Source organism: Bacillus sp. BC05(2025) (genome assembly GCF_056725905.1).
This window is the reverse complement of sequence record NZ_JBWYRA010000007.1, coordinates 173,015-230,685: the sequence shown is the minus strand read 5'-3', so window position 1 is coordinate 230,685 and position 57,671 is coordinate 173,015. Positions and strand designations below refer to the sequence as shown.

Below are 57,671 nucleotides of genomic sequence, written 5' to 3'. Positions count from 1 at the left end.
ATTTAATAGGTAGGTTGTAAAGAAAAGAGTAGCTGGTTTGAGATACAATCAAATCACTACTCTTTCTTGTATACTGTTTAAGAAAAAGGTCAAAATAATAATAGGGCTAGTATTGATTTCAAGAACGTCTGTTCTGTATAATATATGATATATTGTATACATTTAGATTACTAGATATTTACAAATATATATATTTGTAGATGATATAATGAAAATAGGTTGCTTTAATAGAGAAGCCTTAAACCTTACTTTGTTATTGGTTATTCTTGTTTTGACATAATCTATATTCAATATTTCAGATGAATAGTAGATAAAAAAAGACTGTGATACAATACTTTTTTATACCTTACAATGATGTAAGGTACGTGTAAGAGAAATCGATGGGATGTTTTTTTACAACAAGGTATTCTTAAAGTAAGGGTTATACGCTGTGTGGAAAAGAGGTGTTCAAGATGAAAGAACGAGTATTATCTAGGGTGAACTATCATCAAAAAGTTGCATTAAATCCAATAACTAAATTCTTTTATAAAGCCATTATATTATTATTATTGTTAAGTTGTACGTTATTATTCGTTGGAAATGTGATGATTGAGCAAAGTGATATTAGTAAATTACATGTACCGGCTAAGTTAGAGGTGCCAGAATCATTGACACATGCATTTATTGCGACAGAAGATAAAAGGTTTTATCATCATAACGGTTTAGATTATATAGCGATTGTCAGAGCGTCTGTCGAGAATATAAAAGCTGGTGGTGTTGTGCAAGGTGGAAGTACAATTACACAACAGTTATCCAAAAATGCTTTTTTAACAAATGAACGTACATTTTCTCGTAAGTGGAAAGAGATTTTCTATACGAAAAAGATTGAACGTACATTTACGAAGGATGAAATTTTAAAATTGTATGTAAGCAATATTTATTACGGAGAAGGAGCATGGGGAATTGAAAAAGCGGCAAACCTTTACTTTGGTAAAAAGGTAAGTCAATTAACGCTAGCTGAAAGTGCGATGATGGCTGCTGTAGTAAAGGCACCTGCTTATTATTCACCGGCACAAAATTATGATAAGGCTGTAGAGAGACGAAATGTTGTTTTGAGACTGATGGAGAAAGAAGGCTATATCAATCATGATGAGTATGTGCAAGCAGTTAGTGAGAAGTTAGTAATTCGTCATGATATAAAAACAGAGCAGTCGATGTTAAATAGTGCTCGTGAAAAAGCAGTAAGCTAAAGGAAGTTCCTACATAGGAGCTTCCTTTTTTTGAATAAATTGTGACAAATTGTGACACAATATCGTCACAATTATTGTGTTTTTGTAATTTATGTGAGCGTGTTCATTGCGTGACGTATATAAGTGTTGATATTATGTGTATTGTGTACAATGCTGTATACAGAATATGAATTTAAAGAGGAATGTATATGAAATCAAATAAACTCATGGCTCTTGGTATAGTTTTTTCTATCGCAGTATTGATTGTAATCGGAACAATTGCGTATAGCATCATAAATGACAAAAAAGATAAAGGGAATGAGATGTTTGCTTATTCTACACAACAATCTTTAGGGAAAGATGATGCCCCAGTTAAGGTAGTTGAATTTGGAGACTTCAAATGCCCTGCTTGTCGTACTTGGGATGTAACAGTATTACCACGATTAAAAGAAGAGTATATCGATAAAGGCAAAGTGCAGTTATACTTTATTAACTTCCCATTTATCGGAAAAGACTCTGATTTAGGTGCAGCGGCTGGTGAAGCAATTTATAAACAAGATAAAGATTCATTCTGGACTTTCTATGATGAGATTTATCAAAGTCAAAAGAAAGATACGGAAGAGTGGATTACAGAAGAATTGCTTCTTAATATTGTGAAAGAGAAGCTTCCGAAAGTTGATGTAGCGCAATTTAAGAAAGATTTACACAGTAAAGAAATAAAAGAAAAAGTACGTAAAGATTCAGATCGTGCTCAAAAATTAAAAGTTCAAGGTGCTCCTTCAGTATATGTAAACGGGAATCTTGCAAATCCTGATTTCGATAGTATGAAGAAGGCGATTGATAAAGAATTGAAAAAGTGATGAGTATCTCATCACTTTTTCGACTTTTTTCGATAAAATTCTTGCTTCCGCTTTTTGTACATGCTATACTACTTTACATAAGTTATTCTAATATCTTATATTTATTTCATATTTGCGGGTGTAGTTTAGTGGTAAAACAAGAGCCTTCCAAGCTCTGGTCGAGAGTTCGATTCTCTTCACCCGCTCCAAATTTTATTAAATGTTTTTCTATAAATTGTGATCAACGCAGTGTTTCGTTTCCGAGATAAACGAGGCATTGCGTTTTTTAATGTTTGGAAAACATAATTGTATGCGAAAATAGAAGTAAAGAATAGTATTCCGAAAGTGAATTGCTAACCAATAGATCGTTACATAAAAGATGGATTCATCTGAGGAGGCGATTAGGAATGGATTTTGAACAATTAAAGCAAGATGTAATTGCGTATAGTAAAACGATCGGTATAGATAAAATAGGCTTTGCTAGTGCTTCACCATTTGAAGAATTAAAGCAGCGGTTAATCCAGCAGCAACAATTAAATTATCAATCTGGATTTGAAGAGCCTGATATAGAAAAAAGAACGAACCCGCAGCTTCTACTACCTGGTGCAAAATCAATTATTGCGATTGCATTAGCGTATCCTTCAAAATTAAAAAATGCACCATTAAGTAAGCGAGGAGAACGCCGTGGTATTTTTTGTCGTGCCTCTTGGGGACAAGATTACCACCTTGTTTTACGGGATCGTTTGCAAAAATTAGAAGCATATTTAATTGAAAAACTTCCCGATATAGAAGTTAAGTCAATGGTTGATACGGGTGAATTAAGTGATCGAGCTGTTTCGGAGCGTGCCGGTATTGGATGGAGCGGTAAGAACTGTGCCATTATTACACCTGAATTTGGTTCATATGTATATTTAGGAGAAATGATTACGAATGTTCCCTTTCCACCAGATCAGCCGATAGAAGATCAATGTGGGAGCTGTACAAAATGTATTGATGTTTGTCCTACAGGTGCTTTAATACAAGGAGGACAGTTAGATTCGAAGAAATGTATTGCATTTTTAACACAGACGAAAGGATTTTTGCCTGAAGAATACCGCGACAAAATAGGAAATCGTATTTATGGATGTGATACATGTCAGACTGTTTGTCCGAAAAATAAAGGGAAGGATTTTCATAATCATCCTGAGATGGAACCAGATCCTGAGTTAGTTAAGCCGTTATTAACACCACTTTTAACAATTAGCAATCGTGATTTTAAAGAGAAATATGGAATTATGTCTGGTTCATGGAGAGGAAAAAAGCCGTTGCAACGAAATGCAATTTTGGCACTTGCACATTTTAAAGAGGCATCAGCAATTCCTGATTTAATTGGTGTGATGAAAGATGATCCAAGACCAGTACTTCGCGGAACTGCAGCATGGGCACTTGGGAAAATTGGTGGAGATGGCGTGGGTGAAGCTATTGAAAAAACGATGCAACGTGAGAAAGATGAAGAGGTTCTCCATGAAATGAATCGAGGACTTGAATTGTTAGCGCAGAAAAAAGAGTAGATAATATCTCCCTTTGTCATATTGTAATATGGGAGGGAGACGAAATGGTTGTAAAAATAAATATTGAAAAGCAAGTACAACAATTTTTAGCATATATAACAGAGAAACGAACAAATGTAGACGGTATTGCTGAAGATTTATTACAAATAGCACAGAGAAAGAAACAATTATTTCAAAAGCGTAATGCAGAGATAGTGAAAGCAACTGCGGATGTTTCTTTCATGAGACAATTAAATAATAGCAATCATCAAGAAATTGATTATCAAATACATTTTAAATATTTAATTAAGCATAAAGAATTATTTTATATCGAAGAGGAACAACTAAAACGAAGAGTTTGTTTAAATAATAGCCAGGTAATAGGTGATTATGCTATTGAGGTGCCAGAAGCAGTTGGAATGAGTGAGACATTAGAAAGGGAAGTTACAAAAGAGAAGTACGGTTCTTATCAGTACAATCGTTTAGAAGCAGTTAAATATGCAGAGCGTTGGTGGGATGATCGAAACCCTGTATATCGAAATTTCCCTGATAATTGTACGAATTTTATTTCGCAATGTCTTCATACTGGAGAAGTACCAATGAATGGATATCCTAATATTCGCAAAGGATGGTGGCAAAGGGAGAATCAGTGGAGTTGGAGCTGGGCTGTCGCGCACTCTTTTTATTGGTATTTGTCAGGTGCTACAACAGGGCTTCGAGCTGAAGCTGTAGAAAAGCCAGAGGACCTTATTCTTGGTGATGTCATCGCTTATGATTTCGAGGATGATGGTAGGTGGAATCATACAACGATTGTAGTAGCAAAAGACGCAGATGGTATGCCGCTTGTAAATGCACATTCAGCGAATAGTCGTCGGCGTTATTGGAACTATGAAGATTCTAGTAAATATACACCACAAATGAAATATAAATTCTTTCATATTATTAATGGGTAGAGATTTTTCGTTCAAGTGGTATAATACTTAGTAGACAAAAAACAGAGGTGAATATCGCGTGGGAGTACATGTTGTTTTATATCAACCAGAAATTCCAGCAAATACAGGGAATATTGCTCGTACTTGTGCAGCAACTGGAACAGAATTACATTTGATTAGACCGCTTGGATTTTCAACGGATGATAAAATGTTAAAGCGTGCAGGATTAGATTATTGGCAGCACGTGAAAATTACGTATTATGATTCAATTGAAGAGTTTTATGAGAAAAATAAAGACGGTGAGTTCTTCTATTTAACAAAGTATGGTGAGAAAGCTCATACAGCGTTTGATTATAGTAAACGTGAGAAGGATTACTACTTTGTATTTGGAAGAGAAACAAACGGCTTACCAGCTAATGTAATCGAAGAAAATTTCGATCATTGTTTACGTATTCCAATGACTGATAAAGTGCGTTCATTAAATTTATCTAATACAGCAGCTATTTTAATTTATGAAGCGTTCCGTCAACAAAATTATCCAGGATTAGATTTAGAAATTGTTTATTAAAAGTCGCCATTATGGCGACTTTTTTTCTAAAAATAAAAATAATATGTGATCATACATTTAAAAAAGGGTACATATTCATATAGAATGGGGATATATGAATAAAAATAGATTAGACGGGTTGAGATAAATATGAAGGAACGATATAGTAATCAAAATACCTTTTTAAGTATGATAGATATGGATTTAATAAGAAGAGGATTATTACATGCTATTCAAGATTTAGTATTTATTGTGAAAGTTATGGATGATGAAATCTTTACATATATTTATGTAAATAAGATAGGTATGGATTATGCGAAGCTAAGCGAAGAGTGTTATGGAAAAACGTTCGCTGAAGCATTGCCGAAAGATACGGCGGAAATATTGCAAGTGCAATATGCAAAAGTGGCGAGCGAAGCGAAAGCACATACCTTTTGTGATGTAGTTAGTTTACCAACTGGTAATGTACATTATGAATCTTCACTTAATCCTGTATTTGATGAAGAAGGAGTATGTCAGTTTATTATTTGTATTACGAGGGATATTACAGCTCAAATTGAGGAGAAGATTGAAATAGAGGAAAAACAAATGTTATTTAAGTCATTACTAGAATATAATAATGACTCCATTATATCTATAGATTCTATAGGTAGAATTACATACGCGAATCCAGCAACGTATGAAATATTTGGATATCGATATGAAGAATTGAACAATAAATTTATTTTTGAATTTATTAATAAAGAATATGAAAAAGATTTTCAAATTATATTTAAAGGATCCATGCAAGGAAAAGCGAAGCAAATTGTTTCAAAGAAATATGTTCATAAAGAAGGGTACGAGCTCTATATTTCTTTGAGAACTATTCCAATTATTGTGAACGGTGAAATTATTGGGATATATATTGTTACGAGGGATGTTACAAGGCAAGTATTAAATGAGATGAGAACGGAATATTTAGCTTATTATGACCAGCTAACAGGATTAATGAATAGAATTTCATGTACAAATAAGTTAAATGATTTTTTAAATGAAAAGATAGATTTTGCGTTTATCTTTATAGATTTAGATGAATTTCATCTTATTAATGATACTTTTGGGCATAAAGAAGGAGATAAAGTATTACAAAAAGTGACAGAATGTTTAAGCAGTATCCAAATAGGCGGTATGCACTTATTTAGAGAACACGATGATCAATTTGTTATGTTAATAGAAAATATAACGAAAGAACATGTAGAGGTAGTAGCAAAAAGCATATTAAAAAAAATCAGTGAACATTTTGTAATCGAGGAAGAGGACGTATATTTAAGTGCGTCAATCGGAATTGTAATGGCTCCAACAGATGGAGAAGATGAAAAAATATTATTCCAAAGGGTTGATGCTGCCCTGGAAAAAGCGAAAGAAAAAGGAAAAGGGTATTATCATTTTTATTGTAATGGATCAGATTGTGAGCGTGAAAAAAGATTTATAATAGAAAACCAATTACATCGTGCTATAGAAAAAAATGAATTCTTCTTGCATTATCAGCCGCAAATTAATATTGAAAAGACAAAAATAGCTAGCATGGAGGCTTTAATAAGGTGGAAAAATAAAGAATTAGGATTTGTCTCTCCTAATCAATTTATTCCGCTGGCAGAAAGAACAGGTTTTATCATTAAGCTTGATGAATGGGTAGTAAATGAAGTGTGTAAGCAAATACGTGAATGGTTAAATAAAGGATATGAAGTTGTCCCGATTGCAGTTAATATTTCAGCCAGACACTTTCGCTCTATTACATTAATAGAGATGATTACACGAGCTTTACATAAGTACAATGTACCAGCTCATTTATTAGCAATAGAGGTTACAGAAGGAGCCCTTATACATAAAGACATATCGAAAAGAGTATTGCTGCAATTAAAAGAACAAAATTTAAAGATTCATTTAGATGATTTTGGAACAGGATATTCATCTTTAAGTTATTTAAAAACGTATCCAATTGATACTTTGAAAATTGATCGTTCTTTTATGGAAGGTATACATGTAGATGAACGCGATACGAATATTACGGCTGCGATTATTCATTTAGCTCATACTTTGGAATTGAATGTAATTGCAGAAGGAGTAGAAAAAGCGGAACAAATACAATTTTTGAAGGAAAAGAATGTGAAGTTTGTACAAGGTTATTATTATAGCAAACCACTATCAAAATGTGATGTGGAAAATATATATTATAAATAATTTATAAAAAAGGTGATGTGCTAAAAGCACATCACTTTTTTTGTGTACCAGGTTTATCATTGTAACCAGATGTAAAAATAGCTGTAAGAAATGTGAGTGATACACCTAAAATTAATAATAATTTCATACTAATATCCCTCCTATATTTCAGTTTACGAATCTGAAATATGAATCGAAATGTATGTAATGTTCTTGGAAGAAAAGAATTTATTTAAAATGAATAGAGGTGTAAAAACTTTAATACCTATATTATACAGAATTTTCTTTGAATTTTGGAGAGAATTTTATAGCACAACTGTATATTTCATTTTGATTTAAAGAATGTTTGAGGACATCCTAGCATACCTTTTATAATAATCCGATTGAACAAGGAGATGGGGGAGGAGCTATAATGGATATTCTAAAAAAAATTGAACAGCATCGAGAAGCAGAAGAACGCTTACAATGGGAAGGTACGTTTGCGGAGTATTTAGAGCTTGTGAAGGAAAGACCATGGGTGGCTCAAACAGCACACTCTCGCATTTACAATATGATAAAAGATGCTGGAATTGAAGAAGTAGATGGTAGAAGAAAGTATAATTTCTTTAGTAATCAGCTATTTGGATTAGAGGATGCTTTAGAACGTCTTGTAGAGGAATATTTTCATCCATCTGCAAAACGATTAGATGTTAGAAAACGTATTTTATTATTAATGGGTCCTGTTAGTGGAGGGAAATCAACATTAGTTACGATGTTAAAACGGGGATTAGAAACATATTCACGAACAGATCGAGGAGCAATTTTTGCAATTAAAGGATGCCCAATGCACGAAGATCCGCTTCATTTAATTCCGCACCATTTACGGGATGATTTCTTTGATGAGTATGGAGTTAGAATTGAAGGGAATTTATCGCCACTCAACGTGATGCGTCTAGAACAAGAATATGGTTCAAGAATTGAGGATGTCGTTGTAGAGCGTATTTTCTTCTCGGAGGATCGTCGTACAGGGATTGGTACATTTAGCCCATCTGATCCTAAATCACAAGATATTGCCGATTTAACAGGTAGTCTGGACTTTTCAACAATTGCAGAATATGGTTCGGAATCAGATCCACGAGCATATCGTTTCGATGGAGAATTAAATAAGGCAAACCGTGGGATGATGGAATTCCAAGAGATGTTAAAATGCGACGAGAAGTTCTTATGGCATTTATTATCGCTTACGCAAGAAGGGAATTTCAAAGCGGGAAGATTTGCGCTTATTTCAGCAGATGAATTAATTGTAGCGCATACGAATGAAACGGAGTATCGTTCTTTCATAGCAAACAAGAAAAATGAAGCATTACACTCAAGAATTATTGTAATGCCTGTCCCATACAATTTACGAGTGAGTGAAGAAGAACATATTTATGAAAAAATGATTCGTGAAAGTGATGTATCCAATGTTCACATTGCACCACACACACTTCGCGTTGCAGCAATGTTTACAATTTTAACTCGTTTAAAAGATCCGAAGCGTCCGGATATTGATTTAATTAAAAAGATGCGTTTATATGATGGAGAAACGGTAGAAGGTTATAATGCGATTGATGTAGAGGAGCTGCAACGTGAATATCAAGATGAAGGCATGAGCGGTATTGATCCTCGTTATGTGATTAACCGAATTTCTTCTACAATTATTCGAAAAGAGGTACCATCTATTAACGCATTAGATGTACTTAGATCGCTAAAAGACGGGTTGGATCAGCATCCGTCAATTAGTAATGAAGATCGAGAGCGTTATATGAATTTCATCTCATTAGCAAGAAAAGAATATGATGAAATTGCGAAGAAAGAAGTACAAAAAGCATTTGTGTATTCATATGAAGAATCAGCGAAGACACTTATGGATAATTACTTAGATAACGTTGAAGCATATTGCAATAAATCAAAATTACGTGACCCATTAACAGGTGAAGAAATGAGTCCAGATGAAAAGCTAATGCGCTCAATTGAGGAGCAAATTGGAATTTCAGAAAATGCTAAGAAAGCATTCCGTGAAGAAATTTTAATTCGCATTTCTGCTTATGCGCGTAAAGGAAAACGCTTTGATTATAACTCACATGAGCGCCTTCGCGAAGCGATTCAGAAAAAACTATTTGCTGATTTAAAAGATATAGTGAAAATTACAACATCAACGAAAACACCAGACGAAAATCAGCTTAAGAAAATTAATGATGTTGTTGCACGCTTAATTGATGAGCACGGCTATAATTCTTCATCTGCGAATGAATTATTACGCTATGTAGGTAGCCTGCTAAACCGATAGTTTGATAACAAAACGCTGTCTCTTGTATTTTGCGGGACAGCGTTTTATTATCCATTCATATGTGTAAAGTGTCATACCTTGTCCAAATATAATAAATTAAGATGCAATTTTATGAATTTATTGTCAATTATTTTTACAATATGCATATGATAGAGTAACCAACCATTCATACGAAAAAAGCCAACACAATACAATATGTTGCAAAGTGTAAATGTGTGCAACTATGCATTGTGTTTCTTTCTTATCAAAGGCTGAATGATTCTTTTCTAGTATGTGAGTGGCAAAATTTTGTTTAGGATGCTCGGAGTATTATATGAAAAACGTTATATATGTTTATGGGATGATTTTCGATGGGCAGTTACCTTTCATTCTAGCTGGCACAGTATAAAACAAAATTTCTAGATTGCTGTTCATATAGGAAGACAATTACAGTAAGGAGGGAAAGAAATGGGTGAAGAAAACCAACCAAATTATACGATTTCACAGGAAAACTGGTCCCTCCATCGCAAAGGATATGACGACCAACAACGCCATCAAGAGAAAGTACAAGAGGCAATTAAGAATAATTTACCCGATCTTGTAACAGAAGAAAGCATTGTTATGTCTAATGGTAAGGATGTTGTAAAAATACCGATTCGTTCTTTAGATGAATATAAGATTAGGTACAATTATGATAAAAACAAACATGTTGGGCAAGGAAATGGTGACAGCAAAGTTGGTGATGTCGTTGCGAGAGATGGATCAGGTGGTCAAAAGCAAAAAGGACCAGGAAAAGGGCAAGGAGCAGGGGATGCGGCTGGAGAAGATTATTATGAAGCTGAAGTCTCTATTTTAGAATTAGAGCAAGCATTTTTCAAAGAATTAGAATTACCTAATTTAAAGAGAAAAGAAATGGATGAAAACCGAATTGAACATGTTGAATTTAATGATATTAGAAAAACAGGATTATGGGGCAACATCGATAAGAAAAGAACGATGATATCCGCATATAAACGAAATGCGATGCGTGGTAAAGCATCTTTCCATCCAATTCATCAAGAAGATTTAAAGTTCCGCACTTGGAATGAAGTATTAAAGCCAGATTCAAAGGCTGTTGTATTAGCGATGATGGATACGAGTGGATCGATGGGAATATGGGAGAAATATATGGCACGGAGCTTCTTTTTCTGGATGACGAGATTTCTACGCACAAAGTATGAAACAGTAGATATTGAATTTATTGCCCATCATACGGAGGCAAAAGTAGTTCCAGAGGAAGAGTTTTTCTCAAAAGGAGAAAGTGGCGGAACAATTTGTTCTTCTGTATACAAAAAAGCACTCGAGCTAATTGATAATAAATACTCACCAGACCGCTATAATATTTATCCATTCCATTTTTCAGACGGTGATAATTTAACATCAGATAATGCTAGATGTGTAAAGCTTGTTGAAGAGTTGATGAAGAAGTGTAATATGTTTGGGTATGGAGAAGTGAACCAGTATAATCGCTCATCATCTACCCTTTTTTCTGTTTATAAAAACATTGAGGATGAGAAGTTTAGGTATTATATAGTGAAAAATAAGAAGGATATTTTTCACTGCCTTAAAAAGTTCTTTAAGAAATAACCTTGAACATAAAGATAATCAAATGTAAAACATCTTAGGATTAGAAATATATCAGTGAATACAAAATGGATTTTTGAAGGGGAAATAAAAAAATTATCAGTGGGAAAAATCAAAATCTCATAATTCATAGGATAAAGGAATAAGGAAAGTAAAGTTAAAACGATTGGTACGGATCCAAACAATGGAACTATGAGACATATAAAGGCTAGAGAAGCAAAATACAACGCGACAAAAGAAAGATGTTATGAATTAGTTAATAAATATATCAATCGAATATATTATATGTATGAATAAATGTGAAAGGGAACGATAAATTCAGTATAAAAAACTATATAACATTTTTTTCCTTTTGTTAACTTTAAATAAAAAGTGTTCTTTAGGAGCCAAGAGATTAAACAAGCATGTCTTCCTAAAGAACGCTTTTTTGCGTTTAAAGTGTTGATGGTTCAAAAAAATTAGGGGTATTTGATGTTAATCCATTGACAGTTGTAAAAAAACAGAAGAGTTTAAAGAGAGACAGCGGGTCAACGGGAACAAATACTTGCAAAATTAAGAGAAAAAGGACTAAGGGGTGACACAAACATATACTTTTCCGAGCATGTTGCACGCTCCTTAGGTGAGAGATTAAACAAGGGAGGATATGGGATAAAACCAATTCGAAAATAAAGAATTTTTTAAAAGTTAAACATTTAAAAAACAGTTTTTCTCAGTTACAATATTCTATAATAAAGTAGCTAGGCCTTATTAAGATAACCATAAAAATTTATAATAGTTACATAAATCATAATGTAGTAGGAGGTAGGAATGTATGAGCAATGAAAATGATCCCTTAAAAATAACAATTGAGAATAGTGAATGGGCAAAAGAGGTAGAAAATAAACCCTATCTAGAATGGTTACGAAATAATTATAGAAAGTGTTGGATTGACAAGGATAATAAAGAACAAGTTAGATATAAATACGAACACGTTAATAGACCAGGTATCACTATTACTGTTGACAAGGATGGAAACATCAAAGATGGTTGTCTTGATACCACGGATTATATTTTAGAAGCAGAACTAGTTGAAGAATATATGGAGACTATCGGTGGGGCATCATTTGACCTTTTAGACGAAAATGACGAAATTTGGGAAAACGATTGTAGCTCTGATTTTAATAACGAAGAATACATAATAAATTACAAGCTCGAAAACGAAAAGTATTTTACTGTAACACCTGAGGAAAGTAAAATTGATAAATTATCATGGGCCTTGTGGGTAATTAATAAACAAGCAAAAGCGTATAGGGATCAATTACAATTTGACTCCTCTAACCTTACTGAAGATGTTAAAAAGTATTTTACAGTAATGAAACATAATTACTATATTCTAAAAGCTTTTGCTTTTAAAAAGTTACACAAACAAAATAAACTTACTTATAAAGGTATTCATATTGGACAGGATAAAATAAAAAAATACCCCTATGTAGAATTCGGTAAACGAGGTTTTCACCTTGTTGCAAAGGGAAAGTATCTTGAAGCGCTTATGAGGGAAAATCGTATAACAATTACAAACCCTTTACCTAAAATTGAATCTATAGATCATTCACGCAATCATAAACAGATAGACCTAGTTACTGCAGAAGAGATTGTATGTGAATTCCTACAACCAGGATTTCATGGGGAATTATGGACTACAATGGTAAGAGAAAAAAAACAGATAGGGAGAGATAAAAGTACCGGGAAAATTATATTAGTAGACACACCTGACAAGTAAGTAGCTTATTGTTTTAACAATAAGCTACTTACTTGAATGACACAACAATAGTTGTATTGTAATTTTCCTAGCGTTTTTGCACCAGAACTAAAAAAGTAAATACCCCAAAACGAGAAAATTTGCATTTCCAAGTCAAAAGGTACAAATTTTTTGTTTTGGGGGCGTTATAAGATCCTGAAGTTAATGGATGTGGGGTGATCCCCCTTTTATGAGCATTTGGAATATGAGTTATCGCATATTGTTGATTTTGAGAATTATATTTTAGTATATAACTCCACTACAAACTCATCTTTTCTTTTCCACTCTTTTTTTCGTAAATAAGTCACTTTCTCAAGTGCCGATTTGAGAAGATGATTTTTCTTCTCTATATCATTCGTTGCATAATAAGCCTCTAAAACATTTTTGATCCTCGGAACAAATTCATGTATATGTTTTTCTTTTTCTAATATCTTTTTAATTTCATGTTTAAGCTCTTCAATTGCCTCTTGGGTAGTCTTCAATCGTACAGCAATAGATTTTTGCCGCTCTAAGAACGTGTCAATATCATATACACCTTTTTCTAAAAAATCATGGAGATTGCTTTTTTGTTTTTGCAGATCATTTATTTGTTGTTCTTTCTTTTCTAGAGCTTTCTGTTGTAAATCAATATTATTGTTCGACTTCTTTTTTTGTATCATATTTTCTTGTATCTCAAAGCTTTCAATAATTTGTTTTAATCCATCAAGTATGCGCTGTTCAACAAGTGTTAAGGATGCTCCTTTTTGAACGCCTTTACAGGATGGTTGAATGCAACGAACTTGGGGATTAGGCCGATCTTTTCGTGGCTGATAAAGCATGGAGTGTCCACATAGTTTACACAGTAAGATTCCAGCCAATGGATTAGACAGTTTTTTTGTTTTTATTGTAGGAGGTCTCCAACGTTTACTATGAGCCGTATTAGCTTTTTGAAATAATTCTTCGGATACAAGTGGAGGATGAGCGTGATTGTGTCGTTGCCATCGTTCTTTTGGTACTTTTTTTCGTATATACTTACCATTTTGTTTTGTATAGCGTATTTTCCCCCAAATGATGTGACCGAGGTATACTTCATTTTTAATAATGGATGAGATAGTTGAAGGGTTCCAGTATTCGCCTTCTGGAGGCAAAATACTTAATCTATCTAATTCTTGTGCGATTGCCTGCCTGCCCATCCCGCCAGCCATGCTTTCAAAAATTTTAGATACTATCCAACTTTTTTCAGTATCAGGGTAAAGTTTTAAATTATTATCTCGTAAGTAGCCATAAGGGGGGACACGGGAAATTGATTTTCCTTCCCTTGCAGAAGCTCTTCTCCCACGCTGCATACGTTTCACGATTGTTTTTAATTCTTCTCGAGCAATTAAAGACTTGATACTGAATGTTAATTCCTGATTTTCATCATTTGGGTCAATGACTTCTGTTGGTGTAATAATGAATGTTTCTGAATAACGAAATACACGATAAATTGTTCCCTGATCTACCATATCGCCGCGACCAAGGCGATCTAAGTCCATTACTAATACTGCATCAGCTATGCCAGTTTCTACTTCACGAAGCAATTTTTGCATCATAGGTCTTTCAGATATATATTCACCAGAAACAACTTCTTCAAAAATATCAATTATATTATGATGCCCTTTATGAGCGAGTTCTAATAACTGAGTTCGATGACGTTCGAGTGTATCATAATGTTGTCCATGTTCTATAGCCTTTTTTTCTTCCTCCAGATCTTTTCGGCTTTTACGTAAATAGATAAATACATCAAGTTCTTGTGGACGATACATTAGTTTCACCTACCAGCTTGTCTAGTATTATTATTATAGATATGTATGGCTAGCTTGTCCTATGAAAATGATAGTTCGTCTTTTTCCCCCCCTTGCATACATATAATGCAAGGGGGGATATGATGAAAGAATTTCAATTTGGTAATACAAAAGTTATTATTCATTCATCGCTTGCATCAATGGAAAAACAAGAACAAAAAGAATGGTTTCAACAAGAATGGGAAAAGAAAAATCCAATTTTAAGATCTATAGTTGAAGCGGTAGTCAGTTGCCAAGAAGATGAAAAATAAAAAGAGCATTCTCTTTTATTAAGAGATATGCTCTTCTTTTTTCGTTAAATTATTCATCAACATAAATAATTGTTTTTTATCGTGAATAGCTTTTTTAGTTCTGTAAATAATACTCTTGATCATTGTTATGAAGGATAGGTGAAGCTTGAGATAGATCAATACCTTTCTCTAAAGTTTCTAATAAGTAATATCCAAGTGCTTTATCCTGTTGTATCAAGTTATGTAATAGGGTGCTTGCGCGAGCAATTCTATATTTTGTTTCATCTAAGGTTAAGGATGAATTATCTATTGTAATGAGATGAAGCTCATCTTGTAGCTTTTGTAATAATGAAAGTTGAATGGTATCCGTCTTTCCTGTTTCAAGATTACTTAAATAAGCTGGTGATACACCAAGCTGTTTTGCAAAAGTGTTTAATCCAATTCCTTTTTGAGTGCGAAGTGTACGAATGTGTTTACCAATTTCATTTATCATAAGACTAACCTCCACGGATTTATTGAAAGGAATACATAAAATGAATAAGCAAAAGAAAATTACAATTACATCAGTAAGTTATGTTCATGATCCAGAATCAGCTCAAAAATGGTTTGAAGCGTATATCAAGATTGTTGAAAAAGAATTAGTTAAAGCAATTAATAAGGACTAGCCACTAATTTTGATACATACAGTGTAAATAGAGCATCATGAGAGGAGGTCCTGAATTGAAGACCGTTGCATATTATAGAAGTTCAATTGATTCTCAGGAAAACTCAATCGAAATGCAACAAAATTCAGTTCTTACTCGCTCCATTGATATGGCATTGATTATCGATGAAGAATATATTGATGAAGCGGTATCAGCCCGAAAAGTTAGTTTGAAAAAGCGTCCAGCCCTACAAAAATTAATACAAGATATCAACAATAACGATGTTGGAACTTTATTCTTATTTAAGCGAGATCGACTAGCAAGAAATGTAATGGAGTATTATGAAATTTATCAAATACTAAGAAATAAGAAGATAAATGTTATTTTAACTGCACCAAATGAGCCACCAGTGTACTACACACCAATTGGTGAATATCTTGAATTAATTATGGCGGGTATGGCCCAACGTGAAGGCGAACAAATTATTGAACGTTTAAAGCAAACATTAAAGTCAAATTTCCAAAGTGGTAAAAATCCAGGACGTCTTCCGTATGGTTTCAAATGGAATAAAGAAACGAAAAAAATTGAATTGGTTGATGAACAAGTACAAGTTGTTAAAAGGATTTATCAAGAACTTGTATCGGGAAAATATGAATCCTTGAAAGAACTTTGTAGTGTATTAGGCTTTAAGGAAAACGGTAAGTCTTGGACTCCAACTGATATAAGAAAAATTGCATTAAATCCAACATATATTGGATTGCGTACTATGAATATTTTTGGTGAAGATGTTACTAGTAAATATGAAAGACTTTCCATTATTGATAAGAATACATGGGAAAAAGCATGTAGTATTGTCACCATTTTATCTCCCCAAAAGACTCATCAGGATTATGTATTTGAGCAAGTGTTATTTCCAATGCAAGGATTGTTAATTTGTTCGAAATGTAATGAATCATTACAAAAAGTAAAGGCTAGAAAAAAAGAAAATTTAAAGTATAAATGTTTAAATCATTCTTCGGTTTATGTTCTGAAGAGTACAATTGAACCATTAGTCTTCGAACGCTGCAAGGAATATTTTGATAGCTTAATTACTTCCCATTTTCATGAACTATTTGATCGATATGAACAAAATGCTAATAAGCAAGTAAAACAGAAAATACAAACCATTGAAGAGAAAATCCAGCTTATGAATGAAAAGTTAATTACAAAAGTAGATACATGGTATCACGAAACTGATGTACCTTATAAGGATCAGAAAGAAGTCGAAATTATGGCGCTGTATGATGAGCTGGCAAAATATAAAAAACAAAAAGAACAGGTGACACAGGAATTAAGTGATGTAAAGCAATTACGTGAAAAGATAAGTAATTATCAATCCTCTATGTCGTTGTCCTATGACGAGATAAAGGAGAATCGACAGTTAAGTTCCTTTTTTCAAGATTTAATACAACAAGTTAAAACTGACGGAAAGAACTGCGAAATTATTTTTAAACACCCATTCTTACGTACTCAAGAGGTGTTAACATCATGAAGCTTTCTCATATATTACAACTAAATATGAAGGCTGCTTTTTATGGCCGTCATTCTACGGATAAACAAGATATGGATATGCAATTGAATTCCGTTATGGAAGTGATTCGCAAATATGATTGCATTCATACTCATTCTTTTCTTGATAAGGCTGTTTCCGCTCGTAAAAATAAAATTACAAGTAGGAAAGAACTTGAAAATATGTTCGAAGCGGCAAAAAGAAAAGAATTTGATTTTGTCATTGTTTATAAAAGTGATCGTTTGGCCAGAGATCCTCTTGAGCATCAAACGATACGTATTGTCATGAAGACACTAGATATTCCCATCATTATTAGTTCAACCGAAAGTGTGTACAATACTGATACTGACTTGATTGTGCAACTTATGGAAGATGGTTTTACTAAATATGAAGTTGACACCATTATCGCCAGAACACGATCAGGTCTAGAAAACAAAGCAAAGCAAGGGAAATGGCTTGGTGGTAAGTCACCATTTGGTTACACATATGATAAGAATAGTGGGCAGTTTATAGAACATCCTGAAGAGCTTTGCTATGTAAAAGAAATTTTCAACTTATATTTTAATGGTCATGGATTTCAGCATATTGCTAATACATTTCCTAACGGTTCACGTCGCGGAAAAGATTGGGGGAAGGAGAATGTAAAGGCGATTGTGCTTAATCCTTTTTATTGTGGTTTATTATCATGGCGCCGACAAACAGATGGAAAGCAAAATGCAAGAGATATTTGGATTGAAGCACCAAACTACTATGTGAAGCCAATTATTTCACGAACGACATGGGAATCATGCTGGCGTATTTATTCAGAAAAACGTAATGGCAACATGGTTCCTAAACATTACAAAACAAGTTTTCTTTTGCAAGGATTGCTTTCTTGTGAAAAGTGCCAGGAACTAATGAAAACAAAGAATCAACAGACAGTAAGTTCTACAAATAAACAGTATGGAGGGAAAATTTATTTTTGTACTAACTGCAAATTAAGAATAGATGCAGATCTCCTTCATGATAAAGTAGTGAATCAAACACTTACTGATGTGAAAATAAGTGGATTTCAAAATGTATATCATGCGATAGAACAAAAAATTCAGTATGAGATACAAGAATTGAATAACAATATTCAAAAGCATCAACATTTTTTCGAAAGCTACACCATCAAACTTCACAATATTACAGAAGAGCTCAAACAGCGTATGAAAAATAACGATGATAAACGTTTTTTAAAGTCCTTAGCGATTTATCGCTCGGATGTACAGCGAAAACTAGATGGAATCATACAACAAATGAACGACTTTAAACAGCAAATCACCCTCAAAGAAAAAATTGAAAAAAGTAAAGAAACATGGTTACATACTTTGAATGAAGTATTTCAAGATGATGTCAAACTTCAAGAAATAAGCAATATGGATAAAAGACGATTTTTATTACCTCTCATTCAATCTGTATCCATTAAAGAAAATAAAAAGCATAACGAATATGATATTTCATTACAGTTACGAACCGACTTTTCAAAGCGTGATGTAAAAAATCAAATCAGCTTGATTTTGTAAAACAGCTATCACATTGGTGGCTGTTTTTTCGTTATTGATGTATCGGTATTTGGGTTGAACTGTAAATGAAGATTCTTTTGCTACTCGGTGATTAGGAGGGAGTGGTATACCACCCTACCCTAATCACCGAGTTTGATACTCTTGAGAAAGAGCTTGTATCTTAAGGATAAAGGGTTTGTCTTTATTTATTATTATGGACAGTGATTTAGAGAAATAAACATACTCGGTGATTAGGGGATAGGTAACTATTTAAAACATTTGAGAGCTCGGTAATTGGGTAAATAAAAAATGCCTTATCATTCTCCCTGTAAGGAGGCATGAGGGGGTCACCATACATACCCATCAACTTACGAAAAATGGTTCTGGTGCAAAAGCTCCAAGATCCTTGCAAGTAATCTCCTAATCTTGGACATACTGATAGTATGACTCTAAAAAAGGTGCGTTATCAGTATGGAAAAGGAAAATTCGTTTAAATGGAAGTATTATCAGCCTGATATTATTTTGTTAACGGTAAGATGGTACCTACGGTATAACCTCAGTTTTCGTGATTTGTTGGAAATGATGAAGGAACGGGGCTTATCTATTTCTCATACCACGATTATGCGTTGGGTTCATCATTATGGTCCTGAATTGGACAAACGAATTCGTCGTCACCTCAAGTAAACCAATGAATCTTGGAGAGTCGATGAAACATATATCAAAGTTAAAAGGAAATGGATGTACCTGTACCGTGCTGTTGATTCGAAAGAAAACACAATCGATTTTTATCTAAGCAAAACAAGAGACCGAAAGGCTGCAAAGCGCTTTTTCAAGAAAGCTTTGCGGTCTTTTCATGTTTCAAAGCCACGTGTTATAACAGTCGATAAGAATCCGGCTTATCCTATAGCAGTTGAAAAAAGAAAAAAAGCATACCTGATGGTATGCAACTTAGACAACAAAAGTACTTGAATAATATGGTAGAACAAGATCATCGCTTTATAAAGAATATGCTAGGGATCAAATCTTTTGACACAGCTATATCCATTCTTTCTGGAGTAGAAGCCATGCATATGATTAAAAAAGAACAGATTGATTTACGGAACCAGTCTGTCCAAAATCAGAAAGAATTCATCCATCAATTGTTTGGACTTGCAGCATAAGATACGATTCCGTTAGGAATATATGTGCTTTATTCTCTTTTACTTTATTTTTGCACCAGAATCAAATATCTGTTAATAGCTTTAATATTGTAAGGAACTGTGAGTATAGTTCTTTTTTTGTGACACATTATAATTCTAAGTAATTTAAAAGAATTACTTGATATTGTGTTATTTACATGATAATATCAAATTAACCATTAAGTAATTCTACTGAATTACACAAAGGAGGCGCTGTGAAAATACATGAGGTTGCAATAATCAAAGTGGGTCAAAATGTTTCAAGGATCTCTGATGATGGATTAAAGGAACATATTTTTTATACAAGTTGATAACTTGAACTTTGTCCTAACTCATATAGATGGTGAATATTTGAAATAGAATATGCTTTCATAGTATTTGTACTGCAAAAGGAAAATATATGAAAAACACACCATGTTCAAAATAGGAATTTATACATATATCGTTTGTCTTTTTTAACGTAATACAATCTCGGAAAGACATCCTAGAGTCTGCAACATAAAAGTCTCTATTACCGAATAAATACCATGAATGGCTACAATAGAGACATGAAAAAAAAGCTTATCTTATTGGCGTACGAAAAGCTTCATAGAAAGTGGGTGAATTTATGGACACAACTACAATCATTGCATTATGTGCAATTTTTAGTGTCGTACTAGGAATAGTAACGTTGGCGACGACTATTCTAGTAGCTTTCATTAACTCGAAAAATTGATAGTCTTATATCTTTATTTGAAGCGTCTCAGTGTTGGTAGCACATGAGATGCTTTTTTCTTTGTAAAATAATGTACATTCAATATACATTATCACATAAGCAATATCCGAAAACGGTAATAACTATGGTACTTATAAAAGAAACAATAGTAAACGTTTATAACGAAAATCCTTTACGTACTCTCATTATAACTTCTACATTTAGTGTTTATCAAGCCATAAACTCAAAATTTATACTTCGCTTCCTCCACATAGTGTAACCAAATCCCCTATATTATAAAATATCCTACCGCCCTTCGGTTGCTGTTTCCCTTCCCCACCAATCAATAAACGTTGTCTCGATCTGCATCGTTTTGTTTTGTTATGATTTTTTTACAGGTTGTGGGGGGGGGCTTCCCCCATTTTCCTCTATCGCGCGTTAGCGGTAGTATCTCCTTCATATTCAAAAGGAAGAGAATCTTTCTTTTGATATACATATTGAGCAATAAAGCGCCGAGCAGCAGTAATACCCGATAAATCATCTTTTAATAAGGGGTAATGGCAGGGTTCTTACTATGAACCGCAAAGTAAACTCTTTAAATCGGATAAAATAATAAGAGTCGTTACCAAAACACATAATTTTTGTAATTGATTTAATCTTGATTAAGGTACTTCGTATCACTGGCATACGATATTACCAAAAATAATTACCAAAAATAATTGCCAAAATGATTATCATAAACCCTTTCCCAAAGTGTACGATACACTTTTTATAACTTCATTAGATTTTACTTTGCGGTCTATGACAGCGCACCACTATAAACTGTTAAAAAATATCTAAAAAAACAGTAAATGTGACCTTTTCAGCTTATTTATTAACGGTTATAATGTCCGTTAATGCTTTAAACGCGTGATTTAGTTCCATTACTACACAGATCCCAAAAGAAGTTATAGTAGATAAATTGTTATGGATGATAGTGATAATTAGAAATAATGAAATATCTGTTAATAGCTTTAATATTGTAAGGAACTGTGAGTACAGTTCTTTTTTTGTGACATAACATCGAGTAATTCAAAAGAATTACTTGATATTATGTTGTTTCCATGATAATATCAAATATATCGTTAGGTAATTCTACCGAATTACATAAAGGAGGGCACCATGAAAATAAATGAGGTTGCAATAATCAAAGTAGGTCAAAATGTTTCAAGAATCTCTGATGATGGATTAAAGGAACATATTTTTTATACATTTGATGACTTGAATTTTGACCTAACTCATATAGATGGTGAATATTTGAAACAGAATAGAAATTTGCAAAGTAATCATCTCACTCATACGGGCGATATTGTGGTTAGCTTTGTTGGCACAAAGGCAACTGTAGTAACAGAAGATAATCAAGGGAAGTTGCTTAATCAAAATTTCGCCAAAGTAATTATTGATGAATCATTGATTGACCCGTATTATTTCTGCTATGTTTTAAATGAATCAAATCATATTCGTAAACAAAAAAATGTGCTCATGCAAGGTACTAATTTACCTAAAATGACACCAGCTATTTTAAAGGATTTAAATGTTAATTTACCTAATCTTCAACAGCAATCATTTATTGGTAGAGCTTATTTTAACTTATGTAAACGACAATATTTATTAAAACAACAATCTGAATTAGAAGAACAATTTTTTTTGAAATTGATTCAAAAATCAGATGTGGAAAATAACTAATTTATTAGGAGTGGAAGAAATGGAAGAAAAAAACTCGAAAACACTATACCAAGCATTATGGAATTCAGCTGATGTTTTACGCTCTAAAATGGACGCAAATGAATACAAAAGTTACCTATTAGGATTAGTTTTCTATAAATACTTATCAGATAAGATGCTTATTCATGCTGCATCATTACTCGAAGAACCAACAACCGACCTAGAAGTCGCACAAAAAGTCTACGCAGAAGCGTACCAAGATGAAGATGTGAAAGATGATCTATTTGGCGAATTACAATATGACTTTTCTTATACACTTGAACCGAACTTAACCTTCACAGCACTTGTTCAAGGTATCCATAAAGGGCTATTCCAATTAGAAGATTTGGCACAAGGTTTCCGCAATATTGAGCAATCAAGTGAAACATTTGAAAATTTATTTGAAGATGTCGATCTATACTCGAAAAAACTAGGTTCAACACCTCAAAAGCAAAATCAAACGATTGCGGAAGTGATGAAAGAATTATCGGTATTGAACGTTGCAGGACATGACGGTGACATGCTAGGTGATGCGTATGAATATTTAATCGGCCAATTTGCATCGGATTCAGGTAAGAAAGCGGGAGAATTCTACACGCCACAAGCCATTTCAACGCTTATGACAAGAATCGTCTTACATGACAAAGAAAATCAAAAAGGCTTCTCGGTGTATGATCCAACAATGGGATCAGGTTCACTTCTATTAAACGTGAAGAAATACTCGAATGAAGCCGGAACGATTTCATATTTCGGACAAGAGCTAAATACGTCTACCTATAACTTGGCTCGTATGAACATGATTTTGCACGGTGTAGACACTGCCAATCAACATTTGAACAATGCAGATACCTTAGATCAAGACTGGCCTACTGATGAACCAACGAATTTTGATGGAGTATTAATGAATCCTCCATATTCGGCTAAGTGGACCGCGGAAAAAGGCTTCTTAGATGACCCACGCTTCTCAATGTACGGAGTATTAGCTCCAAAATCAAAAGCAGACTTTGCTTTCTTACTACATGGCTTCTATCACTTGAAAGACAGCGGTGTTATGGCGATTGTATTGCCACATGGCGTTTTATTTAGAGGGAATACAGAAGGTAAGATTCGTAAAATTTTATTAGATAACGGAGCAATTGATACGGTGATCGGGCTACCACCGAACATTTTCTTTAATACATCTATACCTACAACGGTTATCATCTTAAAGAAAAATCGTTCAACAAAAGATGTGCTATTTATCGACGCATCAAACGAGTTTGAAAAAGGTAAAAATCAAAACGTCTTAACAGATGAACATATCGACAAAATGCTTGAAACCTATATTCAACGTAAAAATTTTGAAAAATACGCACATGTCGCTTCTTTCGAGGAAATCGTTGAAAATGATTACAACTTAAACATCCCTCGCTATGTGGACACATTTGAGGAAGAGGAAGAAATCTCACTTGTTGAGCTATCAGGTGCAATGCAACAAACACAGCAAGAACTCCAACAAGCTGAGCAAAATCTATTTGCGATGCTGAATGAATTGGAGGGTACGAACGAAGATGCTCAAAAAGAACTTCAACACTTTATTCAAGCGTTTGGATTAGGTGGTGAAAAGAATGAGTAAGGCTATGCCTGAGGTGAGATTTAAATCATTAGATAAAATATATAATACAGTTGCTTTAAGTGAGGTAGTAGATAAAGTAAAGTCTTATGCATTATCTCGTGATGTAGAGACTGTAGAATTTACAGGATATAAATATATACATTATGGTGATATCCATACTAAAAAAGCATCTTTAATAGATGATTCGAATATATTGCCGAATATTGTAGCGGGGGCTTATATCTCTTTACAAAAAGATGATTTAGTATTAGCTGATGCTTCGGAAGATTATCAAGGTATTGCGACACCTGCTTTAATACTAAATACACCAAAGCAAAAGTTAATAGCAGGTCTGCATACAATTGCTTTAAGACCGAAAAACAAATACAGTTCAATTTATATTTATTATCTATTATACTCTCAAAGCTTTAAGAAATTTGGATATAAAACAGGAACAGGGATGAAAGTATTTGGAATCAATTACCCTAATTTAACTAAGTTCGAAAATTTATATCCAACTTTCGAAGAACAACAAAAAATCGGCACATTCTTCAAACGATTGGACGATACAATCGCTTTGCAACAACAATTGGTCGAACAGCAGCATCAATACAAAAAAGCGATGCTGCAAAAAATGTTCCCACAAAAAGGCGAACGTGTGCCGAAAGTTCGCTTTGAGGGGTTTAGTGGGGATTGGGAAGAAACTTTATTTGGAGATTTATATAAGATATCTTCCGGTTTTGCTTTTAAAAGAGATGATTATGTAAAAGAGGGAGTTCATATTGTTAACGGTGAATCAATTCAACATGGTGAAGTCCTCTCTAATGATTGGAATTATCTTCCTAGCGATTTCCTGAATAAATATGAGGGTTTTATCCTGAAAACTGACGATATAGTTGTAGGATTAAATCGGCCAATAACTAATAATCTTTTAAAAATAGCTAAGGTTCCTGCAAATTTAAATAATTCTTTACTTTACCAAAGAGCGGGGAAAGTTAATTTTAAAACTGATAATATGAGCAAGGAGTTTTCTTATCAAATAATAGAAAACGAGATTTATAAATTTGTTAAAAAGGAAGCTGTAGGATCTGATCAACCTTTTATTTCAACCACTAAATTAGAAAAATGGAGTTTTTTGTATCCAGTTAATTTTAGTGAACAACAAAAAATCGGCACATTCTTTAAGCAACTGGACGATACGATCGCCCTTCATCAGAAAAAGCTGGAAGATTACCAACAACTGAAAAAAGCGTTATTACAGCGCATGTTCGTTTAATATTTTAAAAATCGAAATGAGGTGAGCGTATGGTTCATTCTTTTGTACCTGAATCAGAACTAGAAGATAACTTAATTCAACAATTAATACGTGGTGAATCTCAATGGACATATCGAGAGGATTTACATACGGAAGATGATTTGTGGGAAAACTTTAAAAATAAGCTCGAAAACAATAATAAAGATGTGCTGAACGAGATTCCTTTAACAGAACAAGAATTTCGTCAAATTAAAGAACAGCTTCATTTCGTGAATTTCTATGAAGCTGCGAAATGGTTAGCGGGTGAAAATGGCGTCGCTAAAGTCCAAGTACAGCGAGAAGATGCGGCACTTGGTACGATTCGTTTGAGAGTATTAAATCGTGCTGATGTAGCGGGAGGTATGTCCTCTTATGAAGTAATTAATCAATATCAGAGCAATAAACGAGCAAAAGCAGATCAAGAACGTCGTTTTGATGTGACACTACTCATTAACGGATTACCGATGATTCATATTGAGTTGAAAAATCGAAAGCACTCCTACATGGAAGGCTTTCGTCAAATTAAAAAGTATTTAAAAGAAGATAAATTTACAGGTATTTTCTCGACTGTACAGATGTTTGTCGTATCGAATGGTACAGATACACGTTATATTGCGACTGCTCGTGATGAAAAATTGAATGAACAATTTTTAAGTAAATGGGTAGATTGTGAAAATCAACCGGTCAATAATTACTTAGATTTTGCTGAAAATGTTCTCTCGATTCCGCAGGCACACAAAATGGTGACGCAATATACGGTCATTGATAGTGCGAAAAAGGCTTTGATTTTGCTTCGTCCGTATCAAATCCATGCGATTGAAGCGGTGAAAGAAGCTTCAAGACGCCAAGAATCGGGCTATGTATGGCATACAACCGGTTCAGGTAAAACATTAACATCGTACAAAGTAGCACGTAATTTACTTCAAATTCCGTCCTTACAAAAAACAATCTTTATTGTGGATCGTGTCGATTTAGACCAACAAACAACGGGTTCATTCGAATCGTATGCAGAACATGATGTGATTGAAATTGATGAAACGGACAATGTGAATGATTTAATTAAGAAGTTACTGTCCAAAGATCGAAATGTTGTCGTGACAACGATTCAGAAGTTAAATCATGTTATGAAACGTTTTGATGGAAAAGACGATACAAAGAAATCTGATACTTTGCGTCAGTTGAAAATAGCATTTGTCGTAGATGAATGTCACCGAGCAGTATCACCTCAAAAACAACAAGAAATTAAAGAATTCTTTGTTCGTTCATTATGGTACGGCTTTACAGGTACGCCTATTTTCGCTGAAAATGCGAAACAGGCTGTAGGTAATCTCCCTCGTACAACAGAGGGACAATATGGGCAAAGATTACATGAATATACGGTCAAAGAAGCTATTTACGATAAAGCGGTGTTAGGGTTCCAAATCGAATATAAGAGTACCTTTTCAGAAGAAGAACTCGATGAAGCATTGGTTCAATTAGATAGTGAAATTGAATTAGACGACCTTACACTTGCAGATAAAGAAGCACGTCTACCGAAGCGTGTGTATGAAGATGAACGTCATATGTTAGAAGTCATTCAATCAATCGTTAACAAATCCCGCAACAAACTCGGCTTCCAAAACGGTGCCGGTAAGACGTATAATGCGATTCTAACAACTTCTTCGATTACACAGGCACAACGTTATTACGACCTGTTTAAACGTGTAAAAGTAGGAAAAACAACCATTCAGATTAGTGAGAAAACAAAACGTACTTTACCAGACTTCCCGAAAGTAGCGATTACCTACTCGATTTCCGAAAATGAGGAATCTTCTATCGAAAATCAAGAGAAGATGAAAGAGGCCCTTCTTGATTACAATGAAGCCTTCGCTACAAGCTATACGTTGGAAACGATGCGTTCATACAATCGCAACGTCAATGACCGTTTAGCACGTAAAAAAGAGAAGTTCTTACCTAGATCGGAACAATTGGATATTATCATTGTTGTGGATCGTTTATTAACAGGTTTTGATGCGCCTTGTCTATCGACATTGTTCATTGACCGCCCTGCAATGAAGCCACATGATTTAATTCAAGCTTTTTCACGTACAAACCGTCTGTTCGATAAGTCGAAAAAATACGGTCAAATCGTAACATTCCAAACACCCATGATTTTTGAAGAAAAAGTGAAGCAAGCACTTGTCCTTTATTCAAATGGTGGCGAAAATGAAGTGGTTGCACCAACGTGGGAGGAAGCACACGAAGCGTTCTTAACAGCAATTGAGGAATTACGTGAGATAGCCCCAACACCTGAAGAAATAGATTTAGAGGGCTTAGAAACAGCGCAATTGAAGAAATTTGCGAAAGCCTATCAAGTTTTAGATAAAGCCTTTGCGAACATTCAAGTATATACCGAGTATAGTGATGTGCAGCTTGGTTCAGATTATCCAATCCAAATGGACGAAATTGAAGAGTACCATGGCAAATACGTCAATGCACTAGAGAAACTTCGTCGAGAAAAAGAAGATAAAGACGATGTGGACGTGAATATTGAGTATGAGTTGGAATCTGTGAAAACAGAAGAAATCAATTATGAATACATTTTGCTTCTCATCCAAGCCTTTTTACCGAATATGCACGATAAAAAAGAGAAACAACCACCGGCTGAAAAGACAGTAGAAGAAATCAATCAGTATTTAGCAAGGTTGAAAAAAGGGAATCCGACACTCGCCGGATTAATGGAAGAACTATGGACAAACATTCAAGCGAATCCAGAAGCCTATCGCGATCAACATGTATCGTCACTATTAGAACAAATGATACAGCAAACGATTAATACGTTAGTAGATGGGTTTGTGAGTACATGGAGAGTACAGAAATCTGAACTTGCATTTATGGTTGCAAACTATAATCAAAACCTTGAAAAACAAAATGGTGAAGCTGAATTGAAGCGTACAAGCGATTATGAAGCATACAAAGAACATGCTGAAAATCCAGTAACAAAATTAAAGTATTGGAAATCAGTCAAAAATGCTTTCGAAGAAATGATGATTCATGATGTTCTTCCATTGCAAAACAAATAGGGTTTAAAATAATGCCTTTAAAAGAGAGTGAAATTGGTATTTTACAAGACAAGAAAACCATCGTTTTTGTTAAAATGTCGAATTTTACTACTCTAAGCGAATTAATTTGCGTGCTACCTCCAATATAAATTTTATAGTAATTAGGCTACATAATATGAATTTATAGATTTAGATATATATATACTATTTTCTCGATATTAAATTATAACCATATAAGATACAATTATAAGTAATTCTCTTATTACTATATATTTGTAATTTCCTGTTCAAGAATCCTTGCTGTAAAAGGATTCTTTTTTTGTTTCAAAAGGTACACCACAGCTTCCAAATCACCGAGTTTGATGCTCCTGAGAAAGAGCTTGTATCTTAGGGATAAAGGGTTTGTCTTTATTTATTATTATGGACAGCGATTTAGAGAAATAAACATACTAGGTGATTAGGGGATAAGTAACTATTTAAAACATTTGAGAGCTCGGTAATTAAGTAAATAAAAAATGCCTTATTATTCTTGCTGTAAGGAGGCCTGAGGAATTATTGAGTATAAGGTACAACACATTTTTAAAGAGGAATGTATTTCTTGAGGCGAAAATAATAAAGTTATCAGCGAGTTTTGGGAACTGAATATATTTAAATTTGGTTACACCCCTGCTAATTGAACCAGTATAATCGCCACAGTACACTTATGTCAGCCTATAAAAATATTAAAGATGAGAATTTCAGATATTATATTTTAAAGCAAAAAGCAGATGTATTCCACGCGATGAAGAGCTTCTTTAGAGAAGAATCAGGAGAGAAAATGGCATAACCCCTTAAAGAAGGGGTTATTTTTTTGTAAACTTTTTATTTTTCTAGTTGACAATGAAAATGAAAATCATTATCATTTATTCGAGATATGATTACATTGAGATTTATATATTTTGGAGGAGATGTAAGGTTGAAGAAAAATAAAAGAAAACATATAAATGCGATGATTATCGCTGCGGCGTTATCACTTCCATTTGCTGCGTATTCAACACCTGCTTTAGCAGTCGTAGCAATTGAGGCTAATAAAAAGGAATATGCTTTAGAAGATGGTACATATGATGCTGTTATGAAAGCATATAAAGATAAAACGAATGAAGAGTCTATGGCAGCTGTTTATATAAAGAATCCTAAGTTAACAATTGAGAATGGAAAGAAAATCGTAACGGCAACGTTAAGTGATAGTGATTTCTTCAAATACTTGAAAACAGAGGATATTCATACTCCAGGTGTGTTCCATGATGTAAAAGTAATATCAGAAGATAAAAAGAAAAATGGAACGAAAGTGATTCAGTTTGAAGTAGGGGAATTAGGGAAAAGGTATAATATGCAAATGCATATTTATATTCCGACAATGGCCTATGATAATAAGTACCAAGTACAATTTGAAGTAAATACATTGAATTTAGATAAAGATGTTCCAGAAGAACAAAAGGAAAATAAGGAGGATAAAGTAGATCAACAAGATGCGAATGTAATAGTAGATAAGCAACTACAAAGGCATATTAATAAATATAACTTGAATAGAGAGAATCTAAATACGCCAATAACTAAGGAAGATTTATTAAAAGTTAAATCTTTAATAGTCGTTGAAGCCAAAAGTAAAGGAATAAAAGATGTAAGCGGTCTAGAATATATGAAGAACTTAGAAAGCTTAACGTTGGAAGAAGTTAAGTTAGAAAATATACAATTTATCTCGAACTTGAGGAAATTGAAATCAGTAAGTATAACTTATGGTGAACTTAAAGATATTGGACCTTTGGCTGAGTTAGAGCACCTGGAGTTTTTAACTTTGAGAAACAATAAAATCTCAGATTTAAGCCCATTAAGCCAAATGAAGAAGATTAAAATGCTAGATTTAAATAGTAATGATATAAAAGATATTAAACCATTATTTACAGTGAAATCTTTAAGGACTTTAACTGTAGCAAATAATCAAATTAGTAATGCAGGTCTTGAAGGAGTTCACCAATTAAAGAATTTAAAGACATTTGAAATAACCAATAATGGATTGAGTAATGTCGAACATATTAATGGAATGAATAAATTAATTGAATTAGGGCTTTCCAAAAATGAATTAGTAGATCTTACACCATTATCAAAATTATCAGGGTTACAGAAACTAAATCTAGAAGAAAACTTTATTTCAGATATAACTCCACTTAGTCAATTAACAGGTTTATATGATTTAAAGCTAGGGTCAAACGAAATTCGTGATGTTAGACCGGTTCAAGAGTTAGGAAAAAGAATGTACATTGACGTTCAAAGACAAAAAATCTTTTTAGATGATGTGGAAAAAGATAAGGAAGTTAAAATACCTATCTATAATTTACAAGGAGAGCCATTCAATACTATTCAATTAAAGAATGGAGATGGAATAGTTAATAATGGTTCTGTTAAATGGAGTACTACCGGTGAAAAAACATACGAATTTATGTTGGATATAAAGCCAGAAGAGAATCGTATTAAGTTTAATGGAACAGTAATTCAAAATGTTGTTGAAAGGTTAGATGAAAGAAAGGAAACAATCAAAGAGGATAATGAACAAAAGGAAAATGTAATTCTCGATAAAACTTTACAACAACATATTAATAAAGAGAATTTAGGTAGAGAGAATTTAAACGCTCCTATCACAAAAGAAGATTTATTACAGATTAAAAAATTAGAGGTACTTAAAGAAAAAGGAAAAGAGATAAAGGATATAACAGGGTTAGAGTACATGACGAACTTAGAAAAACTCACTTTAGAAGGAGTAAGTTTGAAGAATATCGAATTTATCTCGAACTTAGAAAGGCTGAACGATGTGAATGTATCTCATAATCAAATTGAAGATATAACACCACTATCTTCATTAAAAAATCTACAATGGTTAAATCTTACGGACAATCATATTAAAGATGTATCGATTCTTGGTTCCATGCTAGATTTAATTAGCTTAAAATTATCTGGAAATGAGATTCGTGATGTAAGGCCGTTAATACAATTAGGTCAGTGGTTTTCAATTGATGTTGGAAGACAAAAAATCTTTTTAGATGAAGCGAAAGTAAATGAAGAAATTCAAGTTCCTGTATATGATTTAGAAGGGGAACGCATTGAGAATATTGAACTAACAAGTGAGAGTGGAACGTTTAACAATGGAGTAATAAAATGGAGTACTCCAGGTGAAAAGGTATATAAATTTGATTTAGATTCGGATGAAATTAGTATAAGTTTTAACGGAACAGTAATCCAGAATATAATTGGAAAAGAAGAAGTAAAAGAACCAGCACAAGAAGTGGAAGAATCGAAAGAGGAAGTAAAAGAACCAACAAAAGAAGTGGAAGAATCGAAAGAAGAAGTAAAAGAACCGTCAAAAGAAGTGGAAGAATCAAAAGAAGAAGTAAAAGAATCAACAAAAGAAGTTGAAGGCTCGAAAGAAGAGCCAAAAGAACCGTCAAAAGAAGTGGAAGAATCAAAAGAAGAAGTAAAAGAATCAACAAAAGAAGTTGAAGGCCCGAAAGAAGAGGCAAAAGAACCAGCAAAAGAAGTGGAAGAATCGAAAGAAGAAGTGGAAGAGCCAACAACAGGAGCTGAAGGATCAAAAGAAGTAAAAGAACCAACAAAAGAAATTGAAGGTTCAAAAAACGCATTAAATCAGTCAGTAGCAGTTCAAGACCAAAGCGTGAACAATCAGGTTGTGAAAGAAAAAGTAGTAGAGAATCAAAACGTGAAAGAAAATAAACAAGCTGTTAATAAGCAAGAAGAAAGTAAGAAATCATTAGGAGCAACAGGTGGACAAGCGAATACATCAACGTTACTTTCAGGCATAGCATTAGTTCTTTCAGCACTGAATATGTTTTTTTTTAGAAAGAGATTATTTAAGAAATAAAAACGTATTATCTCATTATAATGTAAAATGATTATATGTTTTTTTGAGAAGACATTATCATGGCGATTTCATTTTGAAATATGCTTATGATGATGTCTTTTTAGAAGGATATAAATGGGAAAGGTGTCGGAGAGCGGTTATTACAAGCTGCTGTTCAGTATATTTTCTCGTTCCAAGGGATGAAAGATAGAACTATGCTTGAATACGAATAATGATCGTGCGATGGAGTTGTACAAGAAAGTAGGTTTTGAGGAAAAAGCATGTTTACAACACTATATAATAGAGTAAAAACCCATTCGTATGAAGATTATATTTCATACGAATGGGTTTTATTTCATTTATTTTGCCGCCCTCAGTAATAACAGATTCAGGATTAATTTGAGGGCCGAATTCTTCTTGTATAAGAGGTGCTAATCGTTACATAACCTTTTTTATTTTTTTCGGAATTTCTTTCGTTTGCAAATTAACATCTTCTTTTCGTAGCTCTTTAAAGAGTGAGGTAACCATAAGAACGACTACGATAGAAAATGGTAGTGCTGCGATTATAGCCGCAATTTGCAGTGCATTTAATCCTCCAGCTTGTAATAAAATAGCTGCAATGATCGCGATTGTTAATCCCCATATAAGTTTTAAACTATTTTTCGGTGATAAGCTTCCGTTACTCGTTTGCATGGAAACAACAAATGTTGCCGAGTCAGCAGAAGTAACGAAAAATGTGGCTACTAAAATTAACCCGATAATTGTTAAAAATGTAGAGAACGGTAGGTGTGAAATAACAGCAAATAATCCAATCTCTGTACCATTTTTCGCGATTTCATCAGCTATACCAAGCGATTGGAACATTTCCATATGGATAGCGGTACCGCCAAATACTGCAAACCAAAATGTGCAGATAAGAGTTGGGACTAATACAACTCCAAAAATAAATTCTTTTATTGTGCGTCCTTTAGAAATACGGGCGATGAATGTACCGACGAATGGGGACCAAGAGATCCACCATCCCCAATAGAAAATAGTCCAGTTTTCTATCCAAGAAGAAGATTTTTCATTAAATGCTCCTAAATTTAATCCCATACTAGGCAAAGCTCCGATATAAGAACCGAGTGTAGATGTGAAATATTTCATAATGAATACAGTTGGTCCTAAAAGTAAAAAGGAGACGAGTAAAATACCTGCAAGAGAGAAATTTAAGTTACTCAAATATTTAATCCCACGATCTAAGCCAGTTTGTGCGCTTGTTAAATATAAAACAGCGAAGATGGCGATAAGTATGAGCTGTGTAAGTAAAGTGTTATGAATAGAAGGGAATAAATAGCTTAATCCTCCGGCGATTTGTTGAGCACCAATCCCAACAGATGGCACAATACCGAATACAGTGGCTAAAACAGCTAAAATATCAACTGTTTTTCCGATAGGAGAATTTTTCGATCGATTAAATAATGGAGTAACTGTAGCCCCAATTGTGCTACCTTTTTGTTTGCGAAATGTGAAATATGCAATTGTTAAAGCAACCATTGCGTATAGTGACCATGGAAAGAGACCCCAGTGGAAAAATGAATATTGCATAGCGAGCTTGGCGCTTTCCTCTGTACCTCCTTTTCCTGTTAGTGGATCTGTAAAGTGTGAAATCGGTTCAGCGATTCCATAAAAGAGGAGTCCAATTCCCATTCCTGCCCCAAATAACATGGATAGCCAAGATGGATAACTATACTTTGGTTTTTCTCCATCCTTACCAAGACGAATAGAACCGTACTTAGAAAATGCTAAATAAGCGGCTAAAATAATCATTGCGGTCATAAGTAGAGAGTAAAACCATCCAAATTTATTGAGGATAAATGAATTTAAGGAAGATGTAACGCTTTGTAAATCATAGCCTTGTATCCAACTTGCCGGGGTAATTCCCCATATGATGAATAATGTTGTTAGCAAGATGGAGATATAAAATACACTGTTCTCTTTTTTTATCATAGAATCCCACCCTTGTTTAATAAAGTTAACAATTATATTAATCATAACAATTAAAGGTTTAATTGTCAAAAAATTCGATTTTTAGAACGTGTAAAGGGACTGTTTAATCGCTATAGATTCATACCTATTGGAGGTTAGATAAAGGAGAGATTGTTCACGATATATACAAAATGTAAGAAGAAATAATATGAAATATTGCATTTTATATTTTTATATCTAGATTTTATGTTAAATTCTTGGATGGAATATTTAAATAGGGGGCAAGGATATGAACAAGAAATCAAAAATTAATAAAGTAATGCTTAGCATTAGTACAATGGCTCTATCGCTGGGGGCAATTCAAACTCATGCATCAGCAGAAGAAACGGTGCCATATAATGTATTGCATTCGAAACCAGTTGGAATTGAAAAGCCAGTAGATGAGATTGGACACGTTTCTAAAGCAGAGGAAACATTATCGTTTCAAGAACGGTTAAAAGTAGGAGACTTTTCGCAGCGACCAGCATCTATTATGAAGAGCTCAGAAGTAAAGCAAATGAAAGAAAGCTATTCAATGGCTGATTTAAATAAAATGAATGATCAAGAATTAGTCGAAACACTAGGAAGTATTAAGTGGAATCAAATTACAGACTTATTCCAGTTCAATGAAGATGCAAAGGCTTTTTATAAAGACAAGGAAAAAATGCAAGTAGTTATAGATGAATTAGCTCATAGAGGTAGTACATTTACGAAAGATGATTCAAAAGGAATTCAAACGTTTACGGAAGTGTTACGCTCAGCTTTTTATCTTGCATTTTACAATAATGAATTAAGCAATTTGAATGAGAGAAGCTTCCAGGATAAATGTTTACCTGCTTTAAAAGCAATTGCGAATAACCCAAACTTTAAGCTAGGTACATATGAGCAAGATTCAGTCGTATCGGCATACGGTAAATTAATCAGTAATGCTTCAAGTGATGTAGAAACGGTTCAATATGCAGCTAATATTTTAAAACAATATAATGATAATCTTCGTACGTATGTAGACGATCGTATGAAAGGACAAGCTGTATACGATATGATGCAAGGGATTGACTATGATATGCAGTCTTACTTAATTGAGGCTCGTAAAGAAGCGAATGAAACGATGTGGTATGGGAAAATAGATGGGTTTATTAATGAAATAAATCGTATCGCTCTTCTAAATGAAGTAACACCAGAAAATAAGTGGCTCGTTAATAATGGAATTTATTTCGCTAGTCGTTTAGGGAAGTTTCATAGTAATCCAAGTAAAGGATTAGAAGTTGTTACACAAGCAATGCATATGTACCCGCGTTTAAGTGAGCCGTATTTTGTTGCAGTAGAACAAATTACAACAAATTATAATGGGAAAGATTATAGCGGCAATGCAGTAGATTTAGAGAAAATACGTAAAGAAGGAAAAGAACAGTACTTACCAAAAACATACACATTCGATGATGGATCTATCGTGTTTAAAACAGGGGATAAAGTATCAGAAGAAAAAATTAAGAGATTATACTGGGCTGCGAAGGAAGTAAAAGCGCAGTATCATCGTGTAATTGGAAATGACAAAGCGCTAGAGCCAGGCAATGCAGATGATGTATTAACGATAGTGATTTATAACAGTCCAGAGGAGTATCAGTTAAATAGACAACTGTATGGATATGAAACAAACAACGGTGGAATTTATATTGAAGAAACAGGAACATTCTTTACATATGAGCGTACGCCAGAACAAAGTATTTATAGTTTAGAAGAATTATTCCGCCATGAGTTTACTCATTATCTGCAAGGGAGATTTGAAGTGCCAGGTTTATTTGGAAGAGGAGATATGTATCAAAATGAAAGATTAACTTGGTTCCAAGAAGGGAATGCTGAATTTTTCGCAGGGTCTACTCGTACAAATGATGTAGTACCGAGAAAGAGCATCATTAGTGGATTATCATCTGATCCTGCAAGCCGTTATACCGCAGAGCGCACACTATTTGCTAAATATGGTTCTTGGGATTTCTATAATTACTCGTTCGCATTGCAATCTTATTTATATACACATCAATTTGAAACGTTTGATAAAATTCAAGATTTAATTCGAGCGAATGACGTGAAAAATTATGATGTATATCGTGAAAAACTAAGTAAAGATTCTAAACTAAATAAAGAGTACCAAGAGTATATGCAGCAGTTAATCGATAATCAAGATAAATATAATGTACCGGAAGTAGCAGATGATTATTTAGCTGAACATGCACCGAAATCGTTAACAGCAGTAGAGAAAGAAATTAGTGATACATTACCGATGAAAAATGCAAAAATGACAAAACATAGCTCTCAATTCTTTAATACATTTACACTAGAAGGCACATTTACAGGTAATGTAACAAAAGGTGAGTCAGAAGATTGGAAAGCAATGAGCAAAAGAGTAAATGAAGCTCTAGAACAACTGGCACAAAAAGAATGGAGTGGCTACAAAACTGTTACAGCATACTTCGTCAATTACCGTGTAAATAGCTCAAATCAATTTGAATATGATGTAGTTTTCCATGGTATCGCAAAAGATGATGGAGAAAATAAAGCTCCAACGGTTCATATAAATGGTCCTTATAATGGCCTTATAAAAGAAGGTATTCAATTTAAAAGTGATGGCTCAAAAGATGAAGATGGAAAAATCGTTTCTTATTTATGGGACTTTGGAGATGGAAGCACAAGTGCAGAGGCTAATCCAGTACATGCATATGAAAGAGAAGGAACTTACAAAGTTGCGTTGCTAGTAAAAGATGATAAAGGGGAAGAGAGTAGAAGCGAAACAACTGTTACGATTAAAGATGGAAGTTTAACAGAATCAGAACCAAATAATCGTCCAGAAGAAGCGAATCGTATTGGGCTAAACACGACTATAAAAGGTAGCCTTATCGGTGGAGATCACACTGATGTTTATACATTTAATGTAGCATCAGCGAAAGATATCGATATTTCCGTTTTAAATGAGTATGGAATCGGGATGACATGGGTGCTTCACCATGAATCAGATATGCAAAATTATGCTGCATACGGCCAAGCTCATGGAAATCATATAGAGGCAAAAATGAATGCAAAACCAGGTAAATATTATTTGTATGTATATAAATATGATAATGGCGAGGGAACTTACGAATTATCAGTAAAATAAATGCTTTTCCAATGTATGTTTAACTTTACTTTTTGTGGAAAATAGTATATTATATAGATATATAATATATCGGTTATTTACTAGGAGGAGCCTGTCACAATAGGCTTCTCCTGTTCTTTTTTAGGGGGCCTGTCTTACAGGCTTTTCTTTAAAAAGTAAATAACTGAAAATTAAGAACAATAATCTTTGAAAGAGGTGGGGCATACACATAACAAAAAAGGGATTGTTTAAGAGAGGAGGATAAGAAATGGTTTTGTTTGGTTATCCACTTGAAACAATTTATTTATACGGATTTATTGTTGCTACTATACTCACTGTGATTTATATCTTTTTTGGAGATATATTTGAATCCATATTTAGTTTTGGAGGCGGATCGGTATCCGTTGTTACTTTATTACTTAGTTTTTTCGCCATGTTATGTGGACTTAGTTATATAGGAGAATATTTATTTTCCTTTAATAGCATTCTTATTTTTGGGGCTGCATGTGCTATATCCTTTATTGGTGTATTCATAATGAAAATACTAATTTTAAAGCCAATTGCAGAAGCAGAACAAAATACTGTGCAACGTATGGATGAATTCATTGGTTGCAAGGGAGAAGTCATTACGACAATTCCTACAGAAGGATTTGGTGAAGTATTAATTTCCTCCCAATTTGGAAGTAATGCAATTCCAGCTAAAACAATTGGGAAAAAAGATATTTCACAAGGAACTGAAGTTATTATCGAGGGAGTCCAAGATGGTGTTTTGCTTGTACAAAACATCGCTTATTCTTTAAAAAAACCAAAATTATAAGGGGGAATTCACATGACGATTCCATTAATTATTGGCGGAGTGTTACTCGCAATTTTAATTCTACTCATTTTAGTATTCATTACGAAGTATCGAACAGTTGGACCAGATGAAGCGTTAATTGTTACAGGGAACTGGCTTGGTGGCGGAAAAAATGTAGTTACCACTGATGATGGAAAGAAGATTAAGATTATTCGCGGTGGCGGTACATTCGTAGTTCCAATTATGCAACGAGCAGAGCCTTTAAGCCTATTAAACTACAAGTTAGAAGTGGGTACACGTGATACGTATACGAAGCAAGGTGTTCCAGTTACAGTAAATGGTGTTTCTATTATTAAAGTAGGTTCTACAATTGAAGAAGTATCTACAGCAGCTGAGCAATATTTAGGAAAAGAAACAGAAGAGTTAAAAGTAGAAGCAAAAGAAGTTTTAGAAGGTCATTTACGTGCGATTTTATCTTCTATGACAGTAGAAGATGCGTATAGTAATAGAGAGCAATTTGCTCAAAAAGTACATGAAGTAGCTTCTACTGATTTAAAGAAAATGGGTCTTCGTATCGTTTCCTTTACAATTAAAGAAATTATGGATAAGAATGGTTACTTAGATGCACTTGGTCAGCCGCAAATTGCGACAGTGAAGCGTGATGCAACAATTGCGAATGCAGAGCGTGAAAAAGAAGCTCGTATTGAAAAAGCTCGTGCTGAGAAAGAAGCAAAAGAAGCTGAATATCAACGTGATGCTCAAATCGCTGAAGCTGAAAAACATAAAGAATTAAAAGTACAATCTTATAAGAGAGAGCAAGAACAAGCTCGAGCAGACGCGGATCTTTCTTACGAATTACAACAAGCGAAAGCACAACAAGGTGTTACAGAAGAACAAATGCGCGTTAAAATCATTGAGCGTGAGAAACAAATTGAATTAGAAGAAAAAGAGATTGCGCGTCGTGAAAAGCAATACGATGCAGAAGTAAAGAAAAAAGCAGATGCAGATCGCTATGCTGTTGAGCAATCAGCAGAAGCAGAAAAAGTAAAACAAATTAAAAAGGCAGATGCGGATCAATATAAGATTGAAGCGGAAGCGAGAGCTCGTGCAGAAGAAGTACGTGTAGAAGGTTTAGCGAAGGCAGAAATCGAAAAAGCGCAAGGTCAAGCAAAAGCAGAAGTACAAAAAGCGCAAGGTACAGCAGAAGCAGATGTTATTAGGTTAAAAGGTTTAGCAGAAGCAGAAGCGAAGCAAAAAATTGCAGAGGCATTTGAGTTATATGGCCAAGCGGCAATTATGGATATGGTTCTTAAGATGCTTCCAAGTTATGCGAAGGAAGTTGCAAGCCCACTTAGCAACATTGATAAAATTACAGTTGTTGATACAGGTGGCGGTGGTAAAAATAGCGGCGCCGGAAAAGTTGCAGGTTATGCGACTGATTTAATGGCAACGATGCAAGAAACGTTAAAAGCATCTTCTGGCATTGATTTAAAAGAGTTATTAGAAGGATTTGCTGGAAAAGGAGCAGTACAGCAATTATCAAGCGATAAACCTGTTGTATCTGTAGTAGAAGATGAGAAAAAGGAAGTAGAAAAAGAGAAAGAATAGTAAAGCGGGAGGGACCTCTAGTAAGTGCGATGCTAGAGGTTCTTCTGTGGATTATAATATTTCGAATAATATACATTTTTATATATTGTTTTAATTATTTAATTTATATAGAATGAAAAAGGTATGTATTAACTCTTTAATAGAAAAAGAGTTAATACAATTAATCGTGTAATTTATATAAATAAATTAAATGTGAGATAATTACATTTAAAACGGTATGGAGGGGTAGAAATATGTTTCAAGGGAAATTAAGGAGTAGTAGTCTAAAAGCAAAGTTACTTGTATCATTTGTTATCATTTTAATTCTTCCAAGTATTGTAATTGGTTGGACGTCTTATCAGCAAGCGAAAACAAACTTTAATGAAACGATTTCACAAACGGCGAAAGATAATATAAAAATTTTGGATAATGTAATTAATAAAGAATTGGATAGTAAAAAAGTAGATGCAGTTTATTTTACGAAATTATTTACACAATCAAGTTACCAAACGGATCAAATACAAAATATCCAAAATAAACTAGAAGAATATAATAAGTTACATCCAGAACTGGAAGCCATCTACACTGGATCGAGCAATGGGCAGTTTATTCAATCACCGTCTATTCAAATGCCAGAAGGATATAATCCTACAGAAAGAGATTGGTATAAAGAGGCAGTGAAAAAGAGTGGAGAAGTAATTATTACAGCTCCATATAAATCAAAAACGACAGGAAATATTGTTATTACAATAGCAAAACAAAATGAGGATAAGAGCGGTGTTCTCGGTATTGATTTAATTATTAATGATATCGTAAACACTTCAAAGATGGTTAATATCGGTAAAAAAGGATATGTAGCAATTTTTGATCAAGATAAAAATGTGGTAGCACATCCAACGATGAAGCCAGGAGATAAGATAGAAGAGAAGCTTGAAAAAGAGTTGTACAAACAAGAAACAGGTGAGTTTAATTTCACATTAGATGGTGAAGAGCGTCATATCACTTTTAAAACAAATAAGATAACTGGATGGAAGTTAGCAGGAATTATGCCTGCAAAAGAAATTATCGAAGCAGCTAACCCTATTTTCTATAAAACGATAACTGTTATTGGTATTTCATTAGTAATTGGTGGGATTTTAATTTACTTCATAATTGCTTCTATTATTAGTCCGTTAAAACAACTTGTTACATCATCGAAAAAAATCAGTGAAGGGGATTTAACAGAATCCATTACAGTTCATTCTAAAGATGAAATTGGACAGCTAGGAGAAAGCTTTAACGAGATGGCAGCCTCATTACAGAAGGTCATTTCCAATATAAATACTTCAGCAAGTCATGTAGCGGCATCTTCAGAAGAGTTAACAGCTAGTATGAAGCAGACAAGTGAAGCGACGGAACAAATTACACAAGCAATAGAGCAAGTTTCGAGTGGAGCAGAAATACAAACGAAAGAAGTTGAAGAAGGCGCAACATTATTAGAAGAAGTTACAGAAGGAATTCAGCGTGTTGCAGATAGTTCTTCATTAGTATCCACAGCATCTATGTATACGAAGAAAAAGGCTGAAGATGGTGGGAAGTTAGTTGAACAAACTGTGAATCAAATGCAATTGATCCATGAGTCTGTTTCACAATCAGATAAAGTGATTGTTTTATTAGATGATAAGTCGAAACAAATTGGAGCAATCCTTGAGGTGATTCAACATATTGCAGAGCAAACAAATTTATTAGCATTAAATGCTGCAATTGAGGCTGCGAGAGCTGGAGAACAAGGAAGAGGATTTGCCATTGTAGCAGATGAAGTGCGAAAGTTAGCAGAACAATCAGGACAGTCTTCTACGGAAATTGGAAAACTAGTAAAAGAGATACAATTTGACATAAAAGAAACGGTAAGTTCTATGAAGCAAGTTGGAACAGAAGTACAATCAGGACTTGTAGTTGCAAATGAAACGAAGCAAAGCTTTGCTGAAATATTGAAATCTACAGATGATACAGTTGTACAAATTGATAATATGGTAGAAGTAGCGAAACAAATGACAGTAGATGCAAAACAAGTTAGTGCATCTATTAATGAAATTGCAGCTACGATTGAAGAAAATGCAGCAAGCGTTCAAAATATTGCAGGCTCTTCAGAAGAACAATTAGCTTCAGTAGATGAAATCAATGCAGCAGCAGTTCATTTATCGCAAATGGCAGAAGAATTACAAGAGATGATTAGTAAGTTTAAAGTGTAATAACAAATGTTAAGAAACGAGGTAATAATTTTACTTCGTTTCTTTTTTTACGAAGAGAAAAAGAAATATAGAGTAACCGTGTTATGATTTAAGTATAATTAAAAAAGACTGTATATTCTTTAAATTCTACTTTTAATCATGTTAGGGGAATGGTTTTGAAATTGAAAAAATTAAAACTACAACCGAGAATTACTTTAACAATTAGTACACTTATTTTAGTTGTACTTCTGTTAACAAGTTATTTATTTTATTACATATTGTCTGAAACGGTAGAAGAGCAAATTGGGAAACGTGCTTTGCATGTTGCGAAAACCGTTGCTGCTATACCTGAAATAAAAGAAGCTTTTCAAAAAGAAAACCCAGCTTCTATCATTCAGCCAATCGCAGAGAAAATTCGAATTGATACAGATGCTGATTTTATTGTAGTTGGAAACAAAGAGGGGATTCGATATGCACATCCAGAGCGAGATAAAATAGGAGAAGCAATGGTTGGTGGAGATAATGAAGGGGTTCTATTAGAAGGGAAATCTTATGTTTCGAGAGCAACTGGATCATTAGGCCCTTCATTACGCGGGAAAGTTCCAATTCGTAATCAGGAAAATGAAATTATAGGTGTAGTGTCTGTTGGATTTTCAATGGATGATATTCATGGAGCGGTAGAAGTATATGGAAAGCGTGTATTTTGGATTACAATAATAGGTCTTTTAATCGGGGTAATTGGTTCTATATATTTAGCGGGAAGTATAAAAAGAATGATGTTTGGGATGGAGCCAGAAGAAATTTCATCTTTATATGAAGAGCATAGTACAGTGATTCAATCTGTACGGGAAGGAATTATTGTTATTGATCAAAATGGAATGATTAGTTTAGTCAATCAAGCAGCTTACGATATTCTTTCGCTAGATGAACAACGAAATATTATTGGAGAATTTATTTTAAATATAATTCCTAATTCAACGATATTAGATGTACTTCAAACTGGTGAAGAACAGTTTGATCGTCAATTAAATATACAAGGGCAGGCTGTTATTGCGAATCGTCTACCTATTAAAGTAAAGAATAGAGTAACGGGTGTTGTATCGAGCTTACGTTTGAAATCTGAAATGGATCAGTTAACAGCAGAGTTATCTCAGACGAAGCAATATACAGAGGCATTACGAGCGCAAACACATGAATATAACAACCTATTGTATACGCTTTCAGGGCTTATTCAGTTAGAATCATATGAAGATGCTTTAGAGCTAATTCATAAGGAAACAGCGATATATCAAGATTTTGTCCAATTCATTATGAAGCGAATTCAAAATCCATGGTTAGGTGGAATTTTAATTGGATTCTATAATAGAGCAAGAGAGTTGAAGATTGATTTTATGCTAGATCGTGAAAGTAGCTTAGAAAAATTAAGCCCGCATATTGAGAGTAATTATGTCGTTTCTATTTTAGGGAATTTAATTACGAATGCATTTGAAGCAATCGAAGGAAATGAAGAGAATGATAAGAAGGTAAGAATGTTTGTAACTGATATTGGAGAAGAAATAGTAATTGAAGTGGAAGATTCAGGACAAGGGATTCATGATGAAGTCATTACTAGCATATTCTATAAAGGCTTCTCGACGAAAGAGGGCGGGAAGCGAGGATATGGGTTAGCAAAAGTGAAAGAGTTAGTAGAAGATTTAAATGGAAGTATTGCAATCGAAAAAGGGGATTTAGGTGGCGCATTATTTATTATCGCATTACCAAAAGAGAGAGGCGAATTGTAATGGGTGAGGAGATTGAAGTATTGATTGTAGAGGATGATATTCGAATTGCGGATATTCATCGTCGTTTTACTGAAAAGGTTGAGGGGTTTAAAGTAATTGGAACAGCAACGACTGGGGAACAAGCGAAAGAATGGTTAGATCTTGTGAAACCACAGCTCGTTTTATTAGACGTGTACTTACCTGATATGCAAGGTACGGAACTTGTTACGTATATTAGGCATAATTTACATGATACAGATATTATTATGATTACAGCTGCATCGGAAACAGATGTAGTGAGGCATGCTTTACGAGGTGGAGTAACAGATTATATCGTAAAGCCACTTATGTTTGATCGATTTAAGGCAAGTTTGGAAAATTACCAAAAAAAGCTTGTACAGTTAAAGAAAAATAATCAGTTATCTATAGAACAAATTGAACATTTATGGTCTCAAAGAGGCGTAAAGGGAAATGAAATAGAATATGCTCCGAAAGGTATAGACCCCTTAACTTTAGCAAAAATAAAAAAGCATATGTTAACAGTGAATGAAGAAGGAATTACAGCAGAAATGTTAAGTGCGATGGTAGGAGTAAGTAGGTCGACAGCGAGGCGTTATTTAGAGTATTTAATATCAGGAAAGAAAGTACATGCGGAACTTACATATGGGAGCGTTGGGAGACCAGAAAGAAGGTATTTTCTTGTTCCTTCATAATAAAAAAACAGTAGAGGCTATGTGCCCCTACTGTTTTTTTATCTTATATTGGAATAATCCCAATTACAATTCCAGTAATCAACATCACCATTGTCGTTCCAACTGCCCATAATAAAGTGAAGCGTTGATGTTCACCAAAATCCACTTTGGCCATTCCGACTAATAAATAAGTGGATGCGACAAGAGGACTTAATAAGTGAACAGGTTGCCCGAGTAATGAAGCGCGTCCCATTTCAGCTGCACTAATTCCGTAAGCAGCGGCAGCTTTCGTTAAAATAGGTAATACTCCGAAATAAAAAGCATCGTTGGACATGAAAAATGTGAACGGCATACTAAGAAGTGCCGTAATAATTGGCAGTTGTGGTCCAAGAGCATCTGGTATAAGAGTGACTACACTTTGAGCCATTGCATCTACCATTTTCGTTCCTGATAAAATACCAGTGAAAATTCCAGCGGCAAATACGAGAGAAACAACCGCTAATACATTTCCTGCGTGAGAAGCAATACGTTCTTTCTGTTGTTCTAAGTTCGGATAGTTAAGCATAACAGCAATAGCGAAAGCAATTGTAAATAAAACAGGTAACGGCATAACTTCTAGTATGAGACAGACAAGTAAAGTAGCGGTTAATAAAAAGTTAATCCATAGAAGTTTAGGGCGCTTATGAACAGCAGATTCCACTGTGGCAGCTTGCTCATCCATCGTTTGCATTTGTTTTAAATGTTGTACATCCATAATTCCTAAACGTTTTCTTTCTTTTTTGCCAAGATAGTAAGCAACGAAAATGACCCAAATGGCACCAGCGATCATTCCTGGTATAAGTGGTGTAAAGAGCTCTGATGCGTCTAGTCCAAGAGCACTCATAACCCGAGCTGTCGGTCCGCCCCACGGTGTAAGATTTGTAATTCCTGCCCCTAACATAACAACCCCAGCTAATATAAGTGGATTCATTCCAAGGCGTTTATATAGTGGGTACATTGCGGAAACAGTAATCATATACGTTGTTGTTCCATCTCCATCTAATGAAACGATAATCGTAAGAATCGCTGTACCAACAACAATTTTTAAAGGGTCTCCTTTTACAAATTTCAAAATCCGACTAATGACAGGATCGAATAAACCGCTATCAATCATAATTCCAAAATACAAAATAGCGAACATAAGCATAATACCAGTAGGTGCTAGTTTTTGAATTCCTTCTAACATCATAGGTCCCATATTTGCATAAAAACCACCAATTAATGCGAAAGTAATTGGTATTAATATTAATGCGACTAGTGCAGACATACGTTTCGTCATAATTAAAAACATAAAGACAAATACCATCGCAAATCCAAGTAGTGCTAACATGTAATCTCCCCCTCAAAAAATGATTACGCTTTCAAAATGGAATGAAAATTCAGAAAAAGGTTTTTTTGTTTATCATAAAAGTATCCATCCAAATGGTAAATAATTTGAAAAATAACATCATTAGAAGCATAATTTTTATTTTGGTCATTTTGTTCACGGTAGTTAATTTGAATTTTTAAAAAGTAAGCTGCTCTCCGTAAGAATGGTAGAATAAGATGAAAATATTGAAGTGTGAAATAGGGAGTAGATTTTATATGAAAACGAGAATGGAAGAGATTTATAGTTCTTATGAAGGAAAAGTAGAAGAGATTTTTGTTAATGAATCTTCTTACGTATATGAGTGGGAAAAATTAATGATGATCCGAAAAACTAACGGTGAGCTTGAAAAGGTTGCGGTCGGTATCAGTGGAAATATAAGATTAGTAAATGTAGTTGTTGGACAGCAAATTAATACAGATACATTATTAGTTAAGTTAGAAGATGATTTATTAATTACAGGTTGTGAATGATGAGGGATGTGTAGATATGACTACACATCTTTTTGTTCCATATATTACAAAAGGCACATCATTTTTTCACAAATCGCACACAAGTTTTTGATATGCTCCTAGTGGAAGATACGGTTAGGGAGGAAATGAAATGAGAACAAAGTATGTGATGCTTGCTATATGCTTATTTTTTGTTTTTACAATTGTAGGATGTGGTAAGAAACAAGCAGAGGCAGTAGCAATCGATGAGAAACATGATAAGTGTGATATTTGCCAAATTGGGGTAATGGATAATCAATTTGCAACAGAAATCATTTTAGAAAATGGAAAAGTGTTAAAGTTTGATGATATCGGTTGTATGTATAAGTGGATGGAGATTAATCCGGGCGAAAAGACAAAAGAAAAATTTGTTCGAGATTATGATTCGAAAGATTGGGTTTCGTTAGAAGACGCTACTTATGTATATGATAAAACAATTACAACACCAATGGCTTATAACGTCATTTCATTTAAAAACAAAAAAGATGCAAAGAACTTTGTATCTAACTATAAGGGGAAAGTTCTTTCATATAAAGAGCTAGCAGAGCATAAATGGGAAATGAATAAAGAAATGATGGGGAATCCGAAAAAGGGAAATCACGGTGGACATCATTAATACTAGAAAAAGACAACTAAATAGTTGTCTTTTTCTAGTATTATTCAGGTGCAAATATAGAAAAGGTGTAAAATTTTTAGAAGAACGGTTACAATGGAATATAGTAACCTAAAGCAATCATTTATGTACTTTTTAGAAATGTATACAAATGCGGTAAAATCGTGCTAAACTAATTGCTTCGCTAATATAAGTTTAGATAATCCGATTAAAGAAGGAATATAAAGGGCTTATGGATAAATGTACTCAAGAAGAGTTATTGTATGTGATGGAGGAATGGTTAAGAAAACATTATCTTTCATAGGAGCTGTAGTTGTGAGAAAACAAAAAATTTTATTATGTATGTTATTAGGACTTTTAATGACGGTAGTGGCTTGCGATAAGCAAGAGGAGCCAGAATCGAAACCGGTTCATGTGAAAAATGAAAAGAAAAAAGAACAGCATAAAGAACAGGAAGAATCTAAAGAAGAAAAAAGTATAAATTTAATGGACAAACAGTTACTACTTTCTGCGACCCTTGGAGACACAGAAACAGCTATGAAGCTGATTCAAGATGGAGCGAATATAAACGTAGAAGGTGACAACGGAGAAACACCTATCCTTGCAGCAACGTACCAAAACCATGTAGAGACAGTGAAAGCATTAATTGGTGCAGGTGCTAATATTGAAAGTAAAGATGAGAAACAAAGTAATCCATTTCTTTATGCAAGTAGAGAAGGATATACAGACATTGTAAAGCTACTAATTAATGCAGGAGTTAATACGAAAGAAACGACTAAATCAGGTGGAACAGCACTCATTTCTGCATCTGAACGTGGCCATGTAGAGGTCGTAAAAGAATTGTTAGAGCATACAGATATTGATGTGAATTATAAAAATGCTCGTGGTGGAACAGCTTTAGTAGAAGCAATCGTATTAGGAAATGGTAGTGAAAATCATAAGAAAGTAATTCAAATGCTTATTGACCACGGGGCAGATGTAAATATGGCCAATAAGGAAAATATTACGCCACTGCAATATGCTGAAAAAAGAGGTTTTAAAGATATTGCAAATATGTTGAGGGTTGCTGGGGCGAATGAAGTAGTACAGCTACAACCACAACCGGTGGAATAACAAGTATGAAACAATCCCATTTAGATAGACAGAATGAAGAAGTCATTTCGTATGATGGATTCAGTAATGTGTATGTAAATGGGGTTTTTGTTTTGGAAAAAATGATTTGAAGAGGGGGGATAGATAAGGAATTTTAAGGAAATAGTGCAAGTGTTGTTACAGTATGGAGAATATTAATATGAGAAGAAACATACTTTTGGAGATAACTGTAATTTAAAAAGTGATAAGAAAATTAAAAGTCTTAATTATAGAATATTAAAGGTAGTTGGGAGTTTGTTTGTACTATTCATATGTAATGATTAATGTAAAAAGGAATATGGTGAAGATTAACATTCGATTAACAGCTAATTAACAATCTATCAAAACTGACTTAATAAATGCGTAATATAGTAAAGGTAACAAAATAACTAGGGTAGAGAACATTTGAGAACACCCGCTTACATATAACGTGCCACTTTCTTAGGTGTGCTCTATTCCCTAGAGTTCAAATAAGGAGAAAGGTGTTCTATGTAAGTAGGTGTTTTTAGTTTGGATAAAAATAGAAAAGCTAGGTGGAATGAATGTTTGAAGAACGTTATATTGCAATGATAAAAGATTGGAAAGGATACAAAACATATAAAAAATTACCGAAAACAGTTTTTCTTATGACTGGTTCAATGCTGGAGTTACCAGAGCGTGTATATGAATTACAGAAGCATGGACATGATGTATTTCTTCATTGTGATTTTATACAAGGTTTAAATACAAATACAGAGGAAGCTCTTTTGTATATTCAAGATGTTATTGGGGCACAAGGCATTATTTCAACAAAAGGTTCGACAATACGAAATGCTAATAAAATTGGATTAAAAACGATTCAACGCATTTTTATTGTTGATACTTTATCTCTTACAAAATCAATTGAGAATTGTAAAACGACTAAACCGAACGCGGTAGAGATTATGCCTGGTATTATGCCTTCCATTATTAAGCAGTTAGCAGAGAAAATAGAATTTCCTATTATTGCAGGTGGACTGATTCAAACACGAGAAGATGCGGAAATTGCTATTCGTGCAGGAGCAAGTGCAATTTCAACGAGTCATTATGAAGTATGGATACAAGAAGAAAAAAGGAGTGCAACCTTGTGATTGAATTGAAAAATGTTTCAAAGGTGTATAAAAATGCGGAAGAGACAGCGGTTAAAGGTGTATCAGTTCACATTAAAAAGGGCGAGTTTTTTGTTTTAGTTGGACCTTCAGGATGTGGGAAAAGTACACTATTACGAATGATTGCTGGCTTAGAAGAGATTTCTTCGGGAGATTTAATTATTAATAAACATGTTGCAAATGATTTAGAGCCGAAAGACCGTAATCTATCAATGGTATTTCAAAATTATGCATTATATCCACACTTATCTGTAGAAGAAAACATTTTATTCGGACTTAAGGTAAGAAAAGTACAAAAAGAAGAGCGACAAAAGCGACTAATGGAAGCTATTGAAATGGTAGGACTGAAAGCGTATTTGAAAATGAAACCAGGACAATTATCAGGGGGACAAAGACAGCGTGTTGCACTTGCTAGGGCGATCGTGAGTCAAGCACCAATCTGTTTAATGGATGAACCACTTTCAAATTTAGATGCGAAATTACGTGCGCAAATGAGGATTGAAATTAGAGAAATTCAGCAACGTCTAGGAATTACAATGATTTATGTTACTCACGACCAAATAGAAGCGATGACTATGGGAGATCGTATCATGGTCTTAAATAAAGGAAGTATACAACAAGTTGGAACACCGCTTGATATATATAACGAACCAGCGAATGAATTTGTTGCAAGTTTTATAGGTTCTCCTTCGATGAATATAAATGATGGAGAAGTGGACAAAGAAAAAGGCATATTACATATAGGGCAATTGCAAGTTCCATTATCTATCGGACAGTTAAAGCAATTACCAGAAGGAACAATTCGAATAGGTATGCGGCCTGAACATATTGCACTGTCGGAGGAAGGACAAGAAGTTACGCTACAATCTGTAGAAGTATTAGGGAATGAATCCATATTAAACTTCGCAGTAAATGGAAAAACTTGGAGTGCGAAAGTCATTGGACAGCTACTTCTGAGCAAAGGTGACAAAGTAAAATTATTATTCTCGCAAGAAAAGTTATACTTCTTTCACAAAAATACGAATGAACGATTAAAAGTGGTAGCTGAAGAAGAGTTGAAAGTGGTGGCGAAATAATGATTGAAGTAGGTAAGTTACCAGCTCAAGCAAAAGTGTCAAAAAGGAAGAATTTATGGAGTAGAACGAAAGAGTTAAGAATAGGATTATTGTTTTTAGCGCCATCTATTTTACTGTTTTCGATTTTTCTTTTTTATCCATTATTTAGGACGATTTACTATAGCTTTTACTTAACAGATATACACGGAGAAGCTAATCTTTTTGTTGGCTTAGAAAATTATCAATACTTATTTTCTGATCCTGCTTTCTACAAAAGTATAAAGTCAACTTTATTATTTGTTGTATATACAGTGCCCACGAGTATTATACTCGCTTTATTTCTTGCATTGATTGCAAATGGAAAAGTAAGGGGGATTGGGTTATTCCGTGTGTTATTTTCTTCCACCATGGGAATATCAGTAGCTGCTAGTGCGGTGATTTGGCTATTTTTATTTCATCCAAGTGTCGGGTTATTTAATAATATATTAGCTTCTATGAATCTACCTGCAATCGCATGGTTAACGAGTCCAGATTGGGCATTGTTCTCTGTATCGGTTACAACGGTTTGGGTGAATACAGGATTTGCATTTTTAGTTATATTAGGTGGTTTACAAAATATTGATACGTCTTTATATGAGAGTGCATCTATAGACGGAGCTAGCTATTTATATAAGCTTCGTCGTGTTACATTACCGATGCTATCACCAACTTTATTCTTTATCGTGACAGTAACGTTAATTAGTGCGTTCCAAAGCTTTGGACAAATTGATATTTTAACGCATGGTGGACCAAATGATGCAACGAATTTAATTGTATATTCGATTTATAAAGAGGCATTTGTGAATCATCAATTTGGAACAGCAAGTGCACAAGCGATGGTATTATTTATTTTCATTTTCATTGCTACATTACTTCAATTCAAGTTTGCTGAGAGAAAGGTGCATTATAAATGATCGTTAAACAGTGGAAACAAAATTTCCTATTATACATGCTGCTCATTATTAGTGCAGTAATGGTGTTTTTTCCTGTACTCTATGCATTTTTAATAAGCTTTATGACACCAGACGATATTCAAATGAGAAGGTTATTTCCGACTCAATTTACTTTTGATAATTTTATTAATATTTTTCAAAAAGTACCGCTTTTTACATACTTATATAACAGTTTAGTTGTATCGACAGTTGTTATGATTGGACAACTTATCGTATCAAGCTTAGCAGCTTATGCTTTCGTCTTTCTTCAGTTTAAAGGAAGAAATCTTATTTTCTTCCTGTTTATTTCAACGATGCTTATTCCATGGGAAGCGACGATGGTACCTAACTTTTTAACGATTCAAAACTTTGGTTGGATCAATAGTTTTGCTGGGATGACAGTGCCATTTTTTGCAACAGCTTTTGGTATTTTCTTGTTACGTCAACATTTTATGACACTTCCGAATGAACTGAAAGAAGCTGCTTTTATTGAAGGGATTGGAAATGTAAGGTTTTTATTTAGCGTTGTAATTCCGTATTGTAAAACGAGTTTTATTACGCTTGGAGTATATAGTTTTTTAACAACATGGAATATGTACTTATGGCCACTTTTAGTGACCACTGATGAAAGGGTAAGAACAGTGCAAATTGGTGTGAAGCAACTTCAATCTCAAGAAGTTGCAACTGATTGGGGAAGCGTAATGGCTGGTGTTACGGTTATCGTAATTCCGACATTGATTCTACTATTTTTAGGGCAAAAGCAATTACAACAAGGATTAACAAAAGGTGCAATTAAATAACTAAGAGAAGGTGAGATTAAAATGAGTCTAGTTAAAAAAGGTGCTGCTCTATTAATGGCAGCAACAATGGCATTATCTAGTGCAGCTTGTTCAAATAGTAAAACAGAAGGAAAACCTGAAGCGCAGGCAAAAGTAGCACCAGTTGAAAAAAATGGTGATAAAACTGTAATTCGTTTTTGGCATGCGATGGGTGGAAAAACACAAGGGGTATTAGAGGGATTAGTTGCGGACTATAATAAGTCACAAAATAAATACGAGATAAAGCCAGAGTTCCAAGGGACATATGAAGAGTCTTTAACGAAATTTAGAACGATGTCTGCTACGAAAGAAGCGCCAGCTCTTGTTCAGTCGAGTGAAATTACAACAAAATATATGATTGATAGTAAAAAGATTACGCCAATTGATAGTTGGATAAAAAAAGATAAGTACGATACTTCAAAGTTGGAAAAAGCAATTACAAATTATTATTCAGTTGATGGAAAAATGTATTCTATGCCATTTAATTCATCTACACCAGTATTAATTTATAATAAAGATGCTTTTGCTAAGGCTGGATTAGATCCAGAGAAAGCCCCACAAACGTATGCGGAATTACAAGAAGTAGCGAAAAAGTTAACGATTAAAGAAGGCGGAAATGTAAAACAATATGGATTTTCAATGCTGAATTATGGTTGGTTCTTTGAAGAATTGTTAGCAACACAAGGTGCTTTATATGTAGATAATGAAAACGGCCGTAAAGATGCAGCAAAGAAAGCGGTATTTAACGGTAAAGAAGGGCAAAAAGTATTTGGAATGTTAGATGACTTAAATAAAGCTGGTGCACTTGGAAAGTATGGAGCAAGTTGGGATGATATTCGTGCCGCGTTCCAGTCTGGACAAGTTGCTATGTATTTAGATTCTTCAGCTGGTGTTCGCGACTTAATTGATGCATCTAAGTTTAATGTAGGCGTATCATATATTCCATATCCAGAGGATTCAAAACAAAATGGTGTTGTTATTGGCGGAGCATCATTATGGATGACGAATATGGTTTCAGAAGAAACACAACAAGGTGCTTGGGACTTTATGAAATATTTAACGAAGCCAGACGTACAAGCAAAATGGCATACTGCAACAGGCTATTTCTCTATTAATCCAGATGCATATAATGAACCATTAGTAAAAGAGCAATATGAAAAATATCCACAGTTAAAAGTAACAGTGGAACAATTACAAGCGACGAAGCAATCTTCAGCAACTCAAGGAGCATTAATTAGTGTATTCCCAGAATCACGAGATGCAGTTGTAAAAGCATTAGAAGCAATGTATGACGGAAAGAATAGTAAAGAAGCGTTAGATGAAGCTGCAAAAGCGACAGATAGAGCAATTAGTATTTCAGCTCGTACGAGTCAAAAATAAGAGAAAGCCGTATCCGAAAAAGGATACGGCTTTTTTTTAGGAGATAAGGGATCAAAAAAATGAAGAAGTCTTATCTCTTTTATATGAGTAAAGGGTCTAGAATGAATCTTGTCCTTTTCATTATTTGTTTAACTCCATTGCGACTTGTTTACCGTTTACGAAAACCTCTGCCACCGCTACTACAACTTCCATCACTTTTTTCATTTCTCATCTCTCCTTGTTTTTTGTTTCATTTCTTACTTTTAGTATAAGGAAATATAGCAATTGCAACTATCGAATTGGATGACAAGAGACTTACATTGTTGTAAGGATAATCGTTGTATTTGTAATAAATGTGATTTTGAATATGAGTTCAAAGGATTCTGTTGTTTTGAAATATAATTAGAAAGAGAGTGGTTTAGAAAGAAGGGGATAATATGAAAAGAATTCTTGTTATTAGTGATATTCATGGAGAAATAGAAAAGTTCGAACAGTTACTGGAAGAAGCTCAATACGATGCAAAACAGGATCAATTAATTTTACTAGGAGATTATGTGGATCGTGGTCCAAATGCGCGTGCAGTAATTGAAAAAGTAAAAGAGTTAAAAGAAGATGGAGCCTTCGTTCTAAAGGGCAATCATGAAGATATGATGATTAAGGCGTTAACGACAGATGAGGAACGTTCATGGAACCATTGGGTAAAAAGGAATGGTGGAGATAAGACGTTATACAGCTATGGATTTGTAGAAGAAGATATTGTGGTTAATGAGGGGAATTTCCAAAAACCGATTTTACAATCTCGTGTATTAGATGAACATGTAAAGTTTATTCAAGAATTAGATCATTACGTTGAAACAGAAGAATATATATTTGTACATGCTGGTGTTGAGCCATTGAAGCATGTTTCGGAATGTGAACCATATACGTTAATGTGGATTCGTAATGAGTTTCATAGTGGGTATAGTGGTGAAAAGGTTGTTATATTTGGTCATACGGAAACAAAAACGCTTCATGGTAGTGAGAATTGTGGTGTATATTTTGGGAGCAATCGTATTATAGGAATTGATGGCGGTGCTGTATATGGCGGCCAGCTAAATTGTTTAGAATTGCCGAGCAAAAAGGTATACGTAGTAAAAAATTGAAAGAGATAAGAGGAATCTTATTTCTTTCAATTTTTTATTAAGCAAAATTTAAGGAAGAGTTTTTATAATAAATCTTCCCAATTTCATATCGAGAAAAAAGTTAAAATGTAATTATAAATAGAATTGAACAATATGGTGGAAGGTGAGAATATGCGCTTACTCGTAGTAGAAGATAATGCTTCTTTATTAGAGTCCATTGTCCAAATATTATGCGATGAATTTGAAGTAGATACAGCATTGAATGGAGAAGATGGATTATTTCTAGCGTTACAAAATATATATGATGCTATTTTGCTTGATGTGATGCTGCCAGAAATGGACGGGTTTGAAGTAATTCAAAAAATACGTGATGAAAAGATTGAAACACCTGTCTTATTTTTGACAGCGAGAGATTCTTTAGAAGATCGCGTGAAAGGGTTGGATTTTGGCGGGGATGACTATATCGTTAAGCCGTTTCAGGCCCCAGAATTAAAAGCAAGAATTCGTGCTTTATTAAGGCGAAGTGGTAGTTTAACAACGAAGCAGACTATTCGATATAAAGGGATTGAACTGTTCGGAAAAGATAAAGACGTTCAAGTAGATGGACAAAGTATGAAGCTAACATTAAAACAATATGAGCTTTTAGAGTACCTTGTTCAAAATAGTGGAAAGATTTTAATGCGTGAACAAATTTTTGATCGTGTTTGGGGATTTGATTCAGATACGACAGTGGCAATTGTAGAAGTATATGTACATCATTTACGTAAAAAATTAGAGCCATTCGGTTATCAGAAAGATATTCAAACCGTTCGAGGTATTGGATATATATTAAAAGAACAATGAAAAAGGGGAGTATGTTTCAGAAGACGCGCGTTCGATTGACTATATTGAATTCATTAGTATTTATCATTTTGATAGGTGTATTAGGTAGTATCATTTATTCGTACACATATAAGCGTATTTATAGTGGAGTAAATGAATCGATAGAAAAAGCCGTTCAGCATAGAAAGAATGCAGATGATAAAAAACTACCTAAAAAAATTAGGGGATATCCTCCAATTGGGGACCCGAGGATAATAGAGTTAACTTGGATGGGAAACACAGTGGAGATAGGTATTGAAAATGGCAAACGCCGTTTTATCTTTGAAGACAATTTGGAAAAGTTTTCGTCAAAGAAATTAGGAACTTTGCAAGATATAGAAGTGCAAGGGCAATATTTTAGAACGTTTGCATTTCAACAAGATACAAAAATAGTTCAAATTGTAAGGGATATAACAGCTGAAAAAGAAATGTTACATACTTTATTTTTAATTCTTGTGTTAGGTTGTAGCGTAGGAAGTTTATGTGCAATAGGAATTGGCTTTTTCTTAGCTGGTAGGGCACTCGTACCCATTCAAAATTCATGGGAGAAACAGCAGCAGTTCGTTTCGGATGCATCACATGAATTAAGGACACCACTTGCGGTTATTCAATCCAAAACGGATGTGTTATTTCAGTCACCATCTGCGACAATAGAAGAAAAAGCGATGGATATTTCTACGATTTCCAAGGAGTGTAGACGGTTATCTAAGCTTGTAGCTAATTTATTATTGTTAGCACGTTCAGATTCCAATCAAATTGAGATGGATAAGAAAACATTTGAAATGGATACATTGCTAGAAGAAATAGTAGATCCATATAAGGAGATTGCTTCCTATCAAGAAAAAGAGATGATATTGCAAGTAGAACATAACATATCATTTATGGGTGATAGAGAACGAATCCATCAAATGATGGTCATATTGTTAGATAATGCGATGAAGTATACGAATGAAGGTGGTCATATTCAAATCGATTGTACGCAAATGAACAGTTCAATTCGTATACGAGTGAAAGATGATGGGATAGGAGTGAAAGATGAGGATATCCCAAAACTATTTAATCGTTTTTATCAAGGAGATAAAGCGAGAAGTGCGTCAGAAGGAGCGGGATTAGGCCTTTCAATCGCGAACTGGATTGTAGAAAAGCATTATGGGAAAATATTAGTAGAGAGCAGATGGGGAGAGGGTACTTGTTTTGAAGTGATTCTTCCGAAAAACCAAAGAATATAAGTGAGAAGACGATCTTGTTTTTACAAGGTCGTCTTTTTTAAGGGAAAGTTAAGAAACTATTTATAACATGTATGATATACAGAAAGTTCGCCCTATGAAGAAGCGATTATAAAAAGGTATTTGAGCAGATTATATCAATCATAACGTTATTTTGATTATGTATAGGGAATGATGGAAAAGAACGTGTAAGAGGGAGGAATTAATTTTGAAAAAGAAAATGATGACGGTATTCACTATTGGAGTAATGAGTTTAAGTATATTAGGGGGTGCCTCTCCTTCTGAAACATCAAAAGGAAAGACAGATTACGAGCAGCGCAGCAAAGAACAATTAAACAATGGGAAGATACATGCGGTGCATACAGAAGAAAAGGCGGAGAATCTAGGGATTGAAACGGAAGGGAAAGAACAAATTACGCTAGAAAAAGAAATCCATGAAACAGAAGTAGGAAGGGAAGCAGAACAGTTAGGAATTTCGATTGAAGGAAAAGACGTTGGAACTCTTTCAGAAGAAATCTATGAAACAAAAATAAAGCAAGAAGCGTTAAAGTTAGGCATATCTATAGAGAATACAACGATTGTAAATTTAATTAATCAAATTAATACGATTAAAATTAACGATGAAGCGGATAAATTAGGTATTTCGACAAATGGAAAAGAAATAGAGGACATTGAGGAAGAAATCTATGGAACGAAAGTAAGAGAGGAAGCAGGGAAGTTAGGCATTTCCCAAAAAGGAAAAGAAATAGAAATGTTAGCACAAGAAGTGTATGAACAAAAAGTACAGGAAGAAGCAAAAAAATATCATATTGATTTGTATGGTAAAGATATATATCAAGTATTAAAAGAAATTAATGAACAAAAAGTATTACAAATGGCAGATGAGCTTAATATGGATAAAACGAATATGAACGTTCAAGAATTAGCCGAAAAAATAAAAAAAAATCAGCCTGAAAAAGGAAAAGAACTAAATTTTGTACCGGTGATTCGCACGGATGCTGACGCGTTTTATTCGTATTTAACGAACTAAAAAGGGCGTGAGAGTGATACGGAGATGGAAGTGGTATATATGTATGGCTTTACTAGCCATAGCAGTATGGAATGTATATACAAATGGAATTACAAAGTATGTGGAGAAATTAACCTTCTTCAATATACAAAGTGGAAA

The 57,671-nt window shown here is 34.0% G+C and carries 42 protein-coding genes, 1 tRNA gene and 4 pseudogenes (2 of these 47 running past the window's edge); 43 read left to right on the top strand and 4 right to left on the bottom strand.

What is annotated here, in order from left to right; translation table 11 throughout:
- The 11 genes from ACZ76X_RS21285 to ACZ76X_RS21235 all read left to right on the top strand — a co-directional run.
- Positions 1–20, top strand: the final stretch of a protein-coding gene (locus tag ACZ76X_RS21285) for an NUDIX hydrolase (protein WP_098668665.1). It extends 442 nt beyond the left edge of the window; the window shows 20 of its 462 coding nt (coding positions 443–462); its start codon lies off the left edge, out of view; its stop codon occupies positions 18–20.
- Between the two features lie 432 nt (positions 21–452).
- A complete protein-coding gene (locus ACZ76X_RS21280) occupies positions 453–1,229 on the top strand; it encodes a transglycosylase domain-containing protein (protein WP_098668666.1) in 777 nt (258 codons plus the stop codon).
- Between the two features lie 188 nt (positions 1,230–1,417).
- On the top strand, positions 1,418–2,068 hold the full coding sequence (locus tag ACZ76X_RS21275) for a DsbA family protein (protein WP_000841312.1): 651 nt from the start codon (positions 1,418–1,420) through the stop codon (positions 2,066–2,068).
- A 114-nt stretch (positions 2,069–2,182) separates the two neighbouring features.
- Positions 2,183–2,256, top strand: a tRNA-Gly gene (locus ACZ76X_RS21270).
- Positions 2,257–2,454: 198 nt separating this feature from the next.
- On the top strand, positions 2,455–3,597 hold the full coding sequence (gene queG / locus ACZ76X_RS21265) for a tRNA epoxyqueuosine(34) reductase QueG (protein ID WP_479851623.1): 1,143 nt from the start codon (positions 2,455–2,457) through the stop codon (positions 3,595–3,597).
- Positions 3,598–3,641: 44 nt separating this feature from the next.
- Positions 3,642–4,529 carry an amidase domain-containing protein gene (locus tag ACZ76X_RS21260; RefSeq protein WP_479851622.1) on the top strand — a complete coding sequence of 296 codons (888 nt, stop codon included), beginning with the start codon at positions 3,642–3,644 and terminating at the stop codon, positions 4,527–4,529.
- Between the two features lie 58 nt (positions 4,530–4,587).
- The gene (gene trmL, locus ACZ76X_RS21255; protein WP_000538147.1) at positions 4,588–5,076 is read left to right on the top strand and encodes a tRNA (uridine(34)/cytosine(34)/5-carboxymethylaminomethyluridine(34)-2'-O)-methyltransferase TrmL; all 489 of its coding nucleotides are present in this window, start codon (positions 4,588–4,590) and stop codon (positions 5,074–5,076) included.
- Between the two features lie 129 nt (positions 5,077–5,205).
- Positions 5,206–7,275: a sensor domain-containing protein gene (locus tag ACZ76X_RS21250; RefSeq protein ID WP_479851621.1), complete on the top strand. Its 2,070-nt coding sequence runs from the start codon at positions 5,206–5,208 to the stop codon at positions 7,273–7,275.
- 391 nt (positions 7,276–7,666) lie between these two features.
- Positions 7,667–9,562, top strand: a complete 1,896-nt coding sequence (locus ACZ76X_RS21245) for a PrkA family serine protein kinase (RefSeq protein WP_000353283.1) — start codon at positions 7,667–7,669, stop codon at positions 9,560–9,562.
- Between the two features lie 447 nt (positions 9,563–10,009).
- On the top strand, positions 10,010–11,167 hold the full coding sequence (yhbH, locus tag ACZ76X_RS21240; RefSeq protein ID WP_436403165.1) for a sporulation protein YhbH: 1,158 nt from the start codon (positions 10,010–10,012) through the stop codon (positions 11,165–11,167).
- Between the two features lie 808 nt (positions 11,168–11,975).
- The gene (locus ACZ76X_RS21235) at positions 11,976–12,923 is read left to right on the top strand and encodes a hypothetical protein (RefSeq protein ID WP_479851620.1); all 948 of its coding nucleotides are present in this window, start codon (positions 11,976–11,978) and stop codon (positions 12,921–12,923) included.
- Positions 12,924–13,177: 254 nt separating this feature from the next.
- Here ACZ76X_RS21235 and ACZ76X_RS21230 read toward each other — a convergent pair whose 3' ends face one another.
- Positions 13,178–14,725: a recombinase family protein gene (locus ACZ76X_RS21230; protein ID WP_436403163.1), complete on the bottom strand. Its 1,548-nt coding sequence runs from the start codon at positions 14,723–14,725 to the stop codon at positions 13,178–13,180.
- Positions 14,726–14,847: 122 nt separating this feature from the next.
- Between ACZ76X_RS21230 and ACZ76X_RS21225 the strand changes: the two genes are divergently transcribed.
- Positions 14,848–15,015, top strand: a complete 168-nt coding sequence (locus ACZ76X_RS21225; protein WP_436403162.1) for a hypothetical protein — start codon at positions 14,848–14,850, stop codon at positions 15,013–15,015.
- A 94-nt stretch (positions 15,016–15,109) separates the two neighbouring features.
- On the opposite strand, the gene ACZ76X_RS21220 is transcribed toward ACZ76X_RS21225, so the two are convergent.
- Positions 15,110–15,487 carry a helix-turn-helix domain-containing protein gene (locus ACZ76X_RS21220; RefSeq protein WP_479851619.1) on the bottom strand — a complete coding sequence of 126 codons (378 nt, stop codon included), beginning with the start codon at positions 15,485–15,487 and terminating at the stop codon, positions 15,110–15,112.
- Positions 15,488–15,527: 40 nt separating this feature from the next.
- Between ACZ76X_RS21220 and ACZ76X_RS21215 the strand changes: the two genes are divergently transcribed.
- The 11 genes and pseudogenes from ACZ76X_RS21215 to ACZ76X_RS21165 all read left to right on the top strand — a co-directional run.
- Entirely contained in the window at positions 15,528–15,659 is a 132-nt protein-coding gene (locus ACZ76X_RS21215; protein ID WP_255255930.1) for a hypothetical protein, read from the top strand.
- Between the two features lie 55 nt (positions 15,660–15,714).
- Positions 15,715–17,169 (top strand): recombinase family protein, encoded by a 1,455-nt coding sequence (locus ACZ76X_RS21210; RefSeq protein ID WP_479851618.1) that lies wholly within the window; start codon positions 15,715–15,717, stop codon positions 17,167–17,169.
- Entirely contained in the window at positions 17,166–18,734 is a 1,569-nt protein-coding gene (locus ACZ76X_RS21205) for a recombinase family protein (protein WP_479851617.1), read from the top strand. The genes ACZ76X_RS21210 and ACZ76X_RS21205 overlap by 4 nt, the downstream gene beginning before the upstream one ends.
- A 450-nt stretch (positions 18,735–19,184) precedes the next feature.
- Positions 19,185–19,873 (top strand): annotated as a pseudogene (locus ACZ76X_RS21200) (IS6 family transposase).
- 1,873 nt (positions 19,874–21,746) lie between these two features.
- On the top strand, positions 21,747–22,310 hold the full coding sequence (locus ACZ76X_RS21195) for a restriction endonuclease subunit S (protein ID WP_479851616.1): 564 nt from the start codon (positions 21,747–21,749) through the stop codon (positions 22,308–22,310).
- Positions 22,311–22,329: 19 nt separating this feature from the next.
- The gene (locus ACZ76X_RS21190; protein ID WP_479851615.1) at positions 22,330–23,943 is read left to right on the top strand and encodes a type I restriction-modification system subunit M; all 1,614 of its coding nucleotides are present in this window, start codon (positions 22,330–22,332) and stop codon (positions 23,941–23,943) included.
- Complete coding sequence (locus tag ACZ76X_RS21185) at positions 23,936–25,198, top strand: restriction endonuclease subunit S (protein ID WP_479851614.1); 1,263 nt, start codon at positions 23,936–23,938, stop codon at positions 25,196–25,198. The genes ACZ76X_RS21190 and ACZ76X_RS21185 overlap by 8 nt, the downstream gene beginning before the upstream one ends.
- 29 nt (positions 25,199–25,227) lie before the next feature.
- The gene (locus tag ACZ76X_RS21180; protein WP_479851613.1) at positions 25,228–28,278 is read left to right on the top strand and encodes a type I restriction endonuclease subunit R; all 3,051 of its coding nucleotides are present in this window, start codon (positions 25,228–25,230) and stop codon (positions 28,276–28,278) included.
- 652 nt (positions 28,279–28,930) lie between these two features.
- A pseudogene (locus ACZ76X_RS21175) lies at positions 28,931–29,083 on the top strand (sporulation protein YhbH); the annotation flags it as partial.
- A 129-nt stretch (positions 29,084–29,212) separates the two neighbouring features.
- Positions 29,213–32,167: an NEAT domain-containing protein gene (locus ACZ76X_RS21170; RefSeq protein WP_479851612.1), complete on the top strand. Its 2,955-nt coding sequence runs from the start codon at positions 29,213–29,215 to the stop codon at positions 32,165–32,167.
- A 119-nt stretch (positions 32,168–32,286) separates the two neighbouring features.
- Positions 32,287–32,455, top strand: a pseudogene (locus ACZ76X_RS21165) (GNAT family N-acetyltransferase); the annotation flags it as partial.
- A gap of 129 nt (positions 32,456–32,584) precedes the next feature.
- Here the strand turns inward: ACZ76X_RS21165 and opuD are convergent.
- Positions 32,585–34,135, bottom strand: a complete 1,551-nt coding sequence (gene opuD / locus ACZ76X_RS21160) for a glycine betaine transporter OpuD (protein ID WP_479851611.1) — start codon at positions 34,133–34,135, stop codon at positions 32,585–32,587.
- 268 nt (positions 34,136–34,403) lie between these two features.
- Between opuD and colA the strand changes: the two genes are divergently transcribed.
- From colA to ACZ76X_RS21125, 7 genes and pseudogenes are all read left to right on the top strand, one after another.
- Positions 34,404–37,301, top strand: a complete 2,898-nt coding sequence (gene colA / locus ACZ76X_RS21155) for a collagenase ColA (RefSeq protein WP_479851610.1) — start codon at positions 34,404–34,406, stop codon at positions 37,299–37,301.
- Positions 37,302–37,548: 247 nt separating this feature from the next.
- Positions 37,549–38,097 (top strand): NfeD family protein, encoded by a 549-nt coding sequence (locus ACZ76X_RS21150; RefSeq protein ID WP_000242454.1) that lies wholly within the window; start codon positions 37,549–37,551, stop codon positions 38,095–38,097.
- A 12-nt stretch (positions 38,098–38,109) separates the two neighbouring features.
- Positions 38,110–39,684, top strand: a complete 1,575-nt coding sequence (locus tag ACZ76X_RS21145; protein ID WP_002194340.1) for a flotillin family protein — start codon at positions 38,110–38,112, stop codon at positions 39,682–39,684.
- 233 nt (positions 39,685–39,917) lie between these two features.
- Positions 39,918–40,952: pseudogene (locus ACZ76X_RS21140) on the top strand (HAMP domain-containing protein); the annotation flags it as partial.
- Positions 40,947–41,894, top strand: coding sequence for a methyl-accepting chemotaxis protein (locus tag ACZ76X_RS21135; RefSeq protein WP_412175357.1), 948 nt, complete (start codon positions 40,947–40,949; stop codon positions 41,892–41,894). The pseudogene ACZ76X_RS21140 and the gene ACZ76X_RS21135, both read left to right, overlap by 6 nt.
- Positions 41,895–42,043: 149 nt before the next feature.
- Positions 42,044–43,654: an ATP-binding protein gene (locus ACZ76X_RS21130; protein WP_479851609.1), complete on the top strand. Its 1,611-nt coding sequence runs from the start codon at positions 42,044–42,046 to the stop codon at positions 43,652–43,654.
- Positions 43,654–44,346: a response regulator gene (locus ACZ76X_RS21125; RefSeq protein ID WP_479851608.1), complete on the top strand. Its 693-nt coding sequence runs from the start codon at positions 43,654–43,656 to the stop codon at positions 44,344–44,346. Before ACZ76X_RS21130 ends, ACZ76X_RS21125 begins: the two co-directional genes overlap by 1 nt.
- 43 nt (positions 44,347–44,389) lie before the next feature.
- Here the strand turns inward: ACZ76X_RS21125 and ACZ76X_RS21120 are convergent, their stop codons facing one another.
- Positions 44,390–45,694: a CitMHS family transporter gene (locus ACZ76X_RS21120; RefSeq protein WP_098668680.1), complete on the bottom strand. Its 1,305-nt coding sequence runs from the start codon at positions 45,692–45,694 to the stop codon at positions 44,390–44,392.
- Positions 45,695–45,948: 254 nt separating this feature from the next.
- On the opposite strand from ACZ76X_RS21120, the gene ACZ76X_RS21115 reads away from it, so the two are divergent.
- The 13 genes from ACZ76X_RS21115 to ACZ76X_RS21055 form a co-directional block, all read left to right on the top strand.
- Entirely contained in the window at positions 45,949–46,203 is a 255-nt protein-coding gene (locus ACZ76X_RS21115) for a hypothetical protein (protein WP_479851607.1), read from the top strand.
- 130 nt (positions 46,204–46,333) lie between these two features.
- Positions 46,334–46,837, top strand: a complete 504-nt coding sequence (locus ACZ76X_RS21110) for a nitrous oxide reductase accessory protein NosL (protein WP_479851606.1) — start codon at positions 46,334–46,336, stop codon at positions 46,835–46,837.
- Positions 46,838–47,074: 237 nt separating this feature from the next.
- A complete protein-coding gene (locus tag ACZ76X_RS21105) occupies positions 47,075–47,947 on the top strand; it encodes an ankyrin repeat domain-containing protein (RefSeq protein ID WP_479851605.1) in 873 nt (290 codons plus the stop codon).
- Positions 47,948–48,507: 560 nt separating this feature from the next.
- Complete coding sequence (locus ACZ76X_RS21100; protein ID WP_479851604.1) at positions 48,508–49,074, top strand: glycerol-3-phosphate responsive antiterminator; 567 nt, start codon at positions 48,508–48,510, stop codon at positions 49,072–49,074.
- Positions 49,071–50,168, top strand: coding sequence for an ABC transporter ATP-binding protein (locus ACZ76X_RS21095; protein ID WP_479851603.1), 1,098 nt, complete (start codon positions 49,071–49,073; stop codon positions 50,166–50,168). The genes ACZ76X_RS21100 and ACZ76X_RS21095 overlap by 4 nt, the downstream gene beginning before the upstream one ends.
- Positions 50,168–51,100, top strand: coding sequence for a carbohydrate ABC transporter permease (locus tag ACZ76X_RS21090; RefSeq protein WP_479851602.1), 933 nt, complete (start codon positions 50,168–50,170; stop codon positions 51,098–51,100). The genes ACZ76X_RS21095 and ACZ76X_RS21090 overlap by 1 nt, the downstream gene beginning before the upstream one ends.
- Positions 51,097–51,918 (top strand): carbohydrate ABC transporter permease, encoded by an 822-nt coding sequence (locus ACZ76X_RS21085; protein ID WP_479851601.1) that lies wholly within the window; start codon positions 51,097–51,099, stop codon positions 51,916–51,918. The genes ACZ76X_RS21090 and ACZ76X_RS21085 overlap by 4 nt, the downstream gene beginning before the upstream one ends.
- Before the next feature lie 21 nt (positions 51,919–51,939).
- Positions 51,940–53,316, top strand: a complete 1,377-nt coding sequence (locus ACZ76X_RS21080; protein ID WP_479851600.1) for an ABC transporter substrate-binding protein — start codon at positions 51,940–51,942, stop codon at positions 53,314–53,316.
- Between the two features lie 416 nt (positions 53,317–53,732).
- Positions 53,733–54,437, top strand: a complete 705-nt coding sequence (locus ACZ76X_RS21075; RefSeq protein WP_479851599.1) for a metallophosphoesterase family protein — start codon at positions 53,733–53,735, stop codon at positions 54,435–54,437.
- A 150-nt stretch (positions 54,438–54,587) separates the two neighbouring features.
- The gene (locus ACZ76X_RS21070) at positions 54,588–55,259 is read left to right on the top strand and encodes a response regulator transcription factor (protein ID WP_001238609.1); all 672 of its coding nucleotides are present in this window, start codon (positions 54,588–54,590) and stop codon (positions 55,257–55,259) included.
- Complete coding sequence (locus ACZ76X_RS21065; protein ID WP_479851598.1) at positions 55,256–56,506, top strand: sensor histidine kinase; 1,251 nt, start codon at positions 55,256–55,258, stop codon at positions 56,504–56,506. The genes ACZ76X_RS21070 and ACZ76X_RS21065 overlap by 4 nt, the downstream gene beginning before the upstream one ends.
- A 205-nt stretch (positions 56,507–56,711) precedes the next feature.
- Complete coding sequence (locus ACZ76X_RS21060) at positions 56,712–57,533, top strand: transporter (RefSeq protein ID WP_479851597.1); 822 nt, start codon at positions 56,712–56,714, stop codon at positions 57,531–57,533.
- A gap of 13 nt (positions 57,534–57,546) precedes the next feature.
- Positions 57,547–57,671 carry the 5' portion of a C39 family peptidase gene (locus ACZ76X_RS21055; protein ID WP_479851596.1) on the top strand. 625 nt of this gene lie beyond the right edge of the window, so only the first 125 of its 750 coding nucleotides appear in the window; its start codon is at positions 57,547–57,549; its stop codon lies off the right edge, out of view.

Bases quoted from the DNA above. Each gene is read 5' to 3' on its own strand.
- ACZ76X_RS21090 (WP_479851602.1), top strand. From the start codon at position 50,168: ATGATTGAAGTAGGTAAGTTACCAGCTCAAGCAAAAGTGTCAAAAAGG.
- ACZ76X_RS21130 (WP_479851609.1), top strand. From the start codon at position 42,044: ATGGTTTTGAAATTGAAAAAATTAAAACTACAACCGAGAATTACTTTA.
- ACZ76X_RS21100 (WP_479851604.1), top strand. From the start codon at position 48,508: ATGTTTGAAGAACGTTATATTGCAATGATAAAAGATTGGAAAGGATAC.
- ACZ76X_RS21195 (WP_479851616.1), top strand. From the start codon at position 21,747: ATGAAAATAAATGAGGTTGCAATAATCAAAGTAGGTCAAAATGTTTCA.
- ACZ76X_RS21065 (WP_479851598.1), top strand. From the start codon at position 55,256: ATGAAAAAGGGGAGTATGTTTCAGAAGACGCGCGTTCGATTGACTATA.
- ACZ76X_RS21245 (WP_000353283.1), top strand. From the start codon at position 7,667: ATGGATATTCTAAAAAAAATTGAACAGCATCGAGAAGCAGAAGAACGC.
- ACZ76X_RS21105 (WP_479851605.1), top strand. From the start codon at position 47,075: ATGTACTCAAGAAGAGTTATTGTATGTGATGGAGGAATGGTTAAGAAA.
- ACZ76X_RS21070 (WP_001238609.1), top strand. From the start codon at position 54,588: ATGCGCTTACTCGTAGTAGAAGATAATGCTTCTTTATTAGAGTCCATT.
- ACZ76X_RS21080 (WP_479851600.1), top strand. From the start codon at position 51,940: ATGAGTCTAGTTAAAAAAGGTGCTGCTCTATTAATGGCAGCAACAATG.
- ACZ76X_RS21205 (WP_479851617.1), top strand. From the start codon at position 17,166: ATGAAGCTTTCTCATATATTACAACTAAATATGAAGGCTGCTTTTTAT.
- ACZ76X_RS21215 (WP_255255930.1), top strand. From the start codon at position 15,528: ATGAATAAGCAAAAGAAAATTACAATTACATCAGTAAGTTATGTTCAT.
- ACZ76X_RS21225 (WP_436403162.1), top strand. From the start codon at position 14,848: ATGAAAGAATTTCAATTTGGTAATACAAAAGTTATTATTCATTCATCG.
- queG (WP_479851623.1), top strand. From the start codon at position 2,455: ATGGATTTTGAACAATTAAAGCAAGATGTAATTGCGTATAGTAAAACG.
- yhbH (WP_436403165.1), top strand. From the start codon at position 10,010: ATGGGTGAAGAAAACCAACCAAATTATACGATTTCACAGGAAAACTGG.
- ACZ76X_RS21250 (WP_479851621.1), top strand. From the start codon at position 5,206: ATGAAGGAACGATATAGTAATCAAAATACCTTTTTAAGTATGATAGAT.
- ACZ76X_RS21230 (WP_436403163.1), bottom strand. From the start codon at position 14,725: ATGTATCGTCCACAAGAACTTGATGTATTTATCTATTTACGTAAAAGC.
- ACZ76X_RS21180 (WP_479851613.1), top strand. From the start codon at position 25,228: ATGGTTCATTCTTTTGTACCTGAATCAGAACTAGAAGATAACTTAATT.
- ACZ76X_RS21220 (WP_479851619.1), bottom strand. From the start codon at position 15,487: ATGATAAATGAAATTGGTAAACACATTCGTACACTTCGCACTCAAAAA.
- ACZ76X_RS21235 (WP_479851620.1), top strand. From the start codon at position 11,976: ATGAGCAATGAAAATGATCCCTTAAAAATAACAATTGAGAATAGTGAA.
- ACZ76X_RS21275 (WP_000841312.1), top strand. From the start codon at position 1,418: ATGAAATCAAATAAACTCATGGCTCTTGGTATAGTTTTTTCTATCGCA.
- ACZ76X_RS21125 (WP_479851608.1), top strand. From the start codon at position 43,654: ATGGGTGAGGAGATTGAAGTATTGATTGTAGAGGATGATATTCGAATT.
- ACZ76X_RS21110 (WP_479851606.1), top strand. From the start codon at position 46,334: ATGAGAACAAAGTATGTGATGCTTGCTATATGCTTATTTTTTGTTTTT.
- ACZ76X_RS21150 (WP_000242454.1), top strand. From the start codon at position 37,549: ATGGTTTTGTTTGGTTATCCACTTGAAACAATTTATTTATACGGATTT.
- ACZ76X_RS21120 (WP_098668680.1), bottom strand. From the start codon at position 45,694: ATGTTAGCACTACTTGGATTTGCGATGGTATTTGTCTTTATGTTTTTA.
- ACZ76X_RS21280 (WP_098668666.1), top strand. From the start codon at position 453: ATGAAAGAACGAGTATTATCTAGGGTGAACTATCATCAAAAAGTTGCA.
- ACZ76X_RS21075 (WP_479851599.1), top strand. From the start codon at position 53,733: ATGAAAAGAATTCTTGTTATTAGTGATATTCATGGAGAAATAGAAAAG.
- ACZ76X_RS21260 (WP_479851622.1), top strand. From the start codon at position 3,642: ATGGTTGTAAAAATAAATATTGAAAAGCAAGTACAACAATTTTTAGCA.
- ACZ76X_RS21135 (WP_412175357.1), top strand. From the start codon at position 40,947: ATGGCAGCCTCATTACAGAAGGTCATTTCCAATATAAATACTTCAGCA.
- ACZ76X_RS21115 (WP_479851607.1), top strand. From the start codon at position 45,949: ATGAAAACGAGAATGGAAGAGATTTATAGTTCTTATGAAGGAAAAGTA.
- ACZ76X_RS21190 (WP_479851615.1), top strand. From the start codon at position 22,330: ATGGAAGAAAAAAACTCGAAAACACTATACCAAGCATTATGGAATTCA.
- ACZ76X_RS21185 (WP_479851614.1), top strand. From the start codon at position 23,936: ATGAGTAAGGCTATGCCTGAGGTGAGATTTAAATCATTAGATAAAATA.
- ACZ76X_RS21085 (WP_479851601.1), top strand. From the start codon at position 51,097: ATGATCGTTAAACAGTGGAAACAAAATTTCCTATTATACATGCTGCTC.
- opuD (WP_479851611.1), bottom strand. From the start codon at position 34,135: ATGATAAAAAAAGAGAACAGTGTATTTTATATCTCCATCTTGCTAACA.
- ACZ76X_RS21145 (WP_002194340.1), top strand. From the start codon at position 38,110: ATGACGATTCCATTAATTATTGGCGGAGTGTTACTCGCAATTTTAATT.
- colA (WP_479851610.1), top strand. From the start codon at position 34,404: ATGAACAAGAAATCAAAAATTAATAAAGTAATGCTTAGCATTAGTACA.